Below are 52,938 nucleotides of genomic sequence, written 5' to 3'. Positions count from 1 at the left end.
GTATAGAGCATCAGCGAGTCGGAAAGCGAAGAGGACCCGACGAACGCCGTCTCGCTCAGATCGACTCGATCGTGGTGTGGTCGCCGGTGATCGCGGCCGCGTCCTCGGGCAGCAGCGCGGCGACGAGGTAGTCGGCGTACTCGCGGAGGTAGTCGACGACGGCCGCGATGCGGTCGGAGTCGATCGCCTCCAGCGAGTCGAGCAGGATGAACGGCACCGTCTCGTGGACGTCGTGAACGAGGTAGCCCGCGAGCGCGAACACGAGGCCCGTCACCTCGCGCTCGGACTCGGAGAGGTGGTCGACCGTGTCCCGGTAGGCACTCCCGTCGGGGCCCGAGCGCACGACGTGGAGGTCGAAGCGCGTCTTCTCGACCTTGCGGCGGCCCTCGCGGACCTCGGTCTCGCGGCGCTCGATCCAGATGCGGTCGATGTTGTCGTAGTCGAGGATCTCCAGGACGGACGCCATGTGGTCGTTGAACGCCTCGACAGCGTCCGCCTCGATGCGGTCGACGCGCGTCCGGAGGTCGGTGAGCTCCTCGGCCACCCCCTCGCGGCGCTCTCGGAGCTCCTCGCGCTCGTCGAGGTCGGCCTTCGTCTCCGCGATCTCCGCCTCGATCTCCGCCAGATCCGACTCCAGCCGGTCGATCTCGATCTCCAGTTCGTTGGCCTCGCGGTGGCGCTCGATCACCTCGTCGTACTCGCCCGCGCCCACGTCCTCGGTGGCCGCCTCGAGTTCCGCGACGCGCTCCTCGGTCTCCTCGCGTTCCGTCTCGAGCGACTCGATGCGTTCCTCCACCTCCTCGATCTCGGACTCGATCCCCTGCAGGCGGCGCTCGGCGCGCTGGCGCTCGTTCCGGCGCTGACGGAGCGAGGAGCGCTTCTCCGAGAGCTCGTCGATCTCGTCGCGGAGCCCGTTGCGCTCCTCCAGTTTCGAGGCCCGGAGGTCCCGGAGCTGGTCGAGCGTCCCCTCGATCCGGTCGGTGTCGACCTCCGACCCGCACGTCCAGCAGACGGTTCGGTCGTCGCCGAGCAGTTCGTCGGTGAGCGCGCCGGCGTCGGAGTCCCCCGTACCGTCCCCCTCGAGCTCCACGTCCAGCCCGTCGCCCTCCAGCATCTCCTCGTTGAAGCTGATGACGCTCCCGAGCTCGTTCAGCGTCTCGTCGAGCGCGCGCTTGCGCCGGCGGAGCTCCTCGATCCGGCCGTCGATGCGCTCGGGGTCCTCGTCGGGCTCGTCGGTGTCCTCGAGCGTCGCCTCCAGCTCCTCGCGCTCCGCGCGGAGCTCCGAGAGCGTCGATTCCTCGGCCTCGATCTCGAACTCCACGTCCTCCAGTTCGGAGCGCGCCTCGCGGACCTTCGCGAACGCCTCCTCCAGCTCCTCCTTTCGCGACCGGCTCTCCTCGAGGTCCGTATCGAGGTCGTCGATGGCCGCCTGGGCGGCCTCGAGGTCCTCGCGGGCGGCCTCGAGGTCCGTCTCCACGTCGGCCTTCTCCGACTCCAGCTCCGGGAGCGTCGACTCCAGTCGGTCGAGGTCCGCGATCCGCTGGTCGAGGTCGTCCTTCTCGCGTTCCAGCTCGCGGATCTCCGCCTCGATGCGGTCGGTGTCGACCGGCCGCATGATGATCTCGCGGAGGTCGTCCCCCCGTGCGACCGCCTGTCGGGCCTCGTTGTCCTCGAGCAGGAACGCGAACAGGTCCGCGATCTCGGGGTCGTCGAGGAACGGGTCGCCGCCGAAGGCGACCTCCCCGCCGCGTCGCGTCAGCGTCCGCGTGTACGTCTCGTCGCCGACGGACAGTTCCACCTCGCCCTCCTCCGCGTCGCCCTTGAGGGAGGGACGCGTGCTGCCGAGCCCCGCCATCAGCGCCTGGAGGAACGACGTGCGGTTGGTGGCGTTGCGACCGCTGAGTACCGTGACTCCAGGGGGGATCGTTACCTCGGTCTCGTCGATCCCGCCGACGTTGCGGGCGCGAACACGGACCTCTTCCTCGGTACGGGCCATCGAACTCATTGCACGCTCGTACCGTTGGAAGGGGTATAACTTTTGTGACGGGAGTCGGTCCCGCGGGATCGCCGCCAACGCTCCGCTCAGTCGGCGGCGCAGTCGCAGCCGCCCTCCCGAAGCAGGTCCCCGACCGGGTAATCGGTCCCGCAGTCGGGACAGACCGCGCGCACGTCGACGAGCAGTTCGTAGTCGTGGTCGGTCAGCTCCCCGGCGTCGACGAGGTTCGCGACCGTGGACTCGGCCACGGCCGCGGTCCGGCCCTGGAGCCGCTCCAGCGTGTCGATCTTGCGGTCGACGCGGTCGGCCGAGCGGTCCGGCAGCTCCGCCTCCCGGTAGTCGGTGAGGTACGTGTGGACCGCCTGATGGGTGACGAAGTCGTCGAGCACGGCGTCGACGTCGACGCCGTCGCGCTCGAGTTCGCGACGCTTGCGCATCAGGTCGGCACGCGCGGTGTCGTCGTCGGTCAGCGTGGCGTACGCGCTCGCGACGTCGCTCTCGACGGCCGACCGACCGGCCTCGCGCATCGCGGCCGAAAGCACCGCGCGGTTGAACTGGTCCGCGAGGTCCCGGAGGCTCGTCCGCTCGCCGTCCGCGCCCGTCCACTCCGCCTCCAACCGTTCACCCATCCCGTCGAGGTCGTACGTCTCGATGACGCGCGCGACCTTGCTGTTCGGCCGAGAATCGGTATCGGTCATACGGTGACGCACGTCCTCCACCGTTACAAAGATAGCGGTGTAACGTGGTTGCGGTAGTAACGTGGTCTCGATACCGCACCCGCCGGACTACTCGAGAAAGCGTAATGTCTCTCGATCTGGTTCGTCGTAGTACGTCTCCAGCGCCGTTCGGAACGGGTCGGGGTCGTCCGCGACCGCGTCGAACAGCGTCATCGAGGAGCGGAACTTCAGGTCGTCGGGGGACCCGAACACCTCGGTCGCCGTGCGACCGTCGAGCGCGTTCACGAGGGCCGTGCACTCGCGAAGCCGCGGTCCGAGAACCGGGTACGCCAGGTAGGCCTCCGCCTCGGCCCGCGATCCGATCGCGTAGCGCCGGGCCATGCGGCTGCTGCCGAGCCCCGCGACCTGCGGGAAGACGAACCACATCCAGTGGGTCCGCTTCCGGCCCGACCGGAGCTCCGTCTTCACCTGGTCTATCACGGGATTCTGTGCCTCGACGAACCGCTGCAGGTCGTGGGGGTCCTCCGAACGAGTCATTCGTCCAGGTCGCGACCTACGTGCGAGCCGCACCTAAACGGTCGGGTCTGGAAACCGAGAGTGTGCGACGGCGCGGCGCCCGAACACGCCGTGGCGCGACTACACCGCCCCGGGGACGATAAATGGGAATTCTGAAACGTGGACGGACACATAACCGAGCGAAAATGTCGACCGATAGCGAGAGCGGCCGAACGTGAACCACACGGCGACGGGCGGGCGATCGCCGACCCGAACGACTTTGGCGGGGGTGGGCGTACCCGATCCCATGTACGACCGGATCCTGGTTCCCGTCGACGGCAGCGAGGGGGCGGCCGCGGTGCTCGAGCACGTCGGCGAACTCGCCCGGCGCGTCGACGCGGACGTGGAGCTGCTGTTCGTCGCGGACACCGCGCGCGACAGCGTCACGCTCGTGGAGGGCGACGTGGTCGACGCGCTCGTCAGCGAGGGGGAGGACGTGCTCGCGGACGCCGCGGAGACGTTGGCAGAGGTGGGGATCGACGCGGAGACGGAGACGGTACAGGGGAATCCCGCGCCGAGCATCGCCGAGTACGCGGACCGGTACGACCACGACCTGATCGCGATGGCGACGCACGGCAATTCTGGAGCGAGAGGGCTGCTCGGTAGCGTCACCGAGAAGGTCGTCCGGCTCGCCGAGACCCCGGTGCTGGTCGCGCGGCTCCGCGACGACGAGCGCCTGACGGCGCCCTACGAGCGCGTCCTGCTGCCGACCGACGGGAGTCCGCGTGCGGAGGCGGCCGCGGCCCACGGGCTCGACCTGGCGGCCGCGCTCGGTGCGTCCGTCGACGCGCTCTCCGTCGTCGAGGAGGGCGGCGTCGGCGCGACCCTCCGCTCCCTGCTGTCGGACGAGGAGCGCGACCGCTCGGCCAGCGAGGCAGTCGACCGCGTCGCCGAGGCGGGCGACGACCGCGGTCTGTCCGCGGTCCGCTCGCACGTCGAGCGTGGCGACCCCGCCGAGGCCATCGTCGACGCGGTGGACGAGTACGACGTCGACGCCGTCGTCATGGGAACCACCGGCGAGCACGGCGCCGAGAAAATCCTGCTCGGCGGCGTCGCGGAGCGCACGCTCAGGAACGCCCCCGTGCCGGTGATCGTCGTTCCGTCCGAGGCCTGACGCCGGCGGTCGCGGGCCTCCGTCGCGCCGTCGGCGGCCGGAGAAACGGATTCAGGCCTCGTCGGGGTCGCGAGGCGTGTAGTCGTCGCAGTCCCGCCCGCCGATTGTCGAGTCGGTGCAGTCGAACGCCGCCTCCTCGACGTACACGTGCCCCTCGACGGTCGCGTTGTCGAGTTTGACCTGCTCGCCGTCGGCCGCGAGGACGGACCCCGAGACGGTCGAGTCGAACACCTTCACCGTGTTGTTCTCGCTCTCGACGTCGCCGCCGACCGCGCTCCCGGCGAGCACCTCGACGACCTTCCGTGCGGTCACCGAGCCGTCGACGGTCACGTTTTCGAGCTTCGCGTCCGCCGTCCGGGAGAGGACGCTCCCCCGGACGGTGCCCGTCTGGATGTTGACGACCTTCTCGACGTCCACGTCCCCGTAGACGGTCGCGTCGTCCCCGTCGAAGTCCTTCGCTCCGCTGGCCGACTCGCCGACGACCACGCCCCCGTCGCTCACGGTGATCCCCTCGTCGGTCTCCACGTCGCAGTCGACGACGAGCCCGTCGATCGTGATCGGGTCGGTCCCGCCGTCGGTCTCCGCGTCGACCCACTCGCAGGTCTCGTCCGGTTCGGGGAGCGTCCGCTCGACGGTCGCGGTCGTCAGGACGTACGTCGTGTCGTCCTCGCCGCGCCAGACGACCCTGATCTCCTCGTCGACGGGGTAGATCTCCACGGCGGTCCCGGCCGTCAGTCGCGTGCCCGCGGCCGCGTCCGGGTCGGCGGTCCCGCGTATCGCGAGCTCGCCACCGTCGATCGTGTCGCCGCCGCCGTGGACGAGCCTGTGGTGTAGACCGTCTCCGGCCGTCTCCACGTCCAGCGTCGCTCCGGGAGCGGGATCGGGGTCGTCCGCGAGACCGAGGAACAGCACGCCGCCCGTGCCCGCCAACAGCGCGACGATACCGACGAGTATCACCGCGCCGACGACCGGCGAGATCCCGCGGTCGACGCCGTCGGAGCACACCATGGGCGGCGTTGGATCGCCGACAAGAAAACTGTCCCGACCGCGCCTCGCGGGAGCGACCCGACGGCACGCCGCGGAGGCGACACCATCCGACCTGCGTATCGCGACATGCGATACACCGCCGGTGCGAAGGATTATTGTCGGGGTCCGGAGAAGGGGCACCAATGACCGGACGCACGAACCGAACGGCGGAGGGGGGAACCGGGAGGGTCGGAGACGGCGACGGAACGCCGACCGTCGGAGCGGCGGTCGTGGACTGCCTGCTGGACCACGGCGTCGACACCGTCTTCGGCATTCCGGGCAAGCAGACGCTCCCGCTCAACGAGGCGCTCGCGGACCGTGACGCCCGGTTCGTCGTCGCGCGCCACGAGACCGCCGTCACGCACGCCGCGTGGGGGTACGCGGAGACGCGCGACCCCGGCGAGATGGCCGCGACGGTCGTCGTCCCGGGACCGGGCGACATGAACGCGATGAACGGGCTGAAGAACGCGCTCAACGACTGCGTGCCGATGGTCCACGTCGCGGTGGAGACGGAACACGAGGTTCGCGGCGGCGACGGGATCCACGAGACGCCGCCGGACACCTACGACAACGTGGTCAAGGAGAACGTCCTCGTGGAGACCGCCGAGAGCGCCGTCGCGGAGCTGAACCGGGCGATCCGGATCGCCCGCGAACCGCCGATGGGGCCGGTCCGCGTCGGCATCCCGAAGGACTTCCTCGCGAGCGCGACGCCGCAGGCGAGCGTCGGCGAGGGGGCGTCCAGAACGCCACCGGAGCCTCCAGCGGCGGCCGTCGACGCGGCCGCGGACCTGCTCGCTGGAGCCGAGCAGCCGGTCGTCCTCGCCGGCGGCGGCGTCCGCCGGGCCGGGGCGAGCGAGCGGCTTCGCGCGTTCGCGGAAGCGCTCGACGCGCCGGTGGTGACGACCTACAAGGGAAAGGGAACGCTCCCGGAGGACCACGCACTCTCGGCGGGCGTGCTCTGTGGCGGGTCCTCGACGGAGCTTCGCGGACTGCTGGCCGAGTCGGACGCCGCCCTCGCGGTGGGGTCGGACCTCGACGCGGTCGCGACCGGCCGCTGGTCCGTCGAGCTCCCCGACGATCTGGTCCACGTCACGCTCGGCGCCGACGACCTCGGGACGGGCTACGAGCCGGCCGTGGGGATCGTCGCCGACGCCGACCGGACGCTGCGGGCACTGACGGACGGGATAGCCGAGCGCGGCGGCGACGCGGAACGGCCCGGCGACGAGCGCGCGGCCGCGGTCCGGACGGCGGACGCGGCGCGGTTCGACGCGGTCGCCGCGGCGCGGAACGCGGGAGACCCGCCGACCTCCGTCGAGGTAGTCCGAGCGGTCCGCGAGGCGCTCCCCCGCGACGCGATCGTCACCGCGGACGCCGGCGGGTCGCGCCAGTGGACGCTGCTCGCGTGCGAGGCCTACGGCCCGCAGTCGTACGTCAACCCCGGGTCGTGGGCGACGATGGGGACCGCGCTCCCCTCGGCGATGGGCGCGAAGCTGGCGAACCCGGACGCGGACGCGGTCGCGCTGGTGGGGGACGGCGGCCTACTGATGTGCATCCACGAGCTACACACGCTCGCGACGGAGGGGATCGACGTTACCGTCGTCGCGCTCAACAACGACGACTACGCCATCATCAGCGAGGAGGCCGACCGCTCCCACGGCCTCGGTCCGGGGGCGTACGGCTGGGCCGACGCCGGCCTCGACCTGGCCGCGGTCGCCGAGGGGATGGGCGTCGACGCGACGCGCGTCGCGGGCGTGTCCGGGATCGCGGAGGCGCTCGACGACGCGCGGGCCCGCGACGGGCCATCGCTGGTGGAGGTCGCGACGGATCCCGCGGAGCCGCAGGCCAGCGAGTGGATGACCCGGGAGCGCTGATCGGACGGCGGGGCCGACGCGGTCCCGTCGGCGTCACCGATAGGAGAAATTGACCTGCAGTTCGCCAGAGATACCCCGCAGGAGGTCCGTCAACTCCTGCTCGTTCCGGTCGTCCTCGAGGCGGTTGCTCGGCCCCGAGACGCTGATCGCGCCGTGGACGGTTCCGGCGTTGTCCAGGAGCGGGACGCCGATTCCGGTGACGCCTTCGAGGAAGCTGTCGGTGCCGTACGCGACCCCGGTCTCCCGGACGGTCTCGAGTTCCGACTCGAGGTCCGCGCGGGTCCGCCCGTCGGGGAGCGGATACTCGTAGCCGTCGAGGATGTCGACCCGGCGTTCGGCGGGGAGGTTCGCGAGGATCGCCATCCCCGCGGCGAGCCGGTACAGCTCGAGGTGGAGCCCGATCCGGGCGTTCGTCTGAATGGCTCGCTTGCCCGCCGACTTCGCCATGAACACCGCCTTCCCGTTCTCCTCGACGGTCCACCACGCCTTCTCGTTCGTCTCCTCGGAGATCTCGTCGAGTTTCGCCCGGATCTCGTCGTACAGCTCCCGCGTTTCGCGGACCTTGCTCCCGATGTCGACGAAGCGCAGGCTCAGCCGGTACGCCCGCGAGTCGGTCTGGACGACGTACCCGTGTTCCTTGAGCGTCGAGAGGTAGGCGTGGGCGGTGCTCTTCGGCATGTCCGCCCTGTCGGCGAGCTCGGTCACGCCCGAGGGCCCGTGCTCCTTGAGCGTCTCGACGAGCCGGAGCAGTTTGTCCCCGGCCTCTACGGTGTCGTCCATACGCGCCGTTGTTCACGATTCGCCATATGTCTGTTCATCCAGGCTGAACAAAGGCTGAGAGCGAATGGCAACCATAGAAGAAAGGTTGGATGTTCGGTCAGGTTATTAGAAATTATTTAGACTTAAGAGTATATTTTCTAGTGAAGTGTTTAGAATAAACTTGATTGAGCCAAAACATGGTTGTTTTTCCTGTTTAGATATCTATCATCATATAGAGATAGACGATAGCAACCGCTGGAGATGGGAGTTCTATCCCACGGCGATCTCGATAGCGACGAACGAGTCGGGATTTCCACCCTCCATTACAAACGTATTTTTGTAACATTGAGGGGTAGTTTCGTGACGACGGCGACCGCGACGAGCCGAGGGCAGCACCGTGAGAACATTCATCAGTGCCGAACGACCATGAGGGTAATATCGACGGGGACGCACCAGGATTCGGCGGAGAACGCCGGGAAGAACGGCGGCAGTCGGCTCTCCGAAACCAGCCAAGCCACGCCCGCGGCCGCGTTTGAGCGGTCCGGCTCCGGATACGGGCGGAAAGCGAGTGTGTGACGGGGATACCGGCGTCGTCTCGAACCGGGAGCCAAAATTCGGCACGGCCGAACGCGGCGAGCGTGCTGTCACGATGAACGGACGCCGGAAGACGGTATCGAGAACGTGTGGCAGTCCGTATCAACCCCGAGAGAAGCGGAAAGCGAGTCGCGAGCCGGCGAGACGGAAGGACCGGAATCGGCACCGGAGCGCGTTCGACTCACCCGAACGGTTCGGTGCGCGCGCTATCGGCCCGTCCACTCGGGCTCGCGGTCCTCGAAGAACGCGTCGATCCCCTCGTTTTTGTCTTCGGTCGCGAACAGCTGCGCGAACAGTTCGGCCTCGTACTCGATGCCGGACTCGAGGTCCATCCGCGAGGCGGCCTTGACCGATTTCTTCGCGAACCGCAGGGCGACCGGACTCTTCGCGGCGATGGCGCCCGCGAGCTCGTAGACGCGGTCGTCGAACGCGTCGTCGCCGTGGACCTCCTCGACCAGCCCGATGTCGGCCGCCTCCGTCGCGTCGACGAGTTCGCCGGAGAGGATCAGCTTCATCGCCTGGCCCTCGCCGACGAGCCGGGGGAGTCGCTGCGTTCCGCCGCCGCCGGGGATAAGGCCGAGGTTGATCTCCGGCTGGCCGATCTTCGCGTCCTCGTGGGCGATCCGGATGTCGCACGCCTGGATCAGCTCGCAGCCCCCGCCGAGGGCGTGGCCGTTGATGCGCGCGATCACCGGGACGGGGCAGTCCGCGACGCGCTCGTACACCCGCGGCCGTTCGCTCGCCTCGCGCTGCTCGAGCGAGTCCCGCTCGCGAAGCTCCGTGACGTCGGCCCCGGCGACGAAGGCGTTCGCGTCCGAGTCGCCCGTCAACACGACGGCTCGGACGTCGGTCTCCTCGACGGCGAGCATGGCGGTCTCGAGCTCCGCGCGGAGCTGTGCGTCGAGCGCGTTCCTGGCGTCCGGACGCGAGAGTTCGATCGTCGCGACGTGGTCGGCACGGTCCCCGACCGACGCCGACACGGTCTCGCAGTCGGCGACCGCCTCGGGGAGGCTCACTGCTCGTCACCTCCGGACCCGCTGACGCCAACCACCTCGCCGTCCTCCCAGACGTAGAACCCCTCGCCGGTCTTCTTGCCGAGCTTCCCGGCACGCACCTTCCGCTTCAGCACCTGCGGCGGTCGGAAGCGCTCGCCGAGCTCCTCGCGGAGGTACTCGAGGATGTCGAGTCGAACGTCGAGCCCGACGACGTCGCCGAGTTCGATCGGGCCCATCGGATGGTTGTACCCGAGTTCCATCGCGGTGTCGATGTCTCGGGGGTCCGCGACCCCCTCCTCGACCATGCGCATCGCCTCGACGCCGAGTGCGACGCCGAGCCGCGACGACGCGAACCCGGGCGAGTCGGTGACGGTGACGGGCGTCTTCCCGATCCCCTCGGCGAACTCCGTCGCGGCCGCGACCGTCTCGTCGCTCGTCTGCTCGGCGACGACGACCTCGACGAGGTTCATGATGTGGACCGGGTTGAAGAAGTGGAGGCCGACCGCGCGCTCCGGCCGGTCCAGCGCGTTCGCGATCTCGGTCAGCGACAGGGAGGAGGTGTTCGAGGCGATGAGGCAGTCCGGGTCGACGTGGCTCTCGACCTCGGTCATCGTGTCGTGTTTGATCGGCATTTCCTCCGGGACGGCCTCGACGACGAGGTCGGCCCCGGAGACCGCCTCGGGCAGGGAGGTCGTCCCGGTGATCCGGTCCCGGGCCGCCTCGGCCTCGGCCGGCGTCAGTTTCTCGCGCTCGACCCCGCCGTCCAGGTTCGACTCGATGGCGTCGAGCCCCGACTCGACGATCTCGGTCTCGAGGTCCCGCAGGCTGACCTCGTGACCGCCCATCGCCGACACCTGTGCAATACCGTGGCCCATGGTTCCCGCGCCGAGTACTGCGACCTTCATCACTAACGGCGACCACGCGCAGACTCAAAAGCGTTTGCAGCCATCGATGCACCGATCGGTGAATTAATCACCGAGAACTCGCGATCTGAACCTGTCAATGGGTACGTCTAGACAGCAGGCCGTCGTGGTCGACGCCGTCAGAACGCCGATGGCGAAGAAGGACGGCGCGCTCTCGGCGGTGTTCCCCGAGGACCTCGTGACGGCGGTGCTCGACGCGTTGATCGACCGGACCGGCGTCGATCCCGAGGAATGGGACGACTTCCGGCTCGGATGTGCGAACCAGGAAGCGGAACAGGGACGAAACCTCGCCAGGCAGGTGCTGCTCGCCGGCGGATACCCGGCGACCGTTCCGGGATCGACGACGACGCGGCTCTGCGGTTCGTCGCTGACGACGCTCAACGACGCCGCACGCGCGATCGAGGCCGGTGACGGCGAGGTCTATCCGGTCGCGGGCGTCGAGCAGATGAGTCGCGTCCCGTTCTCCGACTGGCTGCATCCGGCGATCGAGTCGCGGTACGACGCGGACCGCCTCCCGATGGGCCAGACCGCCGAGACGGTCGCCCGCGAACACGGCGTCTCGCGGGAGGCACAGGACGAGTTCGCGCTCCGGTCGCACGAGCGGGCCGTCGAGGCGGCCGAGGCGGGGCGGTTCGACCGGGAGATCGTCCCCGTGGAGACGCCCGACGGGGTCGTGTCGACCGACGAGACCCCCCGCCCCGGGACGACCGTCGAGCAGTTGGGCGACCTCCCGACCGTGTTTCGCGACGACGACGAGGCGACGGTGACGCCCGGGAACGCCTCGCCGCTCACCGACGGAGCGGCCGGGCTCCTCGTCACCAGCGCCGCGTACGCGGAGGAGCACGACCTCGAACCGATCGCGCGGGTCGCGACGCGGTCGGTCGTGGGCGTCGACCCCCGAGTGATGGGGCGCGGACCGGTCCCCGCGACGCGGGCGGCGCTCGACGACGCCGGACTCGGCGTGGACGACCTCGACCTGGTCGAACTCAACGAGGCCTTCGCCGCGCAGAGCGTCCACTGTGCCCACGAACTCGGAATTCCCGACGAGAAGCTGAACGTGAACGGCGGCGCGATCGCGCTGGGACACCCCCTCGGCTGCTCAGGCGCCCGGATCGCCACGACGCTCCTGCACGAGCTACGGCGGCGCGACGGCGACCGCGGGCTCGCGACGATGTGCGTCGGGTTCGGGCAGGGCGTGGCGACGGTCTTCGACCGAACATAACGTACGACTGCAGACGACGAACCGACGGAGCCGACCGATCGGAGCGTCGAGCAGGGCCGCCGCCGAGAGCCGACGGGGCGCTATCCGTCGGTTTCGACCGGCCGCATCTTGAACCCGTAGCGGATGACGCCCTCCTGTCGGTAGATCCGCCGGGTCACCGCCTCGGTTCTGTCCCCGATCTCCACCGCGGACTCCCCGGGCGCCAGCACCTGCGTCGGGACGCTCACCGTCTCGTCGCCCGCCGGGCCGTCCAAGGCGACGACGGCGCTCACGAACGGACCGCTCTTCGACTGCTGTTCGACGAACTCCGGAGGCGCGCCCCCCTGGGCGATGGTCGTGACTCCCTCCACCGTTCCGGTTCCGGGAAGTCGGACGGTCTTGTAGTCGTCGGGGCGGTCGTGGCACTCGCGACACGCCCCCTCGGGCGGGAAGTTGAGCGCGTCACACGAGGGGCAGCGCCCCGCGATCAGTCGGTGCCGCTGCGGGATCGTCCGCTTCCACGAGGGGACGCTCACGTACGCGCCCCCGCCGTCCGGCTCGTCGGCGGTGATCTCGCCGCGCCGGCGGAGGTACTCGGGGTAGCTGAGGTCGACGTCGCCGTCGAGTGCACACCTCGTCGGAACGTCGCCGTCGAGGACCATCGCGTTCGCGCCGGCGCCGCTGCCGTACGCGGCGAGGAGCACGCGGTCGGCGCCGTCGTCGAACGCCTTCGCCGCCCCGAGGAGCGCGCTCGCGGCGCCGGTGTCCCCGAGCGTACCGACCGTGTCGGCGGCCGCGACCCGCTCGGCGTCGACGCCGAGCGCGCCCGTCACCCGGTACGGGAGCTTGCCGTTCGGGGACTGGACGGCCGCCGCGTCGACGTCGCCGACCGGACCGAGGCCGTCGACTGCCCCGCGAATCGCCGTCTCGAACGACTTCCGGTCGTAGCTGGTCACGCCGAGTTCCGTCGTCTCGTCGGACCCGGCGCCCCGGAACCGCGTGCCGGGGAAGGGCTCGACGTGGGAGGCCCGGTCGCGGACGACGCCCGGCCCGTCACCGCCGACGACCGCGGCGACGCCGGCGGCGCCGGCCGCGTGCTCGACCGCGCTGTCCGGCGCGCCGGTCGGGCAGTCGGCCGCGACGACGAGGCCGACGCCGTCGCCCCACGGGCCAGCGTCGAGCGCGGCGTCGAGCGCCTGTGCCCCCGCGCGCGTGCTCCCGGTCATCGTCAGGGTCGTCGCGGTCGTCGGGACCCCGAGCAGGCTCGTCAGCCGGGCCGTCAGGTCCGACTCGGCCATCGGCGGGGTCGTGGTGGCGAACGAGAGGTACTCGACCTCGTCCGCATCGACGCCCGCGGCGTCGAGCGCTCGCCGCGCCGCCTCCACGCCCATGGTGAGCGCGTCCTCGTCCGCCTCCGGGACGGCCTTCGTCTCGACCCCGGCCGCCTCGAAGTGACCCCACGCCTCCCGGAAGGACTCCGCGTCGATCCGCAGGCGCGGGCTGTACGCACCGAACGCCCGAACGCGGACGTCGCTCATCGGCCCACCTCCCGTTCGAGGACGTGGACGACCGCCGCGCCGCCGCTCCCCCCGACGTTGTGCGTGACGCCGTACCTCGGGTCCGCGACCTGTCTGTCCCCGGCCTTCCCCCGAAGCTGTTTGAACGCCTCCGCGACCTGGCCCGCCCCGGTCGCGCCGATCGGGTGCCCCTTCGACTTGAGGCCGCCGGACGCGTTGACCGGGAGGTCGCCGTCGAGCTCCGTCGTGCCCTCCTCCAGAAGGCGGTACGCCTCGCCGGGGTCACAGAAGCCGAGGTCCTCGTACGCGAGCAGCTCGGCGATCGCGAAGCAGTCGTGGACCTCCGCGAAGTCGACGTCCGACGGGTCGATGCCGGCCCGGTCGTAGGCCTTCTCCCCGGCCCGGCGGGAGGAGGCGATCGTCGTGTACTCCTCGCGCTGGAAGAGCCCGACCCGCTCGCTGCTCGCGCCGACGCCCGCGACGCGGACGGGCTCGTCGGTGTACTCGTCGACGACGTCCTCGCTGGCGACGAGCACGGCCGCCGCGCCGTCGGAGGTCGGACAGCAGTGGTAGAGGTTCAGCGGATGCGCCACGTCGGGCGCGCCCATCGCGTCCTCGAGCGAGCATTCGAACCCGAGGTGTGCGTTGGGGTTCTTCGCGCCGTTGGCGTGGTTCTTGACTGCGACCATCGAGAGGTGCTCACGCGTCGCGTCGTCGTACCGGTCCAGGTAGGCGCTCGCCATCTGCGCGTACACGCCGGCGAACGTCGTGCCGGTGAGCCGCTCCCACTCCGTCTCGCCGGAGACGCCGAGCCAGTACTTGGTCACGTCCCCGCTCATGTCGGTCATCACCTCCACGCCGCCCGCGAGGGCGACGTCCGCCATCCCGCTTTTCACCGCCTGGACGGCCTGCCGGACCGAGTAGCCCGACGCGGCGCAGGCGTTCTCGATCCGCGAGCTCGGGATCCCGTGGAGGCCGAGGTGTTCCGTCGCGGCCGGTCCGGAGAGGCCGAGTTGGCGGCCGCCGACGCCGAGCGAGCCGACGACCGCCTCGTCGATGTCGGCCTCGTCGATCCCGTCGGGGACGCTCTCGACCGCGCGGTCGAACGCCTCGCCGAACAGCGACCGATAGCTCCTGTCTGGCATCGCGCCGAACGGCGTCTGCCCGGCGCCGATGATGTAAGCGTCTCGCATACGACGACACACATCGGAGGACGGAAAATAGCTTTCCGTTGCCGTTTCGGTCCGGACGCCGGAACGAACCCCGCGCGCCGGCCGCTCGTCGCCCCCACCGAAGCGCCGCGGTCCCGGAGGCAGCGCGGCGACCGGAAGTATCCCAACAATTATTAACCACACTAGCCCAATCAGTGCGTATCCATGGCATACCAGCCAGTAGAAACGGCGGACAGAGCGGAGATCCGCGAACTGCAGGACGAGCGGCTCCGCGAGACCGTCGAGAACGCCTACGAGAACGTTCCGTTCTATCGCGAGAAGTTCGACGAGTTGGGGATCACCCCGGACGACATCGACGGCGTGGCGGACATCGAGAAGCTCCCGATGACCACGAAGGAGGACTTCCGGGACGAGTACCCGGACGGCCTCTTCGCGGTCGACCGCGACGAGGTCACGCGGATCCACGCCTCCTCCGGGACGACGGGCAAGCCGAAGATCGTCGGGTACACCGACGACGACCTCGACGTGTGGAGCGACGTCGTCGCTCGGTCGCTGAAGGCCTCCGGAGTCGACGCGGGCGATACCGTCCAGAACGCCTACGGCTACGGGCTGTTCACCGGCGGCCTGGGACTGCACTACGGCGTCGAGGAGCTCGGCGCGACCGTCGTGCCGATCGGTAGCGGCGGCACGCAGCGGCAGGTCGAGCTGATGAACGACCTCGAGAGCGACGCGTTCTCGTGTACGCCGTCGTACGCGCTCTACCTCGCGGAGACGGCCGAGGAGATGGGGTACGACCCCAAGGATCTGCCGATCTCGACGATCATCTTCGGCGCGGAGCCGTGCACCGACCCGATGCGCGAGGAGATCGAGGAGCGACTCGACGTGAACGGCATCGACATCTACGGGCTGTCGGAGATCATCGGTCCCGGCGTCTCGAACGAGTGCCACGAGGCGCAGGACGGCCTCCACCTCTGGGAAGATCACTTCTACCCGGAGGTCATCGACCCCGAGACGGGCGAACACGTCGAGGAGGGCGAGGAGGGCGAACTCGTCCTGACGACGCTGAGCAAGGAGGCGCTGCCGGTGTTCCGGTACCGCACGGGCGACCTCACGAGCCTGAACTACGAGGAGTGCGAGTGCGGGCGCACGATGGTCCGGATGGACAACGTCACCGGGCGGACCGACAACCTCCTGATCGTCAGGGGGATCAACTTCTACCCCAGCGAGGTCGAGGACGTGGTGCTCGACGTCGATGGCGTCGCGCCGCACTACCGGATCGACCTCCGCGAGGAGAACAACCTCGACGTGATGGAGCTCACGATCGAGAAGAAGCCGGAGTTCGACGGAGACGAGTCGGAGCTGTACAGCACCGTCATGACCCGGCTGTCCAACGTCCTCTCGTTCACGCCGGACGAGTTGACCCTCGTCGATTCGGGCGGCATCGAGCGGACCGAGGTCGGCAAGGTGCAGCGCGTCTTCGACGACCGCTAACCACCGGCCCTCGGAACCGGGGCATCACGGCGGTCCACGAACAGGTTGAGAGACCGGTCCTGCGTCGACGGCCCTCCGTCGACCGCCTTCCGTCGACCGCCCTCCGTTCAGTGATCGCGGCGGTGCCGAGGCGGTCGGCGCGCGCGACTCCGACGCGCGCGAGGGAGGCGGAGGCGCGGCCGCCTGCTGTGCGGTGCTGTTCCGCGGCCGCGCCGCCGCCGAGGCTGGGGAGGTGCGAGGCTGCTGTGCGGTTGCGGTGCGGGGCGGAGCGGGGTGGGACTGAAAGGGGCAGCCGGCTCGATCCGGCCCCGGCACCGCAAGCACCGCAGCGAGATGTGTCTCCGGCGCGCTACTGCACGCCGGAGGGCAGCGGGACGCGGTTTGTCCCGCGCGGCGGGGAGCGAGGAGCGCAACGCGTGTCGCGGTCCCGCGAGGCACGAGCGGGAGCCCGTGAGTCGCAGCCCGGCAGCCCGCTACTGCAGGCAGCCCGGACCGTCTCACGACGGCCGGTCGAGCCGGCTGGGGCTTTCTAGACGATGCTGTCCAGACCAGCAGGATCGACGACAGACACAGAAAAAGCACCGTATAGAGAGCTGACTGGGGCTTTCTGAGTGTTGCTGCCGAGAGCAACAGGATCGACAACAGAACCACAAACAAAACCCCCGCACAGAGAGCCGTCCGCGACCTCGGTACTGGGGAGCACCCGCACGGGTGGACCGTCCTCGTGCTTTCCGGTCACAAGAATCCCGAGAACGGTCGTCGGCCACTATCTGCGACTCGCGAGCAGCGCCCCCGAACCGAGTTATCAGGGGCGGTACACGCGGCCGCGGAACGTCGCGACCCGGTCGCCGGCCGCGGTGGTCACCTCGACCTCGTACTCCCCGGTCCCGTCGGTGAGGTGGGTCTCCTCCGCCGTCGCGACGATGGTCTCGCCGACGTCGACCGCGTCGAGGTAGGAGATGTTCGACTCGAGGCCGACCGCCGCGTCGCCGTGGGAGTTCGACGCCGCGGCGAACACCGCGTCGGCCAGCGAGTAGATCGCGCCGCCGTGGAGCGTCCCGTGGAAGTTCAGTAGCTCTTCGGTGACCGTCAGTTCCGCCTCGGCCGCGCCGACGTCGACGTCAACGAACTCGATCTCGAGGAGCTCGCAGAACGGGTCCGACCGGATCCGCTCCCGAAGCTCCGTTGGAACGTCACTCATCCGGTCGGGACGTCGGCGACGCGGGATAAATACGTACCGCCGGCGGAAGGGCGTGCGACGCGAGCGGCGAGGGACGGCAGGCGAGCTAAACTTATTTAACCCGCCCGGATGAGTTCTAGGCGATGCCATACAGCTACGAGCCTCACTACTTCGAGGACTTCGAACCGGGGAAGGAGTTCGTGAGCGTCGGCCGAACCGTCACGGAGGCGGACTTCGTGGTGCACTCCGCGCTCAGCGGCGACTGGACGGAGCTCCACACGAACCGCGAGTACGCGTCGGAACAGGAGTTCGGCGAGCGGATCGCGCACGGCCCGATGACGTTCGTCCACGCGACCGGGTTCGTCTACCGGACCGGGATCCTCGAGCGGACGGCCATCGCGTTCCTCGGGATGAACTACATGGACCTCCCCAACCCGGTCCACATCGGCGACACGATCCAGCTCGAGATGACCGTCGACAGCCGGAAGGAGCTCAGCCGGGACGACGCCGGGCTCGTGGTCTTAGACACCCACATGGAGAACCAGGACGGAACCACGGTCTTCGAAGGGGACATGAAGTTCATGATCAAGCGGGCGGAGAGCAACGATTAAGGGACATCGCGAGGGACTTTTTGACACGATGGAGTACTCCGGTCCAACAGACCTGTTTATCGACGGCGAGTGGCGCTCGTCCGCGGACGGCGAGACGATCACGACGGAAGATCCGGCGGCGGAAGCACCGTACGCGACGGTACAGAAGGCCGGCGCGGCGGACGTCGACGACGCGGTCGCGGCCGCGGCCGCGGCCGTCGAGCGCGGGTCCGAGTGGCGCGAACTGGACCTCGGCGCCCGGCGCGCGGCGCTGCACGAGATGGCCGACGCCATCGAGGAGATGAAAGACGAGATCGCGCTCGTCGAGTCCCACGACAACGGCAAGACGCCGTTCGAGGCGGGCCTCGAGATCGACATGGTGATCGACACCTTCCGGCACTACGCGGGTGCGGTGGACAAGGTCCGCGGCGACCAGATCCCCGTCTCCGGCGGCCGGCTGGACTACACCCGGCGCGAGCCGGTGGGCGTGACCGCCCACATCGCCCCCTGGAACTACCCGTTCCAGTTGGCCGGTCGCGGGGTCGCACCCGCCCTCGCGACGGGGAACTCGGTCGTGTTGAAGCCGTCCAGCACGACGCCGCTCTCGGCGCTCTACTACGCGAAGGCCGCCGAGGAAGCGGGGCTCCCCGACGGCGTGGTGAACGTCGTTCCCGGGTCCGGCTCCGAGGCCGGGAGCGCGCTCGCCGGCCACGAGGGCGTCGACCACGTCACCTTCACCGGGAGCACCGGGGTCGGAAAGACGATCCAGCGCGACGCCGCGGACGCCGTCGCCGACGTGACGCTCGAGCTCGGCGGGAAGGGACCGGCGGTCGTCTTCCCGGACGCCGACCTCGACGCGGCCGCGCGCGGCGTCCAGTACGGGATCTTCATGAACGCCGGCCAGATGTGCTGGGCGAACTCGCGGCTCGTCGTCCACGAAGACGTTCACGACGAGCTGGTCGAGCGGCTCGTCGACATCGCGGAGAGTATTCCGCTCGGCGGCGGCATCGACGACGACGGCCAGATGGGGCCCGTTGTGAGCGAGTCCCACCAGCAGGACGTCCTCGAGTACATCGAAACGGGGCGTGAGGAGGGGGCGACCGTCGCCGCGGGCGGCGGCGTCCCGGACGATCCGGAGACGGGCCACTTCGTCGAACCGACCGTCCTCACCGACGTCGACAACGACATGACCGTCGCCCGCGAGGAGATCTTCGGCCCGGTGCTGTCGGTCATCGAGGTGAGCGACGAGGACGAGGCGCTCGCGGTCGCGAACGACTCCCCGTTCGGGCTGACCGCCTGCGTGTGGACGAGCGACCTCTCCCGCGCGCATCGGCTCGCGGAGACGCTCGAGTACGGCATGGTGATGGTCAACGAGACACCGAACACGTGGCCGCAGGTCCCGTTCGGCGGCACGAAGGACAGCGGGCACGGCGCGGCGCAGGGCGAGGAAGCGCTCAGGGCCTACACCGAAGTGAAGAACGTCCACATCAACTTCGACTGACGGGGCGTTCGACGCGCCTTCGACCGGGGGCCCGCGCTTTCCGCCGGACCCGTCTCCCGCACGCTTTCCGTCGAGTTCGTCCCGCCAAATCGCGAGCATCGATCCTACAAAGATTTATTATCCCTTGGTTGAGATCCATTACCAGATCATCCACCATGATGAATAACGAAAGATCCCCTTCCGGGGAGCGTAGCGCGTACGATCGGCGAACGTTCCTGTCGGTCGCAGGTACGGCCGCGTCGCTGGGGCTCGCCGGCTGTACCGGCGGATCGAGCGGCGGCGACAACACCGCGACGATCGGTATCCTGAACCCGATGTCGGGGGCGTACAGCACGCTCGGGCCCTCCCAGCGTGCGGGAGCGGAGTACGCGGTCCAGCAGATCAACGAGAGCGACGAGTACAGCTTCGAGATCGACCCCGTCTACTACGACACGGAGACGAACGCGAGCGCCGCCTCGCAGGCGGCCCAGCAGGCGATCCAGGAGGACGGGGCCGACTACCTCGTCGGCGCGATCTCGAGTTCGGCCGCCCTCGGGCTCAACGAGCTGGCCGCCTCCGAGGAGACCGTCTACTTCGCCGGCGGGGCCGCGGTGCCGATCACGGGCGAGCAGTGTAACCAGTGGGTGTTCCGCTTCGAGACGAACACGGCGCAGATCGCGGAGGCGGTCTCCGGGTACACGGTCGAGGAGATCGGGTCGAACGTCTGGTTCCACTACGCGGACTACGCCTACGGCACCTCCGTCTACAACCGGACCAGCATGCGCATGGAGGAGGCGAGCGACGAGTTCACGGAGGTCGGCGAGTCGTCCTCGAGCCTCGGATCGTCGAACTACGAGTCCTACATCACGCAGATCGGAAACTCGGACGCCGACGTGGCCGTGCTCGGGATGACCGGCGGCGACCTGGTCACCTTCGTCAATCAGGCCGCGGACCGCGGGCTGACCGAGGACGTGGCGCTCGTCGCCCCGACGATGGCGTACAAGAGCACCCGCGCGGGGACCGGCCCCAACAGCGTCGGCACGTACGGCGGGGTCCGCTACGACCCCTCCATCGACATCGGCGACAACCAGGCGTTCGTCGAGGGGTTCCAGTCGGAGTACGACGAGGTGCCGGGCAACTACGAGCGAACGGGGTACGACTCCGTCCGGCTCATCGCGAAGGGCATGGAGCAGGCGGGGAGCACGGATCCGGCCGACGCCCGCGACGCCCTCGAGGGCGGGAGCTTCACCACCGTCCTCGGCGACATCACGCTGCGCGAGTCCGACCACCAGGCCACCAACCCGACGTGGATCGCCGAGTTGACCGAGGGGGACGGCGAGATGGCCAACGTCGATATCCTCTCGAAGACCGAGGGGGAGAACGCGCTCCGCCCAGCGAGCGAGTTCGGCTGCGAGATGAACTAGGACAGACAGATGTCCCTAGTAGTCAACCTGGCGGAGCAGCTCGTCAACGGCCTCTCCCTCGGCATGGTGTACGTGCTGTTGGCGGCCGGGCTGTCCATCATCTTCGGCGTGATGGACGTGATCAACTTCTCGCACGGGGAGCTGTTCGCGCTCGGCGCCTACTTCGCCCTCAGCATCGTCGACCCCCTCGGGTCCGGGGTCGGGTTCTGGGTCGCGTTAGTGCTGTCGCCGCTGCTCGTGGGGATCGTCGGGGTCGGGATCGAGCGGTTCACCATCCGACCGCTGTACGGCCGCAACCCGCTCTACCACATCCTCCTCACCTTCGGGCTCGTGTTGATCATCAACGACCTGATCGTGTTGGGGTGGGGGTCGGAACAGCAGAACCTCGCCGTTCCCGACTACCTCACGACGCCGATCGCGGTCGGGGGTATCGAGGTGTCGGTGTACAACTACTTCATGATCGGGTTCACCGCCCTGCTCGCGGCCGGGATCTGGCTGTTCCTCACCCGCTCGAAGTACGGGATGATCATCAGGGCGGGGTCGGAGGACCGGCAGATGGTCCGAAACGTCGGGATCGACATCGACCGGTACTACACGCTCATCTTCGGGCTCGGCGCCGCGCTCGCGGCCGTCGGCGGCATCGTCCTCGGCGGGTACCAGAGCGTGAACCCCGGGATGGGAAGCAGCGTCATCGTCCCGGCGTTCATCATCGTCGTCCTCGGCGGTCTCGGGAGCTTCCGCGGCGCGGTGGTCGGCGGCCTCCTGGTCGGCGTCGTTCGAACGCTCACCCGGACCTACGCCGGCGCCGAACTCTTCGAGCTGCAGGGGTTCGTCGTCGCGATGCCGGACTTCGAGGGCGTGACGATCTTCCTCCTGATGATCGGCGTCCTGCTGTACAAGCCGCAGGGGCTGTTCGGGGGGTCGGAACACAGTGAGGGGGGTGCCGAAGATACGCTGCTCACGGGCGTCGAGTCCGGCGTGTTCTCCGACGAGACGCGGCGGAACCTCGGGCTCGCGTTCGTCGCGGTGCTCGCGGTCGCGCCGTTCGTGTTCCTCCTCACCGGTAACACCTACTACATCACGCTGCTCAACCAGATGTTCATCTTCGCCATCTTCGCGTTGAGCCTCGACATCGTCATGGGCTACACGGGGCTGGTCCCGCTCGGCCACACGATGTTCTACGGCGTGGGCGCCTACGCCGCGGCGCTGGTCATGATCCACCTGACCGCCTCGTTCCTCGTCGCGCTCGCGGTCGCGATCCTCGTCTGCGCGCTCATCGCGTGGGTCGTCGGGAGCCTCTCGATCCGCGTGTCCGGGATCTACTTCGCGATGATCACCCTGGCGTTCGCCGAACTGTTCTACAACATGGTGTTCAAGTTCGACTTCACCGGCGGCAGCGACGGACTGGTCGGCTGGGAACCCCTCGTCGGGATCGCCGGCATCGGACTCGAACTCGGCGCCATCACGGTCCCGCTCGGCCCGATCGAGATAACGCCGGCGACCGCCTTCTACTACATCGCGTTCGGGCTCGCACTCTGCTCGCTGTACTTCGCGACGCGGGTCATGAACGCCCCGTTCGGGAGCGTGCTCGCCTCGATCGGGGAGACCGAGGAGCGGACCGAGTTCCTGGGCTACGACGTTCGGAAGTACAAGCGGCGCGTGTTCGTCATCAGCGGCGGCATGGCCGGAATGGCCGGCGGCTTACTCGCCGTCAAGCCCGGGACGTTCATCATCTCGCCCGACCAGACGCTGGCGTGGATCCACTCGGGGGAGGTGATCGTCATGACGCTGGTCGGCGGAATGGGGACGCTTATCGGACCGATGCTCGGCGCGGGCTTCTTCGTCGGCGCCGAGGATGTGCTCTCGTCGTACACCGAACAGTGGCGGCTGATCATCGGGACCATCTTCGTGCTGTTCGTGCTGTTCGTCCCCCGGGGGCTCGTCTCGCTGCCGTCGATGGTCGTCAGCGCGTACGACGACTCCCGGTTCGGTGACTCGAGCGCCACCACGGGAGACCCGGAGGAAGCCGGATGACCGACACTGCCCTGAAGATCCGCGACCTGACGAAGAAGTTCGGAGAGCTGACCGCGACGAGCCACGTCGATCTCGACATCGAACGCGGCGAGTTCCGGAGCGTGATCGGTCCCAACGGCGCCGGGAAGACGACCCTGTTCAACCTGATCTCCGGCGCGCTCCAGCCGACGAGCGGCCGGATCGAGTTCGACGGCGAACCCATCGCCGACCTCCCGCCCCACGAGCGCGTCCGGCGGGGGGTCAGCCGGTCGTTCCAGATAACGAACGTCTTCAGCGGGCTCACCGTCCACGAGAACGTCCGACTCGCCGTCCAGTCGAAGCGGTACGCGGACCTCGGCAGGACGGAGGCGCTGTTCCGGGACACCGGATCGTTCGACGAAATGAACGACCGGACGGACGAGATCCTGCGCCGCATCGGGCTCGACGACCGGTCCGAGGAGCTGGCTGGAACGCTCGCGTACGGCGACCAGCGTCGCCTCGAGATCGGGCTGGTCCTCGCGACGGACCCGCAACTCGTCCTCCTCGACGAACCGACCGCGGGGATGAGCAGCGAGGAGACGCGGGAGACGCTGGCGCTCGTCAACGAGGTGCTGGCCGACCAGTCCATCATGCTCATCGAACACGACATCGACCTGATCATGGACGTATCGGACCGCATAACCGTGCTCACTCGCGGCGAGGTGCTCGCGACCGGGACGCCGACGGAGATCGCCGAGAACGACGCGGTTCAGGACGCGTACCTCGGAGGTGGCCGCGGTGAGTGACCCGATTTTGAGCCTGCGTAACGTCCACGCCGGCTACGGGATGACCGAGGTCCTTACGGGGATCACGCTGGACGTCGAGCGAGGCTCCGTCGTCTCGCTCGTCGGGCGGAACGGCGTCGGGAAGACCACGACGCTCAGGTCGATCGTCGGGAACATCGTGCCGACGGCGGGGACCATCACGTTCGACGGTCGGGAGGTCACCCGACTCGACACCGAGGAGACGATCCGGGCGGGGATCACGTTCGTCCCCGAGGAGCGCCGGATCTTCCCCGGACTCACGGTCCGCGAGAACGTCAGGATGGGGCAGATCGGCGTCGACGCGCCCGACGGCCCCTCGGTCGACGAGGTGATCGGCATGTTCGAGAACCTCGAGAAGCGCGAGGACAGCCCCGGGTCAGTGCTCTCCGGCGGCGAGCAACAGATGCTCGCGATCGCGCGCGCGATGGTCGCCGACCCGGACCTGCTGCTCCTCGACGAGCCCACCGAGGGGCTCGCGCCGTACGTCGTCAGACAGATCGAGGACGTGATCGAGACGCTGAACGACCGGGGGATCACCGTGCTCGTCGTCGAGCAGAACATCCCGGTGGCGCTCGACGTCTCCGAGTACACGTACATCCTCGAGAAGGGGCAGATCGTGCACGAGGGGCGCTCCGCGGACGTGCGCGAGGATCAGGCGATCCTCGACGAGCACCTCGGCATCACCGGTGCCGACTGAGGCCATGCCGGTCCGCGGCCGGACCTCGGTCGGAACGGACCGCGGTGACCCCCGAACCGGGCGACGGATCAGAACGAACGATCAGTGTGTTTTTCCGATGACTATAACACCGGCGGCGGCGAACGGGACGACATGAGCCGGCTGCTGCTCGCGATCGACGAGAGCATCGAGCGTGCGACCGCACAGGCCGAGACGGTCCTCGACCTCTTCTCGGGCGACGATGTGGTCGCGTACCTGCTCCACGATTTCGTCGACAACCCCGAGGGGGCCTCGGTCTCGCAGGTGGACGCGGTGACGCGCGCGGAGTCGCTCCTGGCCGCCGAGGGCGTGACCGTCGAGTTCCGCGAGCGGAGCGGGGAGCCCGCGCCGTCGATCGTGGAGACCGCGGACGAGCTGGACGCCGACGCCATCTGCGTCGCCGGACGCAAGCGAACGCCCGCGGGAAAGGTGCTGTTCGGGAGCGTCTCCCAGTCGGTGATCCTGCAGACGGAGCGGCCGGTGATCGTCTGCAGTCCGCAGGAGTCGGAGACGGACGATTGACGGGAATCCGCCGCGTCCCAAAATCGGGGAGGGTGCGGGGCGAGGAGGACCCGTCCGCACAGCGAAGGGTATAGGGCCGTCGGACGCGCGGACACGAGTATGCACGTCGACGACGGTGACGTCAGAGCGATCACCTTCGACCGGCCCCAGTCGTACAACGCGATGACCGGAGCGGTGGCCCGGGACCTCATCGAGGCCATGGAGGGACTGGACCCCGCCACGCACGACGCCGTGGTGGTCACCGGCGAGGGCGACGCGTTCAGCTCCGGGGGCGACATCGACGCGATGGCCGACCGCGACGAGACCGCGCTGGAGGCACACGAACGCGTCCAGGAAACGCTCGGCGGCGTCGCCGAGTCGATCCTCGAGGCGCCGGTCCCCGTGATCGCTCGCGTCAACGGCGACGCCGTCGGTGCCGGCATGGCGATCGCGGCGCTCGCCGACTTCGCGTACGCGGCCGAGTCCGCCCGGTTCGGGGCCTCGTTCGTCAACGTCGGGCTGGTACCGGACGCCGGCACCACCGCGATCCTGCCGCGCGTCATCGGCCTCCGGAAGACGAAGGACCTCGCCTTTACCGGCCGGTTGATCCCCGCGTCGAAGGCCGCGGAGTGGGACGTGATCAACGAGGCCGTCCCGGACGCCGACCTCGACGAGCGGGTTGACTCGCTGCTGTCGACGCTCGCGGAGCGACCGACCGAGACCATCGCGCTCACGAAGCGGGCGATCCACGGTAACCTCGGCCGGTCGTGGCAGGACGGGCTCGAGCGAGAGGCCCACTACCAGACGCTCGCGTACGGCACCGACGCACACGCCGAGGGCGTCGCGGCGTTCCTCGAGGGACGCTCGCCCGACTTCGAGTGACCGCGTTCGAACGCGGACACCGCCGGTCGAGAAGCGTTCACAACCCGGGAAAGCGAGCAGCAACGCGCGACGACGCCAGCCGTTCGAGGGAGAGACACCGTTCCGACCAATTGCACGGATTCGAGACACCATTGAATTTCGATATGTATCTGAGATAGAGAGGTCATTGAGAAAAAAGGAAGTCAAAGGGATACAGATACCACTGTGAAATAGACACTATATATCGGAAGATCCGCCATATATGGCTATTCTCCGAGAGAAGAGGCCAGAATTATCCAGAAATTCCCGTATCTATTCAGGAATTGTGTTATACTAAGTTCCGGATGAGTGAATGATCTGTTTTAGTCCGGATTATTCGTCTAACAGTTTTTATAGGGCCGAGAAAGATGTTATAGCCAGGGATAACCCGTCGAGACTTCGATCTCGAGCGGAACCTCAGTCTCGAACACGGACCGCATCCGAATCGCGTCCAGTTATATAATCTATATGGAAGTACGATAAAGCAGTAATGGAAAGTATACTATATTCAGAAGTCAGATCACGGAAATGCGTCGGAGCGGTTCCCTCGAACTACCGTCCGCAGGGCGTGTCTGCTGCAGCTGAACGAACGATGGTCGAACCGTCGGAGAACCGAGCGGGGCTACTCGGGGAGAGAAAGAAAGAATCCGAGACCGGAGAACGGTTCGAGGAGCCGGATGCTCGCGTCGCGATCGGCCACGGGGACCGAATCTCGGGGCACCTGGTGGAAGCCGGGGCCGGCAACGAGCAGGCGCCGGCTAGTCGCGTCGCTGCTCGGAGGGTCTGCCGTCGACCGCCGCGACTCATCACGACGCCGGCAGCAGCGACCTCCGACCCAGTCGAAAGACTCCCGGCGAGTCAGGCGATCTCTTTTTGTGGGGCCGTGCTGTTCCGTTCCCGGACGGCGCCGAGGAACTCGAAGAGGCGGGGGGTCAGAAGGATGTAGCCGAACAGGAGGATGTTCCCCGTGTTTGCGGTGTACATCGATACTGCCGCCGCGTACAGCAGGGCGCCGAATACGGCGATGATTATGGTGTGTGTTAATATCTCTCTCATCGAGCAGACAACCGAACTCGGAGTACATAAATTTTTCTCAGGAGGGGGACGGACGACCGCGAACCGGACGATCCACGAGCGAGTACGACCGAACTGTGGCCGCTACGGAGCGGAGCGCGACTCGGTGATCAGGTACGCGAGGAGCGGCGAGAGGCCGAACAGCCCGAATCCGACCAGCAGCGCGCTGGGGTCGAACGGGAGGACGCCGCTCCCGAGAATCCCCAGGAACAGCGCGTCGATGACGAGCATCGTCACGATGAACGAACTCGAGGGGAACCGCTCGCTCATAGTTCCCCGATGGCCGACCCGTCGGCGCGGTGCGCACCGAACGTGGGCGGATGGATGGTCGCATCGGACTCTCTCGTCTGTCGGTCGGGGGTCCGTGGTAGGTGTGGCATGGGGAGTCGTGGTCCTCCGTGGGTGAGCGAGTGGCGTAAAATCTTCGGTGAAATGCGTCCCGGAACCGGAGCGGTACGCCGCGTGGGGGCAGATACACCGCTCGGAGGTAGACACGCCGCTCGGAGGCAGTTCGGCGGTCGGGCGTGTCGACCGATGACCGGTCCCGCGGTCGGTGACTTTATCAGCGGTCCCGAATATTGAGTCATGTGAACGTACGTCTCACAAGTGATGACAATGTCCAGTAAGGAGGACGATCCGGTCAAGACGATCTGTCCGTACTGTGGGGTCGGCTGCGGGATTCAGGTCAATCCCGACGACGACCCGGGAGACATGCGCTTCCTCCCGTGGGGGGACGCCCCGGTGAACGAGGGTCGCATCTGCATCAAGGGCGGTGCGGCGACCGAGGTCGTCGACCACGAGGACCGCCTGACGGATCCGCTGGTCAAGGAGGACGGGGAGTTCCGCGAGGCGACCTGGGAGGAGGCCTACGCCCGCGTCGTCGAGGAGATGGAGCGCATCCGGGAGGAACACGACCCGGACGCGATGGGGTTCTTCGGCTCCTCGAAGACGATGAACGAGGAGAACTACCTCCTGCAGAAGCTCGCGCGCCGGTACGGCACGAACAACGTCGACAACTGCACCCGGATGTGCCACGCCTCCACCGTGTGGGCGCTGCGAACCAGCCTCGGCGCGGGCGCGATGACCAACAGCATGGCCGACCTGGAGGAGTCCGCGGACCTGCTCTGGATCCAGGGCGCGAATCCCGGGGAGCAGCACCCGATCGCCAACAGCCAGTACTTCCGACAGGCGGTCCTGGAGGGCGCGACCGTGATCCAGGTCGACCCCCACGCCAACAAGACGACCGAGTCGTTCGACATCGAGGGCACCGAGCGGCACATGCACCTCCAGCTGGAGCCGGGGACGGACATTCCCCTACTCAACATCGTCCTGAAGACGATCCTCGAGCGCCACGAGGAGAACCCGGACGAGGGCTGGATCGACGAGGCGTTCGTGGCCGAGCGGACCGAGGGGTTCGAGGACCTCCGCGAGACGCTGGCGGACTTCGACAAGGCGGCCGCGGCCGAGGAGTGCGGGGTCCCCCTCGAGGACATCGAGCTCGCGGCCGAGAAGTACGCGATGGCGAACGACGCCGCCATCTTCACGGGGATGGGGATGAGCCAGCACACCTGCGGCGTCGACAACGTCCAGAACGAGATCAACCTCGCGTTGGTGACCGGGAACCTCGGCAAGCCCGGAACGGGCGTGAACCCTCTCCGTGGACAGAACAACGTCCAGGGAACCTGTGACGTGGGCGCGATGCCGAACGTCCTCCCGGGCTACCAGTTGGTCGACGACGACGAGGCGCGCGAGTCGGTCGAGGACGTCTGGGGGTTCACGATCCCCGATGAGCCCGGACTCACGAACGTCGAGATCTCCCACGAGGCCGGCGACTCGGTCCACGGGCTGTACGTGATGGGCGAGAACCCGATCATGAGCGAGCCCGACGGGAACCGCGTCGAGGAGCGCCTCCAGGAGCTGGAGTTCCTCGTCGTGCAGGACATCTTCATGACGGAGACGGCGAAGTACGCCGACGTGGTGCTCCCGGCGACGACGTGGGCGGAGCGGGGCGGCACCGTCACGAACACCGACCGTCGCGTCCAGCGGATGCGGCCGGTCCAGAAGGTGCACGAGAACACGGAACACGACCTCGAGATCCTGATGGAGGTCGGCAGTCGGCTGTTCGGCGAGGAGGGCTTCCGGTTCGACGGCCCGGAGGCCGTCTTCGAGGAGCTCCGGCAGGTGTGTCCGAGCTACCACGGCATGACCTACGACCGGCTCGGCGAGACGGGGATCCAGTGGCCCTGTTACGAGCCGGGCGACGAAGGGGACCGGTACCTCTACGAGGACGCCTTCGAGACGGAGAACGGGCTCGGAAAGATCGAGGGCGTCCGCCACCAGCCGCCGGTGGAGACGCCCGACGAGGAGTACCCGCTTATCCTCACGACCGCGCGCCTCGAGGAACACTACAACACGGGGACGATGAGCAGGCGGTCCCCGACGCTGTCGCGCCAGCACCCGGAGAACTTCGTCGACGTCCACCCGAACGACGCCGCCCACTACGGCATCGAGGACGGCGACGAGGTGACGCTGCGGTCCCGGCGCGGATCCATCGACGTCCGCGCCAACGTGACCGAGGCGATCAAGGAGGGCGTCGTGTGGACCACGCCGCATTTCGCGGCCGCCTCCGCGAACCGCTTGACGAACGACGTGCTCGACGAGCGCGCGAAGATCCCGGAGTACAAGGCGGCTGCGGCCGAGATAGCCGTGAACGTCGACGCCGATTCCGGCGGCGCCGAACCGGCCGACGACTAGCGGCCCGGCACCATTTTTCCGTCGAAGACGCCGCCCGAGAGAGCCGGTGGACCCGAACGCATCGGCCCACCGGGCGCGCGGAGACCGCCACGTTGGCGAGACAGGCTCGGCCGGTCATTATCGGTTATATTCACTGGTTCTACCAGCGGCTCTCCCGAACGTGAACGGAGTTATGCAATCCAGTAATTACCTGAGATAGTATTTCCCGTGCACTATCCCGAATTATGCTTAACCTTTATATAATCTTAGGCTATCTACCCAGTCGCATGGCAACCAGTGACAGCCCTAGCGGAGACGGTGGGACGTCGGACAGTAATGTCAGAAATAATAAAGAAGTGGCGGACGACTCGTGGAAGCGCCGGAAAGTGATGAAGGCCGGCGCGGCAGCGAGCACGGGACTGCTCACGGCCGCGGCGGGATGTACGAGCAGTCCGGACGGAGACGGCGGTGGCGGCGGTGACGGCGGAGGAAACGGCGGTGACTCGAACGGTGGTCAGGAGTCGCAGACGACGGTACGACTCCTCCTCGCCCCGACCGGGTTCCAGGGGATCATCATGGACTATCTCGCCGAGGACACGGAGATCCTCGCGGACCACTACAGCGAGGAGAACCTGAACGTCGAGGTCTCCCGGAGCTGGGAGGGCGCGGCGATCTTCACCTCAGGTGGCGCCGACTTCGAGACGTTCGGCTCCCTGGAGGCGGCGAAGCTGGCGGGCGAGCGGGACATCCCGCTCGCGGTCAACGCCAACCTCGCGCCTCAGATCATGCAGGTGGTCGGGGCACGCGGCGGCGACTACGACCCGGAGACCTCGGGCAGCCCGCAGGCGTCGATGGACCTGCTCAACGAACAGCAGGACGTGTTCGCGCTCGGCGGCTGGGGTGGCGGCACCGGCATCATGATGCCGATGATCATCCAGGAGGCGTTCGGCTACAACTTCACTGACGACGAGTCGAGCGACTTCGACAGCATCACCACGGCCGAGTACTCGGCGGTCCCGCAGCTCGTCGAGGGCGGGGACGCGGCGATGGGGACGACGTCCCCGATCCACGGGGCCGCGCCGACGATGGCACCCGCGGAGTACAACGACGAGGACCCGACGATCACGAGCATCTTCGGCTGCGGGAGCATCATGGCCGATCTCGACGGGTTCAACGCGCCGCAGCTGAACTCGTGGACCTGCTCGCAGGACTACGCGTCTCAGTACCCCGGCTCCCCGCGAGCGATCGTCCAGTCCTTCTCCGAGGGGCTCGACTGGCTGTACGAGGACCCGATCGGCCGCATCGAGGAGGACGAAGAGCACCTCAATCAGCTCGGACTGGAGAACATGGACCAGGCGCAGTACGTCCTCGATTGGGGGCTCAACCTGGACCTGGACAACGACCTACCGGTCATCTACGAGGACATCGAGCTGACGGAATCGTTCATCGAGGAGGACAAGAACTTCCTCCGCTCGGCCCAGGACGTCGGTTTCCTCACGCAGGGCTGGGAGGAGAACCTCGAGTACCGCCAGGTCGCGACCGAATAACATGAGTACGTCTCAGCCGCGCCGACTGGCCAACGCGCTTCCGGACTCGCTGTTCACCAACCGGTCCGTGGTGTTCGTCGAGTCGATCGTCGCGTTGGTCCTCGTCTGGTCGGTCGTTTATCGGGTCCTGCCGCCGATTCAGGAGTCCTTCGTCTCGCCGACCGAGGTCGTCATCGCGACGCGGGACCTCCTCGTGAGCATGGTGTGGGTCGAGCACTTCCTCGCGAGTCTGACACACGTCGCCTACGGATTCGGGATCGCGCTCTTCGCCGGTACCGCACTGGGGATCCTCGTCGGATGGTGGGACTTCTGGGAGAAGGCGTTCCAGGACTACCTCACCATCGGCATCGCGGTCCCCTCGCTTTTCGTCGCGATCTTCTCGGCGATGTGGTTCGGGCTCGGGGCGACGACGCCCGCGGCCGCCGCAGCGATCGTCGCGACGCCGTACCTGGCGACGAACGTGTACGGCGGCATCAACAACATCGACAACGACCTGCTGAAGATGGCCAACGCGTTCGACGTCTCCCGGCTTCGGGTCATCCGTCGCGTGATCATCCAGTCGGTCCTGCCCGACTGGTTCGCCGGGCTCCGGTACGCGCTCGCGTTGAGCTGGAAGATCGCGAGTCTGGCGGAGTACATCGCCGCCGAGCAGGGGATCGGCTTCATGATCCGCTTCGAGATGCGGGTCCTGGACCTCGCGGGCGTCATGTCCTGGGTCGTCTTCTTCACCGTGTTCCTGCTGTTCCTGGAATACGGCGTGTTAGCGCAGATCGAAAAACGCGTCTTCGCCTGGCGGCAGAACGACTCCGTCGGGTGGTCCTAACAATGAGTTCAGAATCATCACCAGCGCCGACCGACGAATCGCTCACCACGAACAACGCCGGCTCCATTCACATAGAGAACCTCGCCAAGGAGTTCGACACGGCTGAGGGCCACGAACAGGTGTTCGAGGACATCAACGTCGACATCGAGCCCGAGAGCTTCGTTTGCCTCCTCGGGAAGTCCGGCAGCGGGAAGTCCACGATGCTGAACATCGTGAGCGGGATCCTGGAACCGACCGAGGGTCGAGTACGGTTCGAGACCGCGGACGGCAGCGGTGACGTCACCCTCGGCCACGTGTTCCAGTCCCCGCGGCTGATGCCGTGGGACTCGAACCTGCAGAACATCGAGTTCGTGAACGAGGACAACCCCGACTACACGGAGGAAGTCGGGAAACAGCACCTGGACTTGGTCGGGCTCTCCGACCACTACCACAAGTACCCGGGACAGCTGTCGGGCGGCCAGCGTCAGCGCGTCGGGATCGCGCGGGCGCTGAGTATCGACCCCGAAGTCCTGCTGATGGACGAGCCGTTCAGCAACCTCGACGAGATCACGGCCGAGGAGCTGCGAAAGGAGCTCATCAGCCTCTGGTCGGAGCTGAACAAGACGGTGTTCTTCGTCACCCACGACATGACGGAGGCGATCCAGCTGGCCGACCGCCTGCTGATGCTCGGCGACGGGGAGATCTACGGGGACCTGGAGGTCCCGCTCGACCGCCCCCGCCGGATCGACTCCGACGAGTTCCTCAAGTTCCGGCAGAAGGCCATCGACACGTTCCACTCCATCGACGAGGATTAGTATGTCAATCCGCACACAGCTATCCAGATACAACGTCCAACTGCTGAACGGGGACGTGAAGTCGCTGCTCTCCGACTCGTTCGCCCGGGTGATCGGGATCGGAGTCGGCTTCGTCCTCTGGTCGCTACTCGCGGCCCAGTTCCCGCGCGAGCTGCTGCCGACCCCGATAGAGACCGTCGGTCTCGCGTGGGGACTCGTCGCGGACGGGACGGCCTGGATCCACATCTCGACGACGTTCCAGTCGCTGTTCTGGGCGTTCCTGTTCGCGATGATCCTCGGCGGAACGCTGGGCATCCTGATGGGGCTCAACAGTTACAGTCAGAACTTCTTCACGCCCTACGTCAACATCGGGCTGTCCATTCCCGGTCTGGCGTGGGCGGCCGTGGCGTTTCTCGTCTTCTCGTACGGGTCGATCGCCCTGGGGACGCTCCGGTTCGCTCCCGTCGCCGCGGCGACGCTGACCGTGTTCCCGTACGTCGCGATCAACATCTGGAAGGGCGTCGAGAACATCGACCACGACCTGCTTCGGATGGCGAACGCGTTCTCCATCTCACGGCGGCGAGTCCTCTGGCGGGTCGTCCTGCCGAACATCGCCCCCCAGATCTTCTCGGCGGTTCGGTTCGGCCTCGCGATCGGCTGGAAGGTCACCATCATCGCGGAGCTGTTCGCCGGGTCGGCCGGCGTCGGGTACAAACTGGAACACGCCTACCAGGTGTACCAGTACGAGGAGGCGTGGGCATGGGCCGCCGTCTTCCTGTTCATCATCATCCTCATCGAATACGGCGTCTTCAAACCGATCGAACGGCGCGCGTTCGACTGGCGGAGCGACGTCGAATTGAGCGATATCGGCGGCACGTAGTCGCCGAGCGGCACCGATTTTCCCCGAGGCTATTTACGAGCGAGCGACCTAGCGAGACCATTCATGTCACGGACGTCAACAGGCAAGTCGATCGAATCGATCCTCAGCGAGGACGTCGAGGTAGAGTGGGACGACCGCGCCCGAAGCCAGGCGACGCAAAGCACCCGATCGGTCGGGGAGATAGTGGCGACGACGATGGGACCGTTCGGCCGGGACAAGCTCGTCGTCAACAACGGTGGGAACGTCCACGTCACGAACGACGCAGTGACCGTTCTCCGGAACCTCCACCTCACCGATCCCGTCAGTCGGACGGTCCGGGAGGTGGCGAACAGCCAGATCTTCAACGCCGGGGACGGGACGACGACCGCGCTCGTCCTCGCGAGCGAGCTCATGTCGCACGCGCTCGACCTCTGTGAGGAGGGGCTCCACCCGACGAGCGTGATCCAGGGCTATCGGCTGGCGGCCGACGCCGCACGCGGTCGGCTGACGGAAATCGCGACGACGTACGACCTCACCGACCGCGAGGTCGCCCGCGATGTCGCACGGACGACGCTGGCCGGGTCGAACGCGACGTACGAGCGCGAACACCTGGCGGAACTCGCGGTGCGGGCCGTCGAACGGGTGACGGACGGCTACGACGTCAACCTCGACGCCATCCGCCTTCGAACGGCGGGGGGCCGGGACATGGCGGAGTCACGCCTCGTGTCCGGCGCCATGCTCGAGGCGACGCCGGAGCGACGGACCGGCGATCACACGACCGGCGAGGCGGAGATCCTCGTCGTGGACGGATCGATCACGCGCGAGGAGACGGACGTCGCCGCCGTCGTCGACGGCGCGACGTACGACCCCTCGGAGTTCGCCGCGGAGGACCGAGAGTGGGTCACATGGGCGACCGAGCGGATCCGGGAGAGCGGGGCGACCGTCCTGCTCTGTTCGGGAACGGTGGACGACGCGGTTCGAGGGCGGTTGCGGCGACACGGGGTCACCTGCGTGACGAACGTGAGCGAGCCCGACATCCGCTTCCTGCGGCGGACGTTCGAGACGCGGATCCCGACGACTCTCGACGGGATCGGAGACGGAGACACCGTGTCGGGGTCGGTCGCGTACGACTGGGACGAGGGACGGACGACGGTGACCACGCCGGACGCGCGGGCCGTCACGGTCCTGCTGTTCAGCCAGAGCGACGCCCACCGCGAGGAGTTGGAGAGCACGATGTCGGACGCGGTCGAGGTCGTCGCGCAGGTGGCGTACGACGGCCGGGTCGTGCCCGGCGGCGGAGCGGCCGAGATCGAGATGGCCCGAGCCGTCGAGGCGGCGGCTCGGCGGCGGGGGGACAAAGCCCAACTCGCGGCGTACGCCTTCGCGGACGCGCTGGAAACGATCCCGAGAGTCCTCGTGCGGAACGCGGGTCTCGACCCGATCGACCGACTCAACGATCAGCGGGCCGCGCACGCGGACGGACGGCTGAACGCCGGGATCGACCTGGAGAACGGGGCCGTGATCGACGCCACGGAACACGGCGTTCGGGACACGCTGACCGTGAAACGCCACGCGATCTCGACGAGCGTCGACGCCGCCTGTATGTTGGTTCGGATCGACGGGATCGTCGAGGCGGCACAGCAGTAGGCCGCCTTACAGCTTCGTGAAGTAGTAGTCCAGCGTCTTGACGATCTGCCCTTCGCTCGTCATGTTGTTGACGTTCTCCTCGACCAGCGATTCGGGGAGGTACCAGGGCTCGCCGACGACCGCCTGTTTGTAGAGCAGTTCGGCGTTATACTCCATCTTGAGGCTCTTCACGACAACCTCGGGGACGCTGTCGCCGACGACGACGACGCCGTGCCCGCGGAGCACGACCGCTTCGTGGTCGCCCAGCGCGTCGGCGAGGTCCTGTCCCTCGTCCTCGGTGGTCACCAGCATGCCGCCCTCGGTGTGGTAATCCTCGAACACCGGGAAGGGCTCCTTCTGGATGACCCCGTTCGGATGGACCGGCTTGTGGGGAATGCCGACGCTGGACAACAGCGTCGTGTACGGCGCGTGGTGGTGACAGACGGCCTCGACGTCGGGGCGGTTGCGGAACGTCTGCGTGTGGATCGGCGTCTCGCCGGGCGCGCTGTCGGGGTAGTCGGTCCCCGAGAGGTCCACCTCGATGTAGTCGCGGATCGTCGTCGTCGCGGGACTCGCGAACGCGTTGATGAGGACGTCGTCCGGGTCCTCCTGGCGTGCGCTGAGGTGGCCGTGTTCGTCGAACAGTCCGGCCTTGTCGAGGAGCCGGCAGCCCAGCACCAACTGCTGTTTATCGGTTACCGACATGGTTAGAGGTTCGGCATGAAGTCGTGCTCGACGGTCCCGGCGAACTCGCCCGCGGCGACGTCGTGCGAGAGCGTTCCGACCCCCTCGATCTCGATGGCGACCTCGTCCCCGTCGGAGAGCGGGCCGACGCCCGCCGGCGTCCCCGTCGCGATGACGTCGCCCGGTTCGAGGGTCATCAGCGTCGTGATCTCCTCGATGAGTTCGGGCACGGAGAAGATCAGGTTCTCGATCGTCGAGTCCTGCCGGGTTTCGCCGTTGACGCGGAGGGAGATCGACGCGTCGTCCGGGACCTCGTCCGGCGTCGCCAGTACCGGGCCCATCGGTGCGGCGTTGTCGAACGCCTTGCCGCGCACCCAGTTCTGCTCCTGTCGCTGGTCGTCGCGGTTCGAGATGTCGTTCACGCACGTGTACCCCGCGATGACCTCCTCGGCCTGGTCTGCAGGCACGTTCCGGCACTGAGATCCGATGACGACCCCGAGCTCGGCCTCGAAGTCGATCCGCTCTTTGTCCTCCGGGAGCTGCACGGTCGATCCCGGCGAAGCGAGCGTGTTCGGGGTCTTGATGAACAGGAGAGGGCGGTCGGGGATTTCGGAGTCGGTCTCCTCGGCATGGTCGGAGTAGTTCAGCCCGACGCAGACTATCTTCGAGGGGTCGACCGGCGGCAGCAGTTCGACCTCGTCCAGGTCGTACGTCCGGTTGCCGAACGCCACCTCACCGTCGGTCAGCGTTCCAGTTCGTTCGGTTCCCGCGGGATCTCTAAAGGTTACTCTTCGCATTACAGCCCTCTAGATACGGTGATTGGGCATAAAACCTTGGTTGAGTTCCGCATTCCACCCCGTCGCCCGCTGGCGGCTGTTCGTTTAGGAGATCTAAATCCGGCAGACCGAAGACGGTTTCGCGGCCCGTTCGAGTCGTCCGCGCGAGAAGCATCGCGGAGTCGAGGCCGTTCCGGCCGCGGCCGCCTTTGATCGTATGTGAACGCTCCACACCCAACCCGATGGGTTTAGTCCTGCTAAATTTCGGGAGAGAATAGCCGACAGCAGACGGGCGCGGGCGAGAAGTAGAATTACAGTAGTACATGTGTAATGGAATGTCGGGAGAGAGACCGACGTCCGAACGAAGTCGACCGGTCAGACGCCGACGGAACGAACGTCATATAAATATTCGAGAAGTAGTTGGTTCGATATGATATTCAGGAGACAAACTCGGTCTATGAGGGAATACGATAAATAACTGTCTGTATCGCGGGTGACACCGGTAATAATGCCAATTCTAAAAAAATAACGTGGAGAATTATCCAGTACCAGTGTTTTAGTACATAGCAGATAGAGTATGAGAATAGAGAGCAATCAGAATACGAACATAACTATCCGCCTGACGCGAGCGGGCCGGGTTCCCGGACCTGACCGAACCGGGGACGGCCGCGTCGGCGGCGACGGGCGAACGCGTGCGACCGCGGCCGTGAGCCCCTCCGCGCTCGCGGCAGGGGTCGATACGGCGGGCGAGGCGAAGCGTTCGGGAGTAGGATGCGGATCGACCGTGATGGATTTAGCTCTGCAAAACTCATACCCGGACCGGGACGGACGTGACGGTCGCGACGCGGACGGCTCGTGTGGTCCGAGAGCCGCGCGAATCCGGAGGCGGCGACGCTGGCGGCGGGACCAATCTTGAAGACGGGGCGGTGAGAGACCAGAGTATGGAAGTCGTCGACTACGAACTGTTCGCGATCCCCCCGCGGTGGGTCTTTCTCAAACTCGAAACGGATACCGGGGTGATCGGCTGGGGTGAACCGGCCCTGGAGGGGCGCTCGACCACCCTCTGTAGCGCCCTCTCGGAGCTGGTCGAGGATTACGTCATCGGCTCGGATCCCCGACGCATCGCGGACCTCTGGTACCGCATGTACATGGGTGACCACTACAACAACGGCCCGGTCCTGATGAGCGCGATCGCGGGCATCGACCAGGCGCTGTGGGACCTGAAGGGACGCGCTCTCGGGAAGCCGGTGTACGAGCTGTTGGGCGGACCGGTCCGCGACAAGGTACAGGTGTACCAGTGGCTCAGCGGCGACCACCCGGACGACCTCGCGGACGTCGCGGTCGCGGCGGTCGAGGACGGATACACGACGCTGGGACTGATGGCTCACACGCGGCCCGCGCGGGTGCGGACGCGCGAGATCGTTTTGAACGTCCAGAAGCGGGTCGACGCCGTGATGGACGCCGTCGGCGAGAGCGTCGACCTCGCGGTCGACTTCCGGGGCCGGGTCACCACCGGGGTCGCGCGGCAGTTGCTGTCGATGCTCGAGGAGTACAACCTGATGTTCGTCGAGGAGCCGGTCCATCCCTCGTACAACGAGAACCTGCCCGAGTTGAGCGCGGCGACGAACATCCCGTTCGCGACCGGCCAGCGGATGTACTCGCGGTGGGACTTCCGGGAGGTGTTCCAGAGCCAGTCGGTGGACATCGTGCAGCCGGCGATATCGCACGCGGGGGGGATCACCGAGGTCGTCAACATCGGCAAGATGGCGGAGGCGTACAACATCATGCTGATGCCGAAGTGCTCCGTCGGGCCGGTGTCCTTTGCCGCCTCGATGCACGTCCAGTTCGCGGTGCCGAACTCGATCCTGCAGGAACAGCACGACGAGTTCTACGCCGAGCAGGACAACGAGTTCTTCAACTACCTCGCCGACGAGAGCCCGTTCACGCGGTCCGACGGCTACATGTTCATGGACGACGAGCCCGGGCTCGGCATCGAGATGAACGAGTCGTACATCCGCGAGCAGGCGGGGAAGAAGACCTCCTGGAAGGGCCCGACGTGGAACTACGAAGACGGAAGCGTCGCGAACTGGTGAGCGATGGCCTTTTGCGCACCGGAGTGTTACGTCCTCCCATGACAACCGCGGAGGCAGCGAACCCGGTCCGGACGACGCAGACATCGGTCGAGATCCTCCGATGTGTGGCCGACAGCGGCGGTGCCACGCTCATGGAGCTGAACGACCGCGTGTCGGTCTCGAAGGGGGCGCTGTACAACCACCTCTCGACGCTGGTCGAGTTGGAACTCCTCGAACGGGTCGACGGGACCTATCGGGTGGACGCGGGCGTACTGGCTCTGGGCGAGCAGGCGCGGATGGCGATCCCGGGCTTCCCGGCCATCCGTGGCACCCTTCGGAATCTGGCGCTGACCTCCGGCGAGTTCGCGACTTTCGTCAAGACGCGGGACGGAACGCCGATCGTCACGGAGACCGCGGCCGGAGAACTGGTCGAGCGCCACTGGCTGTCCGTGGGCCAGGAGCTGCCACTCGCGACGACGGCCGCGGGGAAGGTCGTGCTCGCGACGCTCCCCGAGGAGCGTGCGGCGGCCCTCGTGCGCGAGGGGACCAGCCACGAGACCGAATCGCTACTCGAGGAGATCCGGACCGTTCGCGTCCAAGGGCTGGCGTTCAGCCGCGGCGAGTTCCAGGAGGACCAGTACAGCGTGGCGGCGCCGATCGACAGTAGCGACGGGCCGACGTACGTCGTGTCGCTCACCGGTCCCAAGGACCGACTCGACGGCAAGTCCCTCCAGCAAGACATCGCCGGCCTCGTGGTGAGCGCGTCGAACGAGATCCAGCGGCACATTCTCTCGTAGGGTCCCCGAGAGCGACCGAATCCGAAGCGACTGCGTCCAGAGCGACTGCGTCCAGGGCGACTGTGGCCAAGGCGACTGCGGCCGAGGTGGCGTTCGGGCAGAGGACGAGACCGAGTCCGCGGGCGTTCACGGTGCCCTCGCACAACCCACCAATTTGGTTGAATAGTAGCTGATCCGATAACTATCGAGAATTATCGCTATCGGACGACCGATAGGAACGACGGAGCAGAACCGATCGGCGAAGTCGATCCGACTCGTGCCGAATCCGCGAGATCGCAAGCGGGCAGCGACTCGGCGGGAAGACGCTCGGGACGAACCGACGAGGGGACGCACCCGACAGTTCCCCCGACCATCCGACGACGGTACCCACCAGCACACCGTCGCCTGTGCCGAGACAGCGGCCGGATCGTAACCGGGAGAGAGCATCCGGATCGTAACCGGGAGAGAGCATCCCGACCGCGACCGGGGCGTACTCGATCCTCGCGATCCTCGTCGAGAGAAACACCAACTGAGCGTAGAGTGAAGTGTTTTTTAGAGGACTATTCAGAGGATTGCCGATGGATCTGACAGATTCGTGTGATCGGATCGGACGGGGATCGATCGACCGCCGGGTCACGTTGGATGGCAACGCGACGTGTGGTAGCTACCCGCATATTTATATAGGACCGACACACAGGGATAATCGTTAACAATGGTAACTGCAGGTTCGGATGTCGGAAACAAGCGTAACCGGACAGGGGATGTCGAGAGGGATTCGGAAAACCGATCGTCGGTCGGTCGGCGACGGTTCCTGCAGGCCGCTGGCGCCGGCGCGAGCGTCGCGCTGGCCGGCTGTACGGGCGGCGGCGACGACGTGGTGCGGCTGGGTGCGACGTACATCCTCTCGGGGTTCGCCTCGCTGTACGGCGAGGCCGCCGAGCGGGGTATCGAAATGGCCCAGTCGGAGATCAACGACAACGGCGGCATCGACGGGCAGGACGTAGAGATCATCGTCCGCGACAGCGAGGCGAGCGCCGACACGGCGATCCAGCAGATACGGAGCCTCGTCGAGGAGGACGACGTCGACGGGCTGTTCGGGCTCGACTCCAGCGGGGTCGCCCAGGCCGTGGCGCCACAGGTGGCACAGCTCCAGATGCCGTTCATGATCACGCACGCGGCGACGCCGTTCGTCACCTCGCCGGAGGGCGAACACGAGGACTCCGTGGGCAACGATTACGTGTTCCGCGACTCCAACAGCCTCGCGCAGGACATCTACGGCGCCGCGCGGACCGCCGGGGAGCTCGACGCCACGGAGTGGGCGACGATCGGCCCTGACTACGCATTCGGCTACGAGACGTGGGACTACTTCCAGGACTTCTGTGCGGGCCTCGGGGTCGAGGCCGAGTTCACCGCCGAGCAGTTCCCGGCGCTGGCGACGAGCGACTACACGCCCTACATCAGTTCCATCCTCGACGCCGAGCCGGACGCGGTGATCACGCCGCTGTGGGGAGCCGACCTCACCACGTTCATCGGCCAGGCCGAGGAGGCGGGCTGGTTCGACCAGATCGACCACACGCTGTTCAGCGTCGGAATGGGGACGGACCTCGCGAGCGACGGGAACCCGCTCCCGGAGGGCGAGTACGCCTCGACCCGGTACGACCCGTTCGTCCCCGACACCGAGGCGAACAACACGTTCCGTGACGCCTACTACGAGGAGCACGACACGCTCCCGACGTACAACGCCGAGGGAGCGTACCGCGCCGTCTACCTGTACAAGGAGGCGATCGAGTCGGCCGGCAGCACCGAAGCCGACGCCCTCGTCGACGAGTTCACCGGGATGGAGCACTCCGGCCCGGTCGGTGACTACCAGTTCAGCGAGACGAACCAGGCCACGGTCGCGTCGATCTGGGGGACCGTCTCGTACGACGACGAGTGGGAGAGCAACGTCCTCGATCCCGTGAACAGGTACGAGGCCGGCCCCGACGAGCTCTCCGAGGCGCTCGGCGACTCCGACCTGCCGACGGGCATCTAACCCGCCCCCGACGTGTTTTCCATGAGCCTATCATCCCTCGTTCCACTGATCGGCATCTCCGACGTCGTCATCGGGCTGAGCCTCGGCAGTCGGCTCTTCCTGATCGCCGTCGGACTGAGCCTCATCTTCGGCGTGCTCGGCGTCCTCAACTTCGCGCACGGCGGCTTCTACATGCTCGGGGCGTACGTCACGCTCGCGGTCGTGACGAACGTCATCGACAACTTCTGGCTGGCCGCCGTCGTCGGCGCGCTCGCGGTGGGCGTCGTCGGCGCCACCATCGAGTTCGCGGTGATCCGGCCGCTGTACGACCGGGTCGACGCCGACCTCGACCAGCTCATCGTCACGTTCGGCTTCGTGCTCATCATCCACGAGACGGTCCGCTTCATCTGGGGGTCGGGGTCGTACTCGGTCGAGCCGCCCGCGCTGTTCGACTTCTCCGTCTCGCTCGGCGGGAGCTCCTTCGGCGCGTACCGGCTGGTCGTCATCGGCCTCGCGGTGGCGGTGTTGGTCGGCCTCTGGCTGTTCATCACGCGGACGTACTTCGGCTCGCTGGTGCGGGGCACCTCCTCGGACCGCGAGATGGCGTCGATGCTCGGCGTCGACGTGCCGCGCCTGTACACGGGGGTCTTCTTCCTCGGGAGCGTGCTCGCCGGGCTCGGCGGCGCGCTGTCCTCGCCGCTGCAGTCGACCAGCCCCGCGCTCGGCGACCAGGTGATCATCGACGCGTTCATCGTCGTCGTCATCGGCGGGCTCGGCTCCATGGGCGGCGCGTTCGTCGGCGCGATGCTCATCGGCATGATGCAGAGTCTCGGCCCGCAGTTCATCAGCGCCGGCAGCATCGCGATCCCGTTCCTCGCGATGGTGATCGTGTTGCTGTTCCGGCCTGAGGGGCTCTTCGGGGGGCTCGGCGAATGAGCTCGACGACCGACACCGGCGACCGGGTTCGCGAGTTCGGCTCCGCGGTCGCGGACGGCTGGACCCGCGAACGGTTCGGCCTCCTCGGCGCGATCGGCCTGATCTTGATGGCGTTCGGGCCGTCCTTCCAGGTCTACCTGTTCACCGACTTCCTCGTCGTCGCGCTGTTCGCGCTCGGGTTCAACCTGCTGTACGGCTACACCGGCCTGCTGTCGTTCGGTCACGGGCTGTTCTACGCGGGCGGCGCGTACGGGCTCGCGATCGTGTTGCGGGACCTGACGCCCGTGTTCGCGGACGTGGTCGGGTCCGGGATCGCGCCGCTCGTCACGTTCGTCGTCGGCGGCGTCGTCGGTCTGGCGCTCGTCGTCGTCGTGGCGGTGCCCGTCGGGTGGCTCAGCGTGCGCTTGGAGGAGATCTACTTCGCGCTGATCACCCTCGCGTTCGGGATGATCGGCTACTCGCTCATCATCCAGGACCCGGCGGGGCTGACGAACGGGACCGACGGGATCATCGTCCTGCTCGGGAGCGTCGACCTGGGCGGGTCGAGCTTCCGGATCGGCGCACGGCGGACGTACTACGCGCTCACCGTGGCCGTCGTGGCCGCGGCGACGTACGGGACATGGCGCGTCGTCAACTCCCCGTTCGGCACCGTCTGCAAGGCGATCCGCGAGAGCCCCGACCGCGCGGCCGCGCTCGGGATCGACGTCAGACACCACCGCTGGATGACGTTCATCATCTCGGCGGCGATCGTCGGGATCGCCGGCGTGTTGCGCGCGGGACTCGCGAGCGTCGCCTCGCCGGGACTGACCCACTGGTCGACGAGCGCGATCGCCGTGATCGCGACCGTGATCGGCGGCGCGACGTATTTCTCCGGGCCGATCGTGGGCGCGTTCATCTTCCTGTACATCCGCTGGGCGATCAGCCGCTTCCCCACGCTGGAAGCGTACTGGGAGCTGTTCTTCGGCGCGCTGCTCATCGGCGTCGTGCTGTACTTCAAGCAGGGGGCCGTCGGCGGCCTCCTGCTGGCGCGGGACCGGCTGCTCGGGGACGACGCGGACGGCGGAACCGGGGAGGAGCCGACCGACGACTCAGGGAGCGACGACGCGCGGACCGACCGGGGTGACGACTCGTGACGACAGTTCTCAAAACCGAAGACCTCCGCAAGCAGTTCGGCGAACTGACCGCTGTCGACGGCGTCTCGATCGAGATCGACGACAGCGAGATCACCAGCATCATCGGGCCGAACGGGGCCGGCAAGACCACGTTCTACAACCTGCTGACCGGCGTGCTACAGCCGACCGCCGGCTCGATCTGGTTACGGAGCGGCGACGCCGCCGTCGTCGGCGACGGCGATGCTGCCGGCGGCGATGGCCGCGCCGGAGGCGACGGTGGGCTCCGCGACATTACCGACTCGGAGCCGCACGAGGTCGCCCAGGCCGGCCTCTCGCGGTCTTACCAGATAACGAATATCTTCGAGGGGCTGACGGTGCGCGAGAACGTCCGCGTCGCGCGGATCAGCCACGAGAAGACGCGGCTGGACTTCCGGTCGCGGGCGACCGGCGACGAAAAGCTCGAGGCCGACATCGAGGAGCTGCTGGAGCTGACCGGGCTCACCGACATCGCGGACACGACGTGTGACACGCTGAGCCACGGCGAAAAGCGGACGGTCGAGATCGCGCTCGCGCTGGCCATCGAGCCCAACGTGTTCCTGATGGACGAGCCGACCGCGGGGATGAACCCGACGGAGGTCACCGAGATCGTCTCGCTGATCCGCGAACTCGACGCGGACCTGGACGCGACGTTCGTGGTGACCGAACACAACATGGACGTCGTCACCGACATCTCCGACCGGATCGTCGTGCTCGCCGAGGGGGCGATCCTCGCCGACGGGACGCCGGAGGACGTCCTGACCGACGACCGCGTGACCGAGGCGTACCTGGGGAGTGATAGCGTATGACGATACTCGACGTCGACGACATCGACACGTACTACGGGAACAGCCACGTCCTCCACGGGATCTCCCTCTCGATCGACGAGGGGGAGGTCGTGGCCCTGCTCGGACGAAACGGGGCGGGCAAGACGACGACGATGCGCTCCATCGTCGGCGCGTCGCCGCCGCGGACCGGGTCGATCACCTACCGCGGCGAGGAGATCTCGGGGCTCTCGCCCGACGAGATCAACGCGCTCGGGATCTCGCTCGTGCCGGAGGACCGGCGAGTGTTCCCCACCCTGACCGTTCAGGAGAACCTCCGGCTCGCCCACAACCTCGCGAGCGACCCGCGGCCGGTCGAGGAGATGTACGAGCTGTTCCCCGCGCTCGATCCGCTCCGGAACAACGACGGACAGAACCTCAGCGGCGGCGAACAGCAGATGGTGTCGGTCGCCCGCGCGCTCGTACAGTCGCCCGACGTGCTGCTGCTCGACGAGCCAACCGAGGGGCTCGCGCCGGTCATCGTGGACGACCTCCGGGAGATCGTCCAGACCGTCGTCGACCAGGACGTCACGGTGTTGCTGACCGAACAGAACGTGGACTTCGCGTTCGATCTGGCGGAACGGGGCTACATCATGGACACCGGACAGATCGTCTTCGACGGCACCGTCGAGGAGATCCGCGAGCGCGAGGACCTCCTCGAAACGTACCTCTCCGTGGGGACCGCGGATGCCTGAGGAGCTCACGCTCCGCCCGTTCTTCTGGCGGGCGACCCGGCTGTTCCCCGACACGGAGGTCGTCTCGCGCACCCGCGACGGGGTCGACCGGTACACGTACGCCGACTTCGGCGACCGCGTCCGCCGGCTCGCGGCCGCGCTCGCGGGCCTGGGCGTCGAGCCCGGCGACCGCGTCGGGACCCTCGGGTGGAACACCCACCGGCACTTCGAGGCGTACTACGCGGTCCCCCTCTCGGGCGCGCAGCTGCACACGGTCAACCCCATCCTGCAGGACGACCACGTCGAGTACATCATCAACGACGCCGACGACGACGTGCTGATCGTCGACCGCGAGGTCGTCGCGACGCTCGACCGGCTGTGGGACCGGATCGACGGCGTCCGCGAGGTCGTCGTCATGGGCGATTCGGTGCCGGAGACGGAGTCCGACCTACCGCTGTCGGCGCTCGAGGCGCTGATCGCGGACGCCGACCCGATGACCTCGTGGCCGCCGCTCTCGGAGGACGACCCGGCCGGGATGTGCTACACCTCCGGGACCACGGGGAAGCCGAAGGGCGTCGAGTACACGCACAAGATGATCTACGCCCACGCGATGATGGTGATGACGCCCACGGCGCTCGACATCGCCGAGGACGACGTGGTGATGCCCGTCGTCCCCATGTTCCACGTCAACTCCTGGGAGTTCCCGTACGCCGTGACGATGGCGGGGGCGAAACAGGTGTATCCCGGTCCGTCTCCGGAGCCGGCGGACCTCGTGGAGCTGATCGAGTCCGAGGACGTGACGCTCACCGCGGGCGTCCCCACCGTCTGGATCGACGTGCTCGACCACCTCGACGAACACGGCGGCGACCTCTCCTCGCTGGAGCGCATCGTCGTCGGCGGGAGCGCGGCTCCCCGGGAAGTTATGCGTCGGTACGAGGACGAACACGACGTGACGATCGAACACGCGTGGGGCATGACCGAGACGATGAGCATCGGCTCGGTCTCCCGGCCGACTTCGGGGATGGACGACGACGACCGCGAGGCGAAACTCGACAAGCGCGCGAAGCAGGGGCTGCTCTCCCCCGGGCTGGAGATGCGGGTCGTCGACGACGACGGCGAGGCGGTCGCCTGGGACGGCGAGGCGTTCGGCGAGCTGCTCGTCCGCGGGCCCTCCGTCGTCGAGGAGTACTACAACCGCCCGGAGGCCAACCGGACGGACTTCGTCGACGCCGACGACGGGGGGGCGCGCTGGCTCCGGACCGGCGACATCGCCACCGTCGACGAGGACGGCTTCATCGAAGTCGTCGACCGCGTCAAGGACGTGATCAAGTCGGGCGGGGAGTGGATCTCCAGCATCGAGTTGGAGAACGCCCTGATGGCCCACGAGGACGTGAGCGAGGCGGTCGTGATCGCGGCGCCCCACGAGCGCTGGCAGGAACGCCCGCTGGCGTTCGTCGTCCCGAAGGCGGACCGCGAGCTCGACGTGGCGGCCGTCCGGACGTTCCTCGCCGACCAGTTCCCGCGGTGGTGGCTCCCGGACGACGTGCGGTTCCGCGAGGAGATCCCGAAGACCGCGACCGGCAAGTTCGACAAGAAGACGCTCCGTGAGGCCGTCGAGGATCCGGATCTCCCGTACGCGCCGGGCGAGGGGGGAGAAGAATGAGCGACGACGGTTCCTCGACGCCGGACAGCGCCGCCCTGACGCCCGAGGACGCCCTCCCGGATCTGTCGGGGAAGGTCGCCGTCGTCACCGGCGGCGGCCGCGGGATCGGGCGGGCGATCACGCTCGGGCTGGCCGCCGCGGGGGCGGCGGTCGTCCCCTCGGCGCGAACCGCGGCGGAGGTCGAGGCGGTCGCCGCCGAGGCACGCGAGCACGGCGTCGAGGCGCGGGCGATCACCGCGGACGTGACCGACGACGGCGATGTGGACGCCCTGATCGAGGAGACCGTCGAGGCGTTCGGCGCCGTGGACGTGCTCGTCAACAACGCGGGGTTCAACCCCGGCGACGCGCTCGGCGACCCGGCCGAAATCGAGAGTAACGCGGTCGACTCCGTCCTCGACGTGAACTTGCGCGGCGCGTTCCGCACCATTCGGGCCGCCGGGCCGCACCTAAAGGAGGCGAACGGCAGCGTCGTCAACGTCGCCAGCGTGGCCGGGGAGGTCGGCCTGCCGAAACAGCACCCGTACGTCGCCTCGAAGCACGGGCTCGTCGGGCTGACGAAGAGCACGGCGCTGGACTGGGCGCCGGAGGTGCGGGTGAACGCGGTCGCTCCGGGGTACGTCGCGACGGACCTCACGGAGACGCTGCAGGAGAACGAGCGCCTGCGACAGTCGATCATGGACCGGACGCCACAGAACCGCTTCGCGGACCCGATGGAGATCGCGGGTCCGGTCGTCTTCCTCGCGAGCGACGCGGCGAGCTTCGTCACCGGCGAGACGCTCGCCGCGGACGGCGGCTGGACGGCGCGGTAGGTCCCGTCGTCCGGGCGCTCGTCGCTACAGCCGCTCGGTCTCGCCCTCGACGTACGCCAGCGTCCGCGCCGCGAGCGTGGGCACCTGCGCCTCCATTTTGGGGTACAGCGGGTCGTCGCTGTCGTCGTTCAGGTGCCGCGCGAGGAACATCTCACCGAGCGCGGCCATCTTGTAGGCCGCGAGCGCCCGGTAGAACCGCTCGTGAGCGAACTCGCGGCCGGTCGTCGTCTCGTACCGGTCGATCAGCTCCGCGCGGGTCGGGTACCCCTCCCGTGCGGTGAACGTCGACATCAGGTCGGGCATCGCCGGGTCCGGATCGCCCTCGTCGTACCAGAAGAGGAGCAGCCATCCGAGGTCGGCCAGGGGGTCCCCGAGCGTCGACAGCTCCCAGTCGAAGACGGCGACGACCTCCGGCGGCGTGCCGGGGCCGTACATCACGTTGTCGAGCTTGAAGTCGCCGTGAACGAGCGTCTCGGGGTGCTCGTCGGGGACGTTGTCCGCGAGCCACTCGCCGACGGCGACCAGGTCGGGGACGTCTCGGACCGCGGTCGTCGTCTCGAACGCCCACTCGAGTTGGCCCGTCCACCGCTCGACCTGTCGGGCCGTGTACCCCGCGGGGCGACCGAACTCGCCGAGCCCGACCGCCTCGCGGTCGACCGCGTGGATCGCCGCCAGCGTGTCGACGAGCTCGGTCCCGATCCGCTCGCGTGCGGCCGGGTCCGCGAACCGCTCCGGCTCGGTCTCTCTGAGCACGTCGCCCTCGGTGCGCTCCATGAGGTAGAAGTCGCTGCCGAGGACCGAGTGGTCGTCGCAGGCGCGGAGCGTCCTCGGAACGGGAACGTCGGTGTCGCCGAGCGCGTCGACGACGCGGTGTTCGCGGAGCACGTCGTGGGCCGTGTCGGCCGTCTCGCCCGGCGGCGGCCGTCGGATCACCAGTTCGCGGTCCCCCCACGTGACGAACAGCGTCTCGTTCGAGTGCCCCTCGGCGTGCCGCTCGACGCTGAACGTGTCCGCCGGCCCGAACTCGGCCGCCAGATACGCCCGAAGTGCATCGTCGTCGACCAACCGATCGAGGAAGTCCGGATCGCTCACGCCCGGACCACCCCCGGGTGGTCGGTTCCGGATCGGTCCGGGACCGATCGACCTCCATCCGAACGGCTTTCACCGTCTAGGGGATGTTCGACTAACATTGTAAATTGATCCGCGATACAAGAGTGGTCATCGTCGGTATTTATAGCCTTTTGGGGCGTTCGTCCGGAACGACTATTTACATTGCTAAATAAGGTCGGGCATGGAGTACGACGACATCGGGCGGGGGCCGGAGGTCGCCGAGGCCGTCAGGGAGTTCGTCGACGAGACGGTGCTCCCGGTCGAACGCGAGTGGCTCGGTCGGGGACCGCTCCCGGCGCCGGAGATCGAGGCGCTGCGCGACGCCGCACGCGAGCGGGGGATCTACGCCCCCCAGGTCTCGGAGGAGTACGGCGGGCTCGGACTCGGCTTCCGCGAGATGCTGCCGGTGTTCGAGGAGGCGGGCCGCAGCCTGCTCGGACCGACCGCGCTCCGCTGTGCGGCGCCCGACGAGGGCAACATGCACACCTTCGAGATCGCGGGCACGGAGGCACAGAAGGAGCGCTGGCTCCGGCCGCTGGCGGCCGGCGAGATGAACTCGGGCTTCGCGATGACCGAGCCCATGCAGGGCGGCGGGTCTGACCCGAAGATGCTGGCGACGACCGCGGAGAAGGACGGCGACGAGTGGGTCATCGACGGCCACAAGTGGTGGACGACCGGCGGCGTCGACGCGGACGTGCTGTTGACGTTCGCCCGAACCGACCAAGAGGCGCATCCGTACGCCGGCTGCTCGGTCATTCTCGTCCCGACCGACGCCGACGGCGTCGAGATCGTCCGCAACATCCCGCACCTCGGCGAGGGACTGGTCGGGACGACCCACGCCGAGATCCGGTTCGACGACGTTCGCGTCCCGGTCGAGAACACGCTCGGCGAGGAGAACGAGGGGTTCACGCTCGTGCAACAGCGGCTCGGGCCGGCCCGGCTCACGCACTGCATGCGGTACGCCGGGATGGCCGACCGCGCGCTCGACATCGCGACCGCCTACCTCTCCGAGCGCGAGGGGTTCGGCGAACCGCTCTCCGAGAAGCAGGGGCCGCGGTTCCGGATCGCCGACCGCCGCACCGAACTCCACGCCGCACGGACGATGGTCCGACACGCGGCCGGGCGGATCGCCGACGGCCACGAGGCGCGCATCGAGGTGGCGATGGCGAAGACGTTCGCGGCGAACGTGACGCAGGAAGCGATCGACGACGCGCTCCAGTTCTGTGGCGGCAACGGGATCGCGTACGACCTCCCCATCGCACGCTTCCACGAGAACGTCCGCCAGTTCCGGCTCGTCGACGGCGCCGACGAGGTCCACCGACGGTCGATCGCCCGCGACGCGTTCGAGGACCCGCCGAGTGAGGAGCTGGAGGCGGTCACGCGGTTCGGCGAGTTCGACTGAGTCGGCGAGACCGGTCGTGAGGGCCGTCCCGAGGCCGGGTGAGCGGGCGGGCGACGGCGGCGGTCACTCGCCGTCGCCGTCCTCCTGAAACACCTCGAACAGCTCGGGGTCGGTCCCGAACTTGAGGACGTTCGTCACGACGGAGTTGCGGAGGTTGTTGATGAGTTCGCCGTGCTCCTTGTAGAACTCGTGGATCCACTTCGACTCCTGTTCGCGGTTCTCGAACATCATGATCGTCTTCCACTGGTAGTCGCCGTCGGAGAGGAAGTACATGAACGTGTGCCGGCTCGACCGGACGTGTTCGAGCGCCTCCCGCCAGTGCTCGTCGAACCCCTCGGGATTGAACTGGAACTCGAACAGCGAGAAGAAGAGGTGCTCCTCGTTGGGGACCAGCGCCTCGCGGAACACGCCGTCCTCGCGCATTCGGCGGATCGACTCGTTGACCGTGACGTGTGAGACGTCGATGTCGTGCTCCTCGGCGAGCAGGTCGCGGAGCCCCCGAGAGGTGAGCTGGGGGTCCCGCGCGAGCTCCTGGAGGATGATCGTGTCCCGCTCGGAGAGGTTCCAGTCGGAGCGCGGCTGTTTCTCGGGCATGCTTTCCTGAAGGTGGACACGTCACCGTAATCAGTATTTGGACCGGGTCCCGGCCGCCGGGCGGCTCACTCGGTGTGAGCGACCAGGAGGAACGTCTCCGGTCGTTCCGCCTCGAACCGGACGTCGAACCCGTGCTGGCGAAGCGCGCTCGCGGCCTCGGTGAGGGAGAATCGCTCATCGACGGGCGGACCGTGGGTGCCGCGGCCGGACGCCGCCCAATCGGCGACGACGAACGTCGCGCCCGGAGCGAGCACGCGAGCGATCTCGGTCAGCGCCGCGTCGTCCGCGAACTCGTGGTAGGTCATCGTCGAGAACGCGGCGTCGAGACTGCCCGTCTCGAACGGGAGGTCGGCGACGCCGCTCGTCACGAGGTCGACGTTCTCGGGGACGCCCTTCTCCCGGTAGTAGTCGTGCATCGCGTCCTGGACGTCGACCGCGGACACGTGGTCGACGGTCGGCGCGACGTCGTCGGTGTAGAACCCGGTCCCGCTTCCGAGGTCCGCGACCGTTTCGTCGCCGTCCGGCGAGAGCGCCCAGAGGAGTTCCTCCGCCGAGAGGAACCGGTACCGCTGCCGGGCGTCCTCGAGCTTGTCGGCGCGGTCGGCGTCGAACGTGTGGTACCCCATGTTAGAGGTTCGAGAACGCCTCGTCGACGAGTTCGCCGGTGTCGGCGACGATGTCCGCCATCTCCTCGTCGTCGGGCGCCATCCCCACCAGGCGGGCGATCCGCATGATGGAGACGTGGTAGACGACCTGCGTTCCGGGTTCCTCCTCCCAGATGACGACGTTGCAGGCCATGAGCGCGCCGAGTTTGTTGTCCGTCGCGTCGAGGGCGCGGTCGGCGACCTCGGGGTTGCACGCGCCGAGCACGTAGTAGGGGTCGCGGCCCGCGTCGACCTTCTCGTTGAGCATCTCGGAGGGCGAGAACTCGACGGGGACGCCGAAGCCGGCGTCGGTGAACACGTCGCGGACGTGCTCGACGGCGTCCTCGTGGCTCATGTCGAGCGTCGCCCGCTCTTCGCCGATGTCCGCGGGGTCGATCTGGGTCGGGTCGATAGGGAGAGTCATTCGTGTGTTGTATTGTGTTTACAGAACAAAGTCTCTTCGGATGCGCAGCCGGCAGGACGCCGATCGGCCGTCGAGTCCGAGGACAGATGCCGGCGACTCCCGAGGACAGATACCGGCGAGTTCTCGAGGCCCGGATCCGGTGCCCACGGGTCGGAACCCCTGGTTAGCGGTGCCTCGAGCGTCGGCGGTCTCTCGCCGTTCGCCCCGTGGCAGCATCGCCGGCGCGAGAAATGGGATCCGTGAAGTCGGGCGGCAGCGATCAGACGAGCAGCTGAATGTCGGCGTCAGCCATGTCCTGGAGCGCGGTCGCCGCGCCGACGCCCGCAGTGACGCCGTCGTAGAAGTCGTCCTCGTCGTAGTCCATCAGGTCGATGGTCATCTGACAGGCCTGGAACTCGACGCCCATCTCGAGGCTCGTCTCGATGAGTTCCTCGATGGTGGCGGTGTCGTTGTCCGCGATCTTCTTCTCCATCATCTTCGTCGTCACGCGGTCCATCCCGGGGAGCGCGGCGACGGCGTTCGGCACCGGCATGTTGGGGTTGCCGACGGAGCTCAGCTTGAGGCTCTTCGAGCGCTCCTCGTGGAGGATCTCCAGCCCCCAGAACGTGTGGAAGACGGTGACCTCGTAGCCGAACGCGGCCGCGGTGCTGGCGAGGATGAGCGGCGGGTACGCCATGTCGAGCGTCCCCTTCGTCGCGATGATGCTCATCTTCTTGCCGTCCTCGCCCTCGGCCTCGGCGAGCGCGTCCTCGAGTTCGTCGACGCGCGCGGCCAGCTCCGCACGCGACGGCGGGTCGTCGGCCGGCGCGTCGTCGGCCGGCGCGTCGTCGGCCGGCGCCTCGGATGTGTCCGTACTCATCGTTACGCCGTCTTGCGGACGTAGTGTCTGTACACGTCGTCGCCCTCCTCCTGGTCGACGAGCTCGACGCCCGCGGTGCCGGCGGCCCAGCCGTCGATGTCGCTCATACTGCCGGGGTCAGTCGCCAGCACTTCGAGAACCTCGCCCTCGGCGAGACCGTCGATGGCGGCCTTCGTCTTCACCACTGGCATGGGACACGATGCGCCTTTCACGTCGAGCGTCTCGGTGATGTCGAATTCAGCACTCATTGGTTATCTGCTCCGTTAGTCTGTATTGGAGCTATCGCACAATACCCCCTGCCCAAGTAAAAGATTGTCGATTCTTGTGAACACCACCAACTATTGTATGCCCGAGAAATGCCACAGAACCCGCCAAAACCCGCTAACTGGGGGTTTTTGATGGCTCATTTCGGAGTATCAGCCCAGATAGTATTGTTTAGAATGTGGATTACTATGCAAACTCTTTTGTACGTCCATCCGGTAGAAGCGACTGCACAACATGAACGCCGACGACTTCCCGACTCCGGACGTCGACGTGGAATCCGTCGACCCCGAATCGCTCAAAGACCGTATCGACGCCGGCGAGGACGTGACGCTCCTC

49 protein-coding genes (1 of these 49 running past the window's edge) are annotated in these 52,938 nt (G+C 67.5%); 29 read left to right on the top strand and 20 right to left on the bottom strand.

The annotated features are described in order from the left end of the window. Positions 1 to 55: 55 nt before the first annotated feature. The 3 genes from ACQE3L_RS08260 to ACQE3L_RS08250 form a co-directional block, all read right to left on the bottom strand. Positions 56 to 2,005, bottom strand: coding sequence for an archaea-specific SMC-related protein (locus ACQE3L_RS08260; RefSeq protein WP_426963347.1), 1,950 nt, complete (start codon positions 2,003 to 2,005; stop codon positions 56 to 58). Positions 2,006 to 2,082: 77 nt separating this feature from the next. Then, positions 2,083 to 2,694 carry a rod-determining factor RdfA gene (gene rdfA / locus ACQE3L_RS08255; RefSeq protein ID WP_426963346.1) on the bottom strand — a complete coding sequence of 204 codons (612 nt, stop codon included), beginning with the start codon at positions 2,692 to 2,694 and terminating at the stop codon, positions 2,083 to 2,085. An 87-nt stretch (positions 2,695 to 2,781) separates the two neighbouring features. Next, a complete protein-coding gene (locus ACQE3L_RS08250; protein WP_426963345.1) occupies positions 2,782 to 3,210 on the bottom strand; it encodes a DUF1810 domain-containing protein in 429 nt (142 codons plus the stop codon). 265 nt (positions 3,211 to 3,475) lie between these two features. On the opposite strand from ACQE3L_RS08250, the gene ACQE3L_RS08245 reads away from it, so the two are divergent. Next, a complete protein-coding gene (locus ACQE3L_RS08245; protein WP_426963344.1) occupies positions 3,476 to 4,342 on the top strand; it encodes a universal stress protein in 867 nt (288 codons plus the stop codon). Positions 4,343 to 4,393: 51 nt separating this feature from the next. Here ACQE3L_RS08245 and ACQE3L_RS08240 read toward each other — a convergent pair whose 3' ends face one another. Continuing rightward, positions 4,394 to 5,350: a type IV pilin domain-containing protein gene (locus tag ACQE3L_RS08240; protein ID WP_426963343.1), complete on the bottom strand. Its 957-nt coding sequence runs from the start codon at positions 5,348 to 5,350 to the stop codon at positions 4,394 to 4,396. Positions 5,351 to 5,511: 161 nt separating this feature from the next. On the opposite strand from ACQE3L_RS08240, the gene ACQE3L_RS08235 reads away from it, so the two are divergent. Then, positions 5,512 to 7,239 carry a thiamine pyrophosphate-binding protein gene (locus tag ACQE3L_RS08235; RefSeq protein WP_426963342.1) on the top strand — a complete coding sequence of 576 codons (1,728 nt, stop codon included), beginning with the start codon at positions 5,512 to 5,514 and terminating at the stop codon, positions 7,237 to 7,239. A 33-nt stretch (positions 7,240 to 7,272) separates the two neighbouring features. Here ACQE3L_RS08235 and ACQE3L_RS08230 read toward each other — a convergent pair whose 3' ends face one another. The 3 genes from ACQE3L_RS08230 to ACQE3L_RS08220 all read right to left on the bottom strand — a co-directional run bounded on the left by ACQE3L_RS08230 (position 7,273) and on the right by ACQE3L_RS08220 (position 10,492). Continuing rightward, complete coding sequence (locus ACQE3L_RS08230; protein WP_426963341.1) at positions 7,273 to 8,019, bottom strand: IclR family transcriptional regulator; 747 nt, start codon at positions 8,017 to 8,019, stop codon at positions 7,273 to 7,275. A gap of 779 nt (positions 8,020 to 8,798) precedes the next feature. Then, positions 8,799 to 9,608, bottom strand: coding sequence for an enoyl-CoA hydratase/isomerase family protein (locus ACQE3L_RS08225; RefSeq protein WP_426963340.1), 810 nt, complete (start codon positions 9,606 to 9,608; stop codon positions 8,799 to 8,801). Beyond that, positions 9,605 to 10,492, bottom strand: a complete 888-nt coding sequence (locus tag ACQE3L_RS08220) for a 3-hydroxyacyl-CoA dehydrogenase family protein (protein WP_426963339.1) — start codon at positions 10,490 to 10,492, stop codon at positions 9,605 to 9,607. Before ACQE3L_RS08220 ends, ACQE3L_RS08225 begins: the two co-directional genes overlap by 4 nt. Before the next feature lie 97 nt (positions 10,493 to 10,589). On the opposite strand from ACQE3L_RS08220, the gene ACQE3L_RS08215 reads away from it, so the two are divergent. Beyond that, positions 10,590 to 11,732: a thiolase family protein gene (locus ACQE3L_RS08215; RefSeq protein WP_426963338.1), complete on the top strand. Its 1,143-nt coding sequence runs from the start codon at positions 10,590 to 10,592 to the stop codon at positions 11,730 to 11,732. Between the two features lie 80 nt (positions 11,733 to 11,812). Here the strand turns inward: ACQE3L_RS08215 and ACQE3L_RS08210 are convergent, their stop codons facing one another. Then, on the bottom strand, positions 11,813 to 13,249 hold the full coding sequence (locus ACQE3L_RS08210) for a zinc ribbon domain-containing protein (RefSeq protein ID WP_426963337.1): 1,437 nt from the start codon (positions 13,247 to 13,249) through the stop codon (positions 11,813 to 11,815). Next, positions 13,246 to 14,421 carry a thiolase domain-containing protein gene (locus ACQE3L_RS08205; protein ID WP_426963336.1) on the bottom strand — a complete coding sequence of 392 codons (1,176 nt, stop codon included), beginning with the start codon at positions 14,419 to 14,421 and terminating at the stop codon, positions 13,246 to 13,248. Before ACQE3L_RS08205 ends, ACQE3L_RS08210 begins: the two co-directional genes overlap by 4 nt. A 183-nt stretch (positions 14,422 to 14,604) precedes the next feature. Between ACQE3L_RS08205 and paaK the strand changes: the two genes are divergently transcribed. Beyond that, positions 14,605 to 15,891 carry a phenylacetate--CoA ligase PaaK gene (paaK, locus tag ACQE3L_RS08200; protein WP_426963335.1) on the top strand — a complete coding sequence of 429 codons (1,287 nt, stop codon included), beginning with the start codon at positions 14,605 to 14,607 and terminating at the stop codon, positions 15,889 to 15,891. An 805-nt stretch (positions 15,892 to 16,696) separates the two neighbouring features. On the opposite strand, the gene ACQE3L_RS08195 is transcribed toward paaK, so the two are convergent. Continuing rightward, positions 16,697 to 17,092: a PaaI family thioesterase gene (locus ACQE3L_RS08195; RefSeq protein ID WP_426963333.1), complete on the bottom strand. Its 396-nt coding sequence runs from the start codon at positions 17,090 to 17,092 to the stop codon at positions 16,697 to 16,699. A 122-nt stretch (positions 17,093 to 17,214) separates the two neighbouring features. Between ACQE3L_RS08195 and ACQE3L_RS08190 the strand changes: the two genes are divergently transcribed. The 8 genes from ACQE3L_RS08190 to ACQE3L_RS08155 all read left to right on the top strand — a co-directional run bounded on the left by ACQE3L_RS08190 (position 17,215) and on the right by ACQE3L_RS08155 (position 25,479). Beyond that, a complete protein-coding gene (locus tag ACQE3L_RS08190; RefSeq protein WP_058366515.1) occupies positions 17,215 to 17,682 on the top strand; it encodes a MaoC family dehydratase in 468 nt (155 codons plus the stop codon). A 28-nt stretch (positions 17,683 to 17,710) separates the two neighbouring features. After that, positions 17,711 to 19,162: an aldehyde dehydrogenase family protein gene (locus ACQE3L_RS08185; protein ID WP_426963331.1), complete on the top strand. Its 1,452-nt coding sequence runs from the start codon at positions 17,711 to 17,713 to the stop codon at positions 19,160 to 19,162. A 155-nt stretch (positions 19,163 to 19,317) separates the two neighbouring features. After that, a complete protein-coding gene (locus ACQE3L_RS08180; protein ID WP_426963330.1) occupies positions 19,318 to 20,565 on the top strand; it encodes an ABC transporter substrate-binding protein in 1,248 nt (415 codons plus the stop codon). A gap of 9 nt (positions 20,566 to 20,574) precedes the next feature. Next, the gene (locus ACQE3L_RS08175) at positions 20,575 to 22,599 is read left to right on the top strand and encodes an ABC transporter permease (RefSeq protein ID WP_426963329.1); all 2,025 of its coding nucleotides are present in this window, start codon (positions 20,575 to 20,577) and stop codon (positions 22,597 to 22,599) included. Continuing rightward, complete coding sequence (locus ACQE3L_RS08170; protein ID WP_426963328.1) at positions 22,596 to 23,363, top strand: ABC transporter ATP-binding protein; 768 nt, start codon at positions 22,596 to 22,598, stop codon at positions 23,361 to 23,363. The genes ACQE3L_RS08175 and ACQE3L_RS08170 overlap by 4 nt, the downstream gene beginning before the upstream one ends. After that, entirely contained in the window at positions 23,356 to 24,078 is a 723-nt protein-coding gene (locus ACQE3L_RS08165) for an ABC transporter ATP-binding protein (RefSeq protein WP_426963327.1), read from the top strand. The genes ACQE3L_RS08170 and ACQE3L_RS08165 overlap by 8 nt, the downstream gene beginning before the upstream one ends. 132 nt (positions 24,079 to 24,210) lie before the next feature. Continuing rightward, a complete protein-coding gene (locus ACQE3L_RS08160) occupies positions 24,211 to 24,618 on the top strand; it encodes a universal stress protein (RefSeq protein WP_426963326.1) in 408 nt (135 codons plus the stop codon). 99 nt (positions 24,619 to 24,717) lie between these two features. After that, positions 24,718 to 25,479 (top strand): enoyl-CoA hydratase/isomerase family protein, encoded by a 762-nt coding sequence (locus ACQE3L_RS08155; protein ID WP_426963325.1) that lies wholly within the window; start codon positions 24,718 to 24,720, stop codon positions 25,477 to 25,479. Between the two features lie 876 nt (positions 25,480 to 26,355). Here ACQE3L_RS08155 and ACQE3L_RS08150 read toward each other — a convergent pair. Next, the gene (locus tag ACQE3L_RS08150) at positions 26,356 to 26,553 is read right to left on the bottom strand and encodes a hypothetical protein (protein WP_426963324.1); all 198 of its coding nucleotides are present in this window, start codon (positions 26,551 to 26,553) and stop codon (positions 26,356 to 26,358) included. A 102-nt stretch (positions 26,554 to 26,655) separates the two neighbouring features. Continuing rightward, entirely contained in the window at positions 26,656 to 26,841 is a 186-nt protein-coding gene (locus ACQE3L_RS08145; RefSeq protein ID WP_426963323.1) for a hypothetical protein, read from the bottom strand. A 345-nt stretch (positions 26,842 to 27,186) separates the two neighbouring features. On the opposite strand from ACQE3L_RS08145, the gene fdhF reads away from it, so the two are divergent. The 6 genes from fdhF (at position 27,187) to ACQE3L_RS08115 (ending at position 34,953) form a co-directional block, all read left to right on the top strand. Continuing rightward, positions 27,187 to 29,325, top strand: coding sequence for a formate dehydrogenase subunit alpha (fdhF, locus tag ACQE3L_RS08140; protein ID WP_426963322.1), 2,139 nt, complete (start codon positions 27,187 to 27,189; stop codon positions 29,323 to 29,325). Positions 29,326 to 29,591: 266 nt separating this feature from the next. Beyond that, the gene (locus ACQE3L_RS08135; protein WP_426963320.1) at positions 29,592 to 30,851 is read left to right on the top strand and encodes a hypothetical protein; all 1,260 of its coding nucleotides are present in this window, start codon (positions 29,592 to 29,594) and stop codon (positions 30,849 to 30,851) included. 1 nt (position 30,852) lies between these two features. After that, on the top strand, positions 30,853 to 31,674 hold the full coding sequence (locus ACQE3L_RS08130) for an ABC transporter permease (RefSeq protein WP_426963319.1): 822 nt from the start codon (positions 30,853 to 30,855) through the stop codon (positions 31,672 to 31,674). A 2-nt stretch (positions 31,675 to 31,676) separates the two neighbouring features. Further along, positions 31,677 to 32,468 (top strand): ABC transporter ATP-binding protein, encoded by a 792-nt coding sequence (locus ACQE3L_RS08125; protein ID WP_426963318.1) that lies wholly within the window; start codon positions 31,677 to 31,679, stop codon positions 32,466 to 32,468. Between the two features lies 1 nt (position 32,469). Beyond that, positions 32,470 to 33,327 carry an ABC transporter permease gene (locus tag ACQE3L_RS08120; protein WP_426963317.1) on the top strand — a complete coding sequence of 286 codons (858 nt, stop codon included), beginning with the start codon at positions 32,470 to 32,472 and terminating at the stop codon, positions 33,325 to 33,327. Between the two features lie 63 nt (positions 33,328 to 33,390). Next, on the top strand, positions 33,391 to 34,953 hold the full coding sequence (locus tag ACQE3L_RS08115; protein WP_426963316.1) for a TCP-1/cpn60 chaperonin family protein: 1,563 nt from the start codon (positions 33,391 to 33,393) through the stop codon (positions 34,951 to 34,953). A gap of 6 nt (positions 34,954 to 34,959) precedes the next feature. Here ACQE3L_RS08115 and ACQE3L_RS08110 read toward each other — a convergent pair whose 3' ends face one another. Together ACQE3L_RS08110 and ACQE3L_RS08105 are read right to left on the bottom strand one after the other, a co-directional pair. After that, positions 34,960 to 35,637, bottom strand: coding sequence for a class II aldolase/adducin family protein (locus tag ACQE3L_RS08110; protein WP_426963315.1), 678 nt, complete (start codon positions 35,635 to 35,637; stop codon positions 34,960 to 34,962). Positions 35,638 to 35,639: 2 nt separating this feature from the next. Further along, a complete protein-coding gene (locus tag ACQE3L_RS08105) occupies positions 35,640 to 36,413 on the bottom strand; it encodes a fumarylacetoacetate hydrolase family protein (protein WP_426963314.1) in 774 nt (257 codons plus the stop codon). Between the two features lie 920 nt (positions 36,414 to 37,333). Between ACQE3L_RS08105 and dgoD the strand changes: the two genes are divergently transcribed. The 9 genes from dgoD to ACQE3L_RS08060 all read left to right on the top strand — a co-directional run bounded on the left by dgoD (position 37,334) and on the right by ACQE3L_RS08060 (position 47,305). Then, the gene (dgoD, locus tag ACQE3L_RS08100; protein WP_426963313.1) at positions 37,334 to 38,485 is read left to right on the top strand and encodes a galactonate dehydratase; all 1,152 of its coding nucleotides are present in this window, start codon (positions 37,334 to 37,336) and stop codon (positions 38,483 to 38,485) included. Between the two features lie 38 nt (positions 38,486 to 38,523). Beyond that, positions 38,524 to 39,261, top strand: coding sequence for an IclR family transcriptional regulator (locus tag ACQE3L_RS08095; RefSeq protein WP_426963312.1), 738 nt, complete (start codon positions 38,524 to 38,526; stop codon positions 39,259 to 39,261). A 691-nt stretch (positions 39,262 to 39,952) separates the two neighbouring features. Beyond that, complete coding sequence (locus ACQE3L_RS08090; protein ID WP_426963311.1) at positions 39,953 to 41,272, top strand: ABC transporter substrate-binding protein; 1,320 nt, start codon at positions 39,953 to 39,955, stop codon at positions 41,270 to 41,272. A gap of 21 nt (positions 41,273 to 41,293) precedes the next feature. Continuing rightward, positions 41,294 to 42,187: a branched-chain amino acid ABC transporter permease gene (locus tag ACQE3L_RS08085; RefSeq protein ID WP_426963310.1), complete on the top strand. Its 894-nt coding sequence runs from the start codon at positions 41,294 to 41,296 to the stop codon at positions 42,185 to 42,187. Continuing rightward, entirely contained in the window at positions 42,184 to 43,320 is a 1,137-nt protein-coding gene (locus tag ACQE3L_RS08080) for a branched-chain amino acid ABC transporter permease (protein ID WP_426963309.1), read from the top strand. Before ACQE3L_RS08085 ends, ACQE3L_RS08080 begins: the two co-directional genes overlap by 4 nt. Then, entirely contained in the window at positions 43,317 to 44,144 is an 828-nt protein-coding gene (locus tag ACQE3L_RS08075; protein ID WP_426963308.1) for an ABC transporter ATP-binding protein, read from the top strand. The genes ACQE3L_RS08080 and ACQE3L_RS08075 overlap by 4 nt, the downstream gene beginning before the upstream one ends. After that, the gene (locus ACQE3L_RS08070) at positions 44,141 to 44,854 is read left to right on the top strand and encodes an ABC transporter ATP-binding protein (protein WP_426963307.1); all 714 of its coding nucleotides are present in this window, start codon (positions 44,141 to 44,143) and stop codon (positions 44,852 to 44,854) included. The genes ACQE3L_RS08075 and ACQE3L_RS08070 overlap by 4 nt, the downstream gene beginning before the upstream one ends. Beyond that, on the top strand, positions 44,847 to 46,496 hold the full coding sequence (locus ACQE3L_RS08065; protein ID WP_426963306.1) for a long-chain fatty acid--CoA ligase: 1,650 nt from the start codon (positions 44,847 to 44,849) through the stop codon (positions 46,494 to 46,496). The genes ACQE3L_RS08070 and ACQE3L_RS08065 overlap by 8 nt, the downstream gene beginning before the upstream one ends. After that, complete coding sequence (locus ACQE3L_RS08060; RefSeq protein WP_426963305.1) at positions 46,493 to 47,305, top strand: SDR family NAD(P)-dependent oxidoreductase; 813 nt, start codon at positions 46,493 to 46,495, stop codon at positions 47,303 to 47,305. The genes ACQE3L_RS08065 and ACQE3L_RS08060 overlap by 4 nt, the downstream gene beginning before the upstream one ends. A 24-nt stretch (positions 47,306 to 47,329) precedes the next feature. Here the strand turns inward: ACQE3L_RS08060 and ACQE3L_RS08055 are convergent, their stop codons facing one another. Beyond that, on the bottom strand, positions 47,330 to 48,397 hold the full coding sequence (locus ACQE3L_RS08055; RefSeq protein WP_426963304.1) for a phosphotransferase family protein: 1,068 nt from the start codon (positions 48,395 to 48,397) through the stop codon (positions 47,330 to 47,332). A 199-nt stretch (positions 48,398 to 48,596) separates the two neighbouring features. Here ACQE3L_RS08055 and ACQE3L_RS08050 point away from each other — a divergent pair, with 199 nt between their 5' ends. Continuing rightward, a complete protein-coding gene (locus tag ACQE3L_RS08050; protein WP_426963303.1) occupies positions 48,597 to 49,817 on the top strand; it encodes an acyl-CoA dehydrogenase family protein in 1,221 nt (406 codons plus the stop codon). A gap of 63 nt (positions 49,818 to 49,880) precedes the next feature. Here ACQE3L_RS08050 and ACQE3L_RS08045 read toward each other — a convergent pair whose 3' ends face one another. The 5 genes from ACQE3L_RS08045 to ACQE3L_RS08025 all read right to left on the bottom strand — a co-directional run bounded on the left by ACQE3L_RS08045 (position 49,881) and on the right by ACQE3L_RS08025 (position 52,586). Further along, positions 49,881 to 50,411 (bottom strand): winged helix-turn-helix domain-containing protein, encoded by a 531-nt coding sequence (locus tag ACQE3L_RS08045; RefSeq protein WP_426963302.1) that lies wholly within the window; start codon positions 50,409 to 50,411, stop codon positions 49,881 to 49,883. 65 nt (positions 50,412 to 50,476) lie between these two features. Next, a complete protein-coding gene (locus ACQE3L_RS08040) occupies positions 50,477 to 51,037 on the bottom strand; it encodes a class I SAM-dependent methyltransferase (RefSeq protein ID WP_426963301.1) in 561 nt (186 codons plus the stop codon). A gap of 1 nt (position 51,038) precedes the next feature. Then, entirely contained in the window at positions 51,039 to 51,479 is a 441-nt protein-coding gene (locus ACQE3L_RS08035) for a DUF302 domain-containing protein (protein WP_426963300.1), read from the bottom strand. A gap of 259 nt (positions 51,480 to 51,738) precedes the next feature. Then, positions 51,739 to 52,338: a DsrE/DsrF/DrsH-like family protein gene (locus ACQE3L_RS08030; protein WP_426963299.1), complete on the bottom strand. Its 600-nt coding sequence runs from the start codon at positions 52,336 to 52,338 to the stop codon at positions 51,739 to 51,741. A gap of 2 nt (positions 52,339 to 52,340) precedes the next feature. After that, positions 52,341 to 52,586 (bottom strand): sulfurtransferase TusA family protein, encoded by a 246-nt coding sequence (locus ACQE3L_RS08025; protein ID WP_426963298.1) that lies wholly within the window; start codon positions 52,584 to 52,586, stop codon positions 52,341 to 52,343. A gap of 250 nt (positions 52,587 to 52,836) precedes the next feature. On the opposite strand from ACQE3L_RS08025, the gene ACQE3L_RS08020 reads away from it, so the two are divergent. Further along, positions 52,837 to 52,938, top strand: partial view of an MBL fold metallo-hydrolase gene (locus ACQE3L_RS08020; RefSeq protein ID WP_426963297.1) — the beginning only. Its footprint extends 1,092 nt past the window's final position; the window shows 102 of its 1,194 coding nt (coding positions 1-102); the start codon lies at positions 52,837 to 52,839; the stop codon falls past the right edge of the window.

The sequence above is a fragment of the Haloparvum alkalitolerans genome, assembly GCF_050122995.1.
In the GTDB taxonomy this organism is placed as follows: domain Archaea; phylum Halobacteriota; class Halobacteria; order Halobacteriales; family Haloferacaceae; genus Haloparvum; species Haloparvum alkalitolerans.
The sequence above is the reverse complement of the archived record's forward strand: the minus strand, read 5'-3'. Positions and strand labels throughout refer to the sequence as shown.

Bases quoted from the DNA above. Each gene is read 5' to 3' on its own strand.
- ACQE3L_RS08260 (WP_426963347.1), bottom strand. From the start codon at position 2,005: ATGAGTTCGATGGCCCGTACCGAGGAAGAGGTCCGTGTTCGCGCCCGC.
- rdfA (WP_426963346.1), bottom strand. From the start codon at position 2,694: ATGACCGATACCGATTCTCGGCCGAACAGCAAGGTCGCGCGCGTCATC.
- ACQE3L_RS08250 (WP_426963345.1), bottom strand. From the start codon at position 3,210: ATGACTCGTTCGGAGGACCCCCACGACCTGCAGCGGTTCGTCGAGGCA.
- ACQE3L_RS08245 (WP_426963344.1), top strand. From the start codon at position 3,476: ATGTACGACCGGATCCTGGTTCCCGTCGACGGCAGCGAGGGGGCGGCC.
- ACQE3L_RS08240 (WP_426963343.1), bottom strand. From the start codon at position 5,350: ATGGTGTGCTCCGACGGCGTCGACCGCGGGATCTCGCCGGTCGTCGGC.
- ACQE3L_RS08235 (WP_426963342.1), top strand. From the start codon at position 5,512: ATGACCGGACGCACGAACCGAACGGCGGAGGGGGGAACCGGGAGGGTC.
- ACQE3L_RS08230 (WP_426963341.1), bottom strand. From the start codon at position 8,019: ATGGACGACACCGTAGAGGCCGGGGACAAACTGCTCCGGCTCGTCGAG.
- ACQE3L_RS08220 (WP_426963339.1), bottom strand. From the start codon at position 10,492: ATGAAGGTCGCAGTACTCGGCGCGGGAACCATGGGCCACGGTATTGCA.
- ACQE3L_RS08215 (WP_426963338.1), top strand. From the start codon at position 10,590: ATGGGTACGTCTAGACAGCAGGCCGTCGTGGTCGACGCCGTCAGAACG.
- ACQE3L_RS08210 (WP_426963337.1), bottom strand. From the start codon at position 13,249: ATGAGCGACGTCCGCGTTCGGGCGTTCGGTGCGTACAGCCCGCGCCTG.
- ACQE3L_RS08205 (WP_426963336.1), bottom strand. From the start codon at position 14,421: ATGCGAGACGCTTACATCATCGGCGCCGGGCAGACGCCGTTCGGCGCG.
- paaK (WP_426963335.1), top strand. From the start codon at position 14,605: ATGGCATACCAGCCAGTAGAAACGGCGGACAGAGCGGAGATCCGCGAA.
- ACQE3L_RS08195 (WP_426963333.1), bottom strand. From the start codon at position 17,092: ATGAGTGACGTTCCAACGGAGCTTCGGGAGCGGATCCGGTCGGACCCG.
- ACQE3L_RS08190 (WP_058366515.1), top strand. From the start codon at position 17,215: ATGCCATACAGCTACGAGCCTCACTACTTCGAGGACTTCGAACCGGGG.
- ACQE3L_RS08185 (WP_426963331.1), top strand. From the start codon at position 17,711: ATGGAGTACTCCGGTCCAACAGACCTGTTTATCGACGGCGAGTGGCGC.
- ACQE3L_RS08180 (WP_426963330.1), top strand. From the start codon at position 19,318: ATGATGAATAACGAAAGATCCCCTTCCGGGGAGCGTAGCGCGTACGAT.
- ACQE3L_RS08175 (WP_426963329.1), top strand. From the start codon at position 20,575: ATGTCCCTAGTAGTCAACCTGGCGGAGCAGCTCGTCAACGGCCTCTCC.
- ACQE3L_RS08170 (WP_426963328.1), top strand. From the start codon at position 22,596: ATGACCGACACTGCCCTGAAGATCCGCGACCTGACGAAGAAGTTCGGA.
- ACQE3L_RS08160 (WP_426963326.1), top strand. From the start codon at position 24,211: ATGAGCCGGCTGCTGCTCGCGATCGACGAGAGCATCGAGCGTGCGACC.
- ACQE3L_RS08155 (WP_426963325.1), top strand. From the start codon at position 24,718: ATGCACGTCGACGACGGTGACGTCAGAGCGATCACCTTCGACCGGCCC.
- ACQE3L_RS08150 (WP_426963324.1), bottom strand. From the start codon at position 26,553: ATGAGAGAGATATTAACACACACCATAATCATCGCCGTATTCGGCGCC.
- ACQE3L_RS08145 (WP_426963323.1), bottom strand. From the start codon at position 26,841: ATGAGCGAGCGGTTCCCCTCGAGTTCGTTCATCGTGACGATGCTCGTC.
- fdhF (WP_426963322.1), top strand. From the start codon at position 27,187: ATGTCCAGTAAGGAGGACGATCCGGTCAAGACGATCTGTCCGTACTGT.
- ACQE3L_RS08135 (WP_426963320.1), top strand. From the start codon at position 29,592: ATGGCAACCAGTGACAGCCCTAGCGGAGACGGTGGGACGTCGGACAGT.
- ACQE3L_RS08130 (WP_426963319.1), top strand. From the start codon at position 30,853: ATGAGTACGTCTCAGCCGCGCCGACTGGCCAACGCGCTTCCGGACTCG.
- ACQE3L_RS08125 (WP_426963318.1), top strand. From the start codon at position 31,677: ATGAGTTCAGAATCATCACCAGCGCCGACCGACGAATCGCTCACCACG.
- ACQE3L_RS08120 (WP_426963317.1), top strand. From the start codon at position 32,470: ATGTCAATCCGCACACAGCTATCCAGATACAACGTCCAACTGCTGAAC.
- ACQE3L_RS08115 (WP_426963316.1), top strand. From the start codon at position 33,391: ATGTCACGGACGTCAACAGGCAAGTCGATCGAATCGATCCTCAGCGAG.
- ACQE3L_RS08110 (WP_426963315.1), bottom strand. From the start codon at position 35,637: ATGTCGGTAACCGATAAACAGCAGTTGGTGCTGGGCTGCCGGCTCCTC.
- ACQE3L_RS08105 (WP_426963314.1), bottom strand. From the start codon at position 36,413: ATGCGAAGAGTAACCTTTAGAGATCCCGCGGGAACCGAACGAACTGGA.
- dgoD (WP_426963313.1), top strand. From the start codon at position 37,334: ATGGAAGTCGTCGACTACGAACTGTTCGCGATCCCCCCGCGGTGGGTC.
- ACQE3L_RS08095 (WP_426963312.1), top strand. From the start codon at position 38,524: ATGACAACCGCGGAGGCAGCGAACCCGGTCCGGACGACGCAGACATCG.
- ACQE3L_RS08090 (WP_426963311.1), top strand. From the start codon at position 39,953: ATGGTAACTGCAGGTTCGGATGTCGGAAACAAGCGTAACCGGACAGGG.
- ACQE3L_RS08085 (WP_426963310.1), top strand. From the start codon at position 41,294: ATGAGCCTATCATCCCTCGTTCCACTGATCGGCATCTCCGACGTCGTC.
- ACQE3L_RS08080 (WP_426963309.1), top strand. From the start codon at position 42,184: ATGAGCTCGACGACCGACACCGGCGACCGGGTTCGCGAGTTCGGCTCC.
- ACQE3L_RS08070 (WP_426963307.1), top strand. From the start codon at position 44,141: ATGACGATACTCGACGTCGACGACATCGACACGTACTACGGGAACAGC.
- ACQE3L_RS08065 (WP_426963306.1), top strand. From the start codon at position 44,847: ATGCCTGAGGAGCTCACGCTCCGCCCGTTCTTCTGGCGGGCGACCCGG.
- ACQE3L_RS08060 (WP_426963305.1), top strand. From the start codon at position 46,493: ATGAGCGACGACGGTTCCTCGACGCCGGACAGCGCCGCCCTGACGCCC.
- ACQE3L_RS08050 (WP_426963303.1), top strand. From the start codon at position 48,597: ATGGAGTACGACGACATCGGGCGGGGGCCGGAGGTCGCCGAGGCCGTC.
- ACQE3L_RS08045 (WP_426963302.1), bottom strand. From the start codon at position 50,411: ATGCCCGAGAAACAGCCGCGCTCCGACTGGAACCTCTCCGAGCGGGAC.
- ACQE3L_RS08040 (WP_426963301.1), bottom strand. From the start codon at position 51,037: ATGGGGTACCACACGTTCGACGCCGACCGCGCCGACAAGCTCGAGGAC.
- ACQE3L_RS08035 (WP_426963300.1), bottom strand. From the start codon at position 51,479: ATGACTCTCCCTATCGACCCGACCCAGATCGACCCCGCGGACATCGGC.
- ACQE3L_RS08030 (WP_426963299.1), bottom strand. From the start codon at position 52,338: ATGAGTACGGACACATCCGAGGCGCCGGCCGACGACGCGCCGGCCGAC.
- ACQE3L_RS08025 (WP_426963298.1), bottom strand. From the start codon at position 52,586: ATGAGTGCTGAATTCGACATCACCGAGACGCTCGACGTGAAAGGCGCA.